The 57,671-nt window shown below is 53.2% G+C and carries 49 protein-coding genes, 1 other RNA gene and 1 pseudogene (1 of these 51 running past the window's edge); 3 read left to right on the top strand and 48 right to left on the bottom strand.

What is annotated here, in order from left to right:
- The 14 genes and pseudogenes from PUT07_RS16360 to PUT07_RS16420 all read right to left on the bottom strand — a co-directional run.
- On the bottom strand, positions 1-1,218 hold a 1,218-nt coding region (locus PUT07_RS16360; protein ID WP_274469349.1), incomplete at its 3' end, for a hypothetical protein.
- 25 nt (positions 1,219-1,243) lie between these two features.
- The gene (locus tag PUT07_RS16365; protein ID WP_274469350.1) at positions 1,244-2,080 is read right to left on the bottom strand and encodes an ABC transporter permease; all 837 of its coding nucleotides are present in this window, start codon (positions 2,078-2,080) and stop codon (positions 1,244-1,246) included.
- Positions 2,052-3,005, bottom strand: coding sequence for an ABC transporter ATP-binding protein (locus tag PUT07_RS16370; protein WP_274469352.1), 954 nt, complete (start codon positions 3,003-3,005; stop codon positions 2,052-2,054). Before PUT07_RS16370 ends, PUT07_RS16365 begins: the two co-directional genes overlap by 29 nt.
- The gene (locus PUT07_RS16375) at positions 3,002-5,428 is read right to left on the bottom strand and encodes a DUF7408 domain-containing protein (protein ID WP_274469353.1); all 2,427 of its coding nucleotides are present in this window, start codon (positions 5,426-5,428) and stop codon (positions 3,002-3,004) included. The genes PUT07_RS16370 and PUT07_RS16375 overlap by 4 nt, the downstream gene beginning before the upstream one ends.
- Positions 5,429-5,563: 135 nt before the next feature.
- Positions 5,564-6,244 (bottom strand): TerC family protein, encoded by a 681-nt coding sequence (locus tag PUT07_RS16380; protein ID WP_274469354.1) that lies wholly within the window; start codon positions 6,242-6,244, stop codon positions 5,564-5,566.
- Positions 6,245-6,311: 67 nt separating this feature from the next.
- Positions 6,312-7,520 carry a tRNA uracil 4-sulfurtransferase ThiI gene (gene thiI, locus PUT07_RS16385; protein WP_274469355.1) on the bottom strand — a complete coding sequence of 403 codons (1,209 nt, stop codon included), beginning with the start codon at positions 7,518-7,520 and terminating at the stop codon, positions 6,312-6,314.
- Positions 7,517-8,695 carry a cysteine desulfurase family protein gene (locus tag PUT07_RS16390; protein WP_274469356.1) on the bottom strand — a complete coding sequence of 393 codons (1,179 nt, stop codon included), beginning with the start codon at positions 8,693-8,695 and terminating at the stop codon, positions 7,517-7,519. Before PUT07_RS16390 ends, thiI begins: the two co-directional genes overlap by 4 nt.
- 126 nt (positions 8,696-8,821) lie before the next feature.
- A complete protein-coding gene (locus PUT07_RS16395; RefSeq protein WP_274469357.1) occupies positions 8,822-9,532 on the bottom strand; it encodes a lytic transglycosylase domain-containing protein in 711 nt (236 codons plus the stop codon).
- 429 nt (positions 9,533-9,961) lie between these two features.
- Positions 9,962-10,270, bottom strand: a pseudogene (locus tag PUT07_RS35620) (IS91 family transposase); the annotation flags it as partial.
- Positions 10,271-10,371: 101 nt separating this feature from the next.
- Positions 10,372-11,664, bottom strand: coding sequence for a hemolysin family protein (locus PUT07_RS16400; RefSeq protein WP_274470855.1), 1,293 nt, complete (start codon positions 11,662-11,664; stop codon positions 10,372-10,374).
- 338 nt (positions 11,665-12,002) lie between these two features.
- Positions 12,003-12,431, bottom strand: a complete 429-nt coding sequence (locus PUT07_RS16405) for a hypothetical protein (RefSeq protein WP_274469358.1) — start codon at positions 12,429-12,431, stop codon at positions 12,003-12,005.
- A 2-nt stretch (positions 12,432-12,433) separates the two neighbouring features.
- A complete protein-coding gene (locus PUT07_RS16410; RefSeq protein ID WP_274469359.1) occupies positions 12,434-12,649 on the bottom strand; it encodes a DUF1540 domain-containing protein in 216 nt (71 codons plus the stop codon).
- Positions 12,650-12,697: 48 nt separating this feature from the next.
- Entirely contained in the window at positions 12,698-13,792 is a 1,095-nt protein-coding gene (locus tag PUT07_RS16415; RefSeq protein ID WP_274469361.1) for a glycoside hydrolase family 15 protein, read from the bottom strand.
- A 79-nt stretch (positions 13,793-13,871) separates the two neighbouring features.
- Positions 13,872-14,372: a YpuI family protein gene (locus tag PUT07_RS16420; RefSeq protein ID WP_274469362.1), complete on the bottom strand. Its 501-nt coding sequence runs from the start codon at positions 14,370-14,372 to the stop codon at positions 13,872-13,874.
- A 175-nt stretch (positions 14,373-14,547) separates the two neighbouring features.
- On the opposite strand from PUT07_RS16420, the gene PUT07_RS16425 reads away from it, so the two are divergent.
- The gene (locus tag PUT07_RS16425; protein ID WP_274469364.1) at positions 14,548-16,488 is read left to right on the top strand and encodes a S8 family peptidase; all 1,941 of its coding nucleotides are present in this window, start codon (positions 14,548-14,550) and stop codon (positions 16,486-16,488) included.
- 124 nt (positions 16,489-16,612) lie between these two features.
- On the opposite strand, the gene rnpB is transcribed toward PUT07_RS16425, so the two are convergent.
- From rnpB to PUT07_RS16445, 4 genes are all read right to left on the bottom strand, one after another.
- Positions 16,613-17,030: RNase P RNA component class A (rnpB, locus tag PUT07_RS16430), an RNA gene on the bottom strand.
- Between the two features lie 99 nt (positions 17,031-17,129).
- Positions 17,130-18,239 carry a Nif3-like dinuclear metal center hexameric protein gene (locus tag PUT07_RS16435; protein ID WP_274469365.1) on the bottom strand — a complete coding sequence of 370 codons (1,110 nt, stop codon included), beginning with the start codon at positions 18,237-18,239 and terminating at the stop codon, positions 17,130-17,132.
- Positions 18,215-18,982, bottom strand: coding sequence for a tRNA (adenine(22)-N(1))-methyltransferase (locus PUT07_RS16440; protein ID WP_274469366.1), 768 nt, complete (start codon positions 18,980-18,982; stop codon positions 18,215-18,217). Before PUT07_RS16440 ends, PUT07_RS16435 begins: the two co-directional genes overlap by 25 nt.
- 3 nt (positions 18,983-18,985) lie before the next feature.
- The gene (locus PUT07_RS16445) at positions 18,986-19,456 is read right to left on the bottom strand and encodes a hypothetical protein (RefSeq protein WP_274469367.1); all 471 of its coding nucleotides are present in this window, start codon (positions 19,454-19,456) and stop codon (positions 18,986-18,988) included.
- Positions 19,457-19,529: 73 nt separating this feature from the next.
- Between PUT07_RS16445 and PUT07_RS16450 the strand changes: the two genes are divergently transcribed.
- Positions 19,530-19,742, top strand: a complete 213-nt coding sequence (locus PUT07_RS16450; protein ID WP_274469368.1) for a hypothetical protein — start codon at positions 19,530-19,532, stop codon at positions 19,740-19,742.
- A 195-nt stretch (positions 19,743-19,937) separates the two neighbouring features.
- Here the strand turns inward: PUT07_RS16450 and rpoD are convergent, their stop codons facing one another.
- The 22 genes from rpoD to rsgA form a co-directional block, all read right to left on the bottom strand.
- Positions 19,938-21,053, bottom strand: a complete 1,116-nt coding sequence (rpoD, locus tag PUT07_RS16455) for an RNA polymerase sigma factor RpoD (RefSeq protein ID WP_274469370.1) — start codon at positions 21,051-21,053, stop codon at positions 19,938-19,940.
- Positions 21,054-21,090: 37 nt separating this feature from the next.
- Positions 21,091-22,938, bottom strand: a complete 1,848-nt coding sequence (gene dnaG / locus PUT07_RS16460) for a DNA primase (protein ID WP_274469371.1) — start codon at positions 22,936-22,938, stop codon at positions 21,091-21,093.
- A gap of 50 nt (positions 22,939-22,988) precedes the next feature.
- Positions 22,989-23,453, bottom strand: coding sequence for a YaiI/YqxD family protein (locus tag PUT07_RS16465; protein ID WP_274469372.1), 465 nt, complete (start codon positions 23,451-23,453; stop codon positions 22,989-22,991).
- A gap of 95 nt (positions 23,454-23,548) precedes the next feature.
- Positions 23,549-24,364, bottom strand: a complete 816-nt coding sequence (locus PUT07_RS16470) for a pyruvate, water dikinase regulatory protein (protein WP_274469374.1) — start codon at positions 24,362-24,364, stop codon at positions 23,549-23,551.
- Between the two features lie 122 nt (positions 24,365-24,486).
- A complete protein-coding gene (gene recO / locus PUT07_RS16475; protein ID WP_274469376.1) occupies positions 24,487-25,236 on the bottom strand; it encodes a DNA repair protein RecO in 750 nt (249 codons plus the stop codon).
- Positions 25,237-25,280: 44 nt separating this feature from the next.
- Entirely contained in the window at positions 25,281-25,433 is a 153-nt protein-coding gene (locus PUT07_RS16480; RefSeq protein ID WP_274469377.1) for a YqzL family protein, read from the bottom strand.
- 95 nt (positions 25,434-25,528) lie between these two features.
- Positions 25,529-26,428: a GTPase Era gene (gene era / locus PUT07_RS16485; protein WP_274469378.1), complete on the bottom strand. Its 900-nt coding sequence runs from the start codon at positions 26,426-26,428 to the stop codon at positions 25,529-25,531.
- On the bottom strand, positions 26,429-26,848 hold the full coding sequence (cdd, locus tag PUT07_RS16490; protein ID WP_274469380.1) for a cytidine deaminase: 420 nt from the start codon (positions 26,846-26,848) through the stop codon (positions 26,429-26,431).
- Positions 26,849-26,880: 32 nt separating this feature from the next.
- Positions 26,881-27,585: a diacylglycerol kinase gene (locus PUT07_RS16495; RefSeq protein WP_274469381.1), complete on the bottom strand. Its 705-nt coding sequence runs from the start codon at positions 27,583-27,585 to the stop codon at positions 26,881-26,883.
- Positions 27,585-28,115, bottom strand: coding sequence for an rRNA maturation RNase YbeY (ybeY, locus tag PUT07_RS16500; protein WP_274469382.1), 531 nt, complete (start codon positions 28,113-28,115; stop codon positions 27,585-27,587). The genes PUT07_RS16495 and ybeY overlap by 1 nt, the downstream gene beginning before the upstream one ends.
- A 24-nt stretch (positions 28,116-28,139) precedes the next feature.
- Positions 28,140-30,368 carry an HD family phosphohydrolase gene (locus PUT07_RS16505; RefSeq protein WP_274469383.1) on the bottom strand — a complete coding sequence of 743 codons (2,229 nt, stop codon included), beginning with the start codon at positions 30,366-30,368 and terminating at the stop codon, positions 28,140-28,142.
- Between the two features lie 39 nt (positions 30,369-30,407).
- On the bottom strand, positions 30,408-31,373 hold the full coding sequence (locus tag PUT07_RS16510) for a PhoH family protein (protein WP_274469384.1): 966 nt from the start codon (positions 31,371-31,373) through the stop codon (positions 30,408-30,410).
- Positions 31,374-31,379: 6 nt separating this feature from the next.
- The gene (gene yqfD, locus PUT07_RS16515; RefSeq protein WP_274469386.1) at positions 31,380-32,573 is read right to left on the bottom strand and encodes a sporulation protein YqfD; all 1,194 of its coding nucleotides are present in this window, start codon (positions 32,571-32,573) and stop codon (positions 31,380-31,382) included.
- A 37-nt stretch (positions 32,574-32,610) separates the two neighbouring features.
- Entirely contained in the window at positions 32,611-32,889 is a 279-nt protein-coding gene (yqfC, locus tag PUT07_RS16520; RefSeq protein ID WP_274469387.1) for a sporulation protein YqfC, read from the bottom strand.
- A 162-nt stretch (positions 32,890-33,051) separates the two neighbouring features.
- Entirely contained in the window at positions 33,052-33,513 is a 462-nt protein-coding gene (locus tag PUT07_RS16525) for a hypothetical protein (RefSeq protein WP_274469388.1), read from the bottom strand.
- A gap of 19 nt (positions 33,514-33,532) precedes the next feature.
- A complete protein-coding gene (gene floA, locus PUT07_RS16530) occupies positions 33,533-34,522 on the bottom strand; it encodes a flotillin-like protein FloA (protein WP_274469389.1) in 990 nt (329 codons plus the stop codon).
- A complete protein-coding gene (locus tag PUT07_RS16535) occupies positions 34,512-35,195 on the bottom strand; it encodes an NfeD family protein (RefSeq protein ID WP_274469390.1) in 684 nt (227 codons plus the stop codon). Before PUT07_RS16535 ends, floA begins: the two co-directional genes overlap by 11 nt.
- A 144-nt stretch (positions 35,196-35,339) precedes the next feature.
- Entirely contained in the window at positions 35,340-35,783 is a 444-nt protein-coding gene (locus PUT07_RS16540) for a GatB/YqeY domain-containing protein (protein WP_274469391.1), read from the bottom strand.
- An 8-nt stretch (positions 35,784-35,791) separates the two neighbouring features.
- Complete coding sequence (gene rpsU, locus PUT07_RS16545) at positions 35,792-35,965, bottom strand: 30S ribosomal protein S21 (RefSeq protein WP_029195880.1); 174 nt, start codon at positions 35,963-35,965, stop codon at positions 35,792-35,794.
- Positions 35,966-36,079: 114 nt separating this feature from the next.
- On the bottom strand, positions 36,080-36,430 hold the full coding sequence (locus PUT07_RS16550; RefSeq protein WP_274469392.1) for a histidine triad nucleotide-binding protein: 351 nt from the start codon (positions 36,428-36,430) through the stop codon (positions 36,080-36,082).
- A 153-nt stretch (positions 36,431-36,583) separates the two neighbouring features.
- Entirely contained in the window at positions 36,584-36,886 is a 303-nt protein-coding gene (locus PUT07_RS16555; protein ID WP_274469393.1) for a hypothetical protein, read from the bottom strand.
- Between the two features lie 66 nt (positions 36,887-36,952).
- On the bottom strand, positions 36,953-38,014 hold the full coding sequence (gene rsgA / locus PUT07_RS16560; protein WP_274469394.1) for a ribosome small subunit-dependent GTPase A: 1,062 nt from the start codon (positions 38,012-38,014) through the stop codon (positions 36,953-36,955).
- A 191-nt stretch (positions 38,015-38,205) separates the two neighbouring features.
- Here rsgA and PUT07_RS16565 point away from each other — a divergent pair, with 191 nt between their 5' ends.
- Complete coding sequence (locus PUT07_RS16565) at positions 38,206-40,128, top strand: FAD-dependent oxidoreductase (protein WP_274469395.1); 1,923 nt, start codon at positions 38,206-38,208, stop codon at positions 40,126-40,128.
- Between the two features lie 68 nt (positions 40,129-40,196).
- Here the strand turns inward: PUT07_RS16565 and PUT07_RS16570 are convergent, their stop codons facing one another.
- The 8 genes from PUT07_RS16570 to PUT07_RS16605 all read right to left on the bottom strand — a co-directional run.
- Positions 40,197-42,143, bottom strand: a complete 1,947-nt coding sequence (locus PUT07_RS16570) for a stalk domain-containing protein (protein ID WP_274469396.1) — start codon at positions 42,141-42,143, stop codon at positions 40,197-40,199.
- Positions 42,144-42,293: 150 nt separating this feature from the next.
- Complete coding sequence (locus tag PUT07_RS16575) at positions 42,294-43,394, bottom strand: hypothetical protein (RefSeq protein WP_274469397.1); 1,101 nt, start codon at positions 43,392-43,394, stop codon at positions 42,294-42,296.
- 152 nt (positions 43,395-43,546) lie between these two features.
- The gene (locus PUT07_RS16580; protein WP_274469398.1) at positions 43,547-47,014 is read right to left on the bottom strand and encodes an AAA family ATPase; all 3,468 of its coding nucleotides are present in this window, start codon (positions 47,012-47,014) and stop codon (positions 43,547-43,549) included.
- A gap of 33 nt (positions 47,015-47,047) precedes the next feature.
- Positions 47,048-48,226, bottom strand: coding sequence for an exonuclease SbcCD subunit D (locus PUT07_RS16585; protein ID WP_274469399.1), 1,179 nt, complete (start codon positions 48,224-48,226; stop codon positions 47,048-47,050).
- A 15-nt stretch (positions 48,227-48,241) separates the two neighbouring features.
- A complete protein-coding gene (gene addA / locus PUT07_RS16590; protein WP_274469400.1) occupies positions 48,242-52,207 on the bottom strand; it encodes a helicase-exonuclease AddAB subunit AddA in 3,966 nt (1,321 codons plus the stop codon).
- A 67-nt stretch (positions 52,208-52,274) separates the two neighbouring features.
- The gene (gene addB, locus PUT07_RS16595; protein ID WP_274469401.1) at positions 52,275-55,802 is read right to left on the bottom strand and encodes a helicase-exonuclease AddAB subunit AddB; all 3,528 of its coding nucleotides are present in this window, start codon (positions 55,800-55,802) and stop codon (positions 52,275-52,277) included.
- A gap of 154 nt (positions 55,803-55,956) precedes the next feature.
- Entirely contained in the window at positions 55,957-57,075 is a 1,119-nt protein-coding gene (locus PUT07_RS16600) for a citrate synthase/methylcitrate synthase (RefSeq protein ID WP_274469402.1), read from the bottom strand.
- Between the two features lie 469 nt (positions 57,076-57,544).
- Positions 57,545-57,671: the end of a class I SAM-dependent rRNA methyltransferase gene (locus tag PUT07_RS16605; protein ID WP_274469403.1), read on the bottom strand. The gene runs 1,235 nt beyond the window's last position; only the last 127 of its 1,362 coding nucleotides appear in the window; its start codon lies beyond the right edge, outside the window; its stop codon occupies positions 57,545-57,547.

Here is a 57,671-nt window from a genome sequence, read left to right on the forward strand (position 1 = left end):
GCTGCCTGCGGCGGCCAGCTGCTCCGCGCGGCCCCCGGGTGCCCACGCCTGCCCCGGCGCGGCGCCGCTAGCGGCGAGCTCGCGCGCCTCAGGCAGCGCACCGGCGGCGAGGCTGGCCGCCGCTTGGGCGGCCTCGGCCTGCTGCGCCGCGAGCGCTTCCTGCGCTGCGCTCGCCCCTGCCAGGCCCGCCTGCAGGCGGCTCAGCTGCGCAGCGGCATTGTCGCCGGCGCGCAGAGCGCTTGCCGCTTGCGCCAGCTGCTCGCGAAGCTGCTGCTCCGCCTCAGGCGATGCCGCGGCCGCCGACGCCGCAAGCCGCTCCAGCTCACTGGCGAGCTGCTGCTTCTGCTCGGGCGTCATCTTCTGCACCTGCTCAGCAATTTTAGACGCTTCGCGCTGTATGCTCTCGGGGCTCCGCTGCGCAACCGCTTTGCCAAGCTCCCGCAGCGCCTGCTTGCGCTGCATCGACTCCGCCCACTGGTCGGCGCGCTGCTGCTGCTTGGCCAGCTCGCCTAAACGGTCTTCCAAGTTTTTCAGCGTTTTGGCCAGCTCCTCCAACGCTTTGGCAGTGGTTGGCGTCTGACCCAACCGGCGCTCTAACTCTTTCAAGTCATCGGTGATCTGCTGCATCGCCGGCAGCGGCGAGGGCTTCGCTTCCAGCTGGGCGGCTAACGCTGCCGCCTGTTTCTTCTGCTGCTCCACCCAAGCCCGGTCTTGTTCCGCTCGCTGCAGCACCGCGTCCTGCGGATTCGGCAGCATGACCAAGATCAATAACAAGGCTGCCATACCCGCAAGCGTCAGCAGCCATTTCATGGGTACATGCAGCTTAATCACTTGCTTCAGCTGCGACTCTACAATCGGAGTGCCTTTCTCCATCGCATCCTGCCTCTGCAGGACTGCCATCAGTGTGTTGACCTCCTGATACTTGAGGGCCGTCGTCATCCTGTCTTCCAAACCGCAGCGATCCAGCGCATATCCTGCATCCGCCATGCTTGGCCGGCGTACGTAAAGCCAGATGCCGGAGGCGATGACAGCCGCCAGCATGCTGATGAATGCTGCAAGCCGGTATCCGCTGAGCGGCAAGAGGCGCGCAAGCCCCATCCACAAGCAGCCTGCGAATAAGCCGATCGTTACACCCCGTACGGTGAATTGCAGCCCTTTCACTTGCAGCAGACGCCGTCTGACAGGAAGCAGCAGTTCTTCCAGAGATGTGAATTTCATTCTCACCACGCTCTTTTCTGAACCCTTATTTCTTTCTTCTCAGGATTGGCCGCAAATATCTGACGCTGAGCCAGATAAGCACGATTGAAAGCAGCAGGTATACACCTGCGAAAATATGCCACATTTGCAAATAGGTATGCCCCTTGAACAATTCCTTGGCGAAATCGGGAACCATTAGCGATATGAGCACAGCCATCGGGTTGAAGCTTAGAAAATAACCTAAGATTTGCTCATTTAACCCGGTGCGCCCGATATTCGCAAAAAACATGCCGGCCAAAGCCGTAAATCCAAAAATAAACAAAACAAAACCGTAAGTCGCAATAACGGAAATGACGGTCTTCTTTAATATCGTCGAGAAGAAAATGCCGACAGCCCCAAAGAGCACCATAACAAATAAGTAAAAAGCGAATACGGCGGCTACTTGCGCCGGCGATACGCCCCCGTAGAGGAAAACGATGCTATAAAGCGGCATTGTCGCCACTACGGTCAAAACCATAAAACTAAGCGCCGCAAACAGCTTGCTGAGAATAATCGTCCCCGAGCTTTGCTGCGTTGTCAGCAGCATGTTCAGGGTCTGCTTCTCCCGCTCGCCGCTAATGACGCCGGCTGTCAGCCCCGGCGTCATGAAGGCGATCAGTACGAGTTGAGTGCCGCTAAGAAAATAAAACAATTCGCTGCTTCTGGCGCTGCTCAGCACCCCTGCCTGCTGATGGTTCATATTGATATAAGCGAAGCCGAGCGCGATAAGCCCGATCGCAAGCAAGTATGCCAGAATCGATAGCGGAGAACGTATGGTTCGCATACGCAAGCGAAACTCTTTCTCCAACACGGGATTAATCCAGTTTAACTTGACCTTCATCATGTGCGCCGCCTCCTTTGGTGATTTCCAGGAACACGTCTTCCAGATTCGTCAAAGCTTCGCTGAAGGAAAGGAGCGGAAAGCCTCTCTCCACCAACCGGGCGAGGAGGCCGGCTTGGTCCTCGTCCGTACCGCCAAAGTGGACATGCAGCCCTTTCTCATCGTGCAGCACCATCGTAACATGCGGCTGCTCTCTCAAATATGCCAATGCTTCCTCCGCCCCGCCAACCATCCGAATCTGGAGCACACGGTTTGCTTTCATGCGGCTTTGAATGTCGGATACCCGCCCTTTGGCGATCAGCTTCCCATATTCAATGACTCCGATCTCATCAACCATCTCAGCGAGCTCCGGCAATATATGTGAAGAGATAATGATCGTTTTGCCCATTGCCTTCAGCTCTTTCAAAATCTCTCTCATTTCGATACGCGCCCTCGGATCCAATCCGGATGCCGGCTCATCCAGAATGAGCACTTCCGGCTCGTGAACCAGACATCTGGCCAAGCAAAGCCGCTGCTTCATGCCACGGGATAACGAGTCCACGTAGAAATCAGCCTTCTCGGTCAAATTGACCAGATCAAGCAGCTGCGGGATCAGCTTCATCCGTTCGGCCCGGGGAATCCCGTAGCTGGCCCCGTAGAAATCCAGGTATTCGGTCGTTTTGAAATTATCATACACACCGAAGAAGTCCGGCATATAGCCGATTAATTTGCGAACCTCTTTCGGCTTCTCGGTTACATCAAATCCGCCTACTCTGGCTGTGCCGGACGTCGGGCTCAGCAGTGTCGCCAAAATAGACATCGTCGTCGACTTGCCTGCCCCGTTAGGACCGACGAAGCCAAACACCGTTCCTTTGGCAATCTCCATCGTCAATGAATCAAGCGCCGTAAAGTTGCCGTATGTTTTCGTTAGCTCCGTAATAGAAATCATCGCCGTACAGCTCCTTCCAGCGAGATGGCGGGGATGCGGAACATGGTGTTATTTTGCATGGTCGTTACTTTCAATCGAATCGAATGGCCTGCTGTCAAATATGGCTGCAGAGCGGCTCCCTCCCAGGTCTGTATGGATTTTAAGGTCACGGGCTCCCAAGCCTGCGTATTTGCATTCCACAGCTCCGTCGTCACATCGGGATTCGGATCGCCGCTGAGCGTCATCGTTTGATAGGCAGCTCCCGCAATGGCAGGCAATGGATATTCCAGAGTCAGATCGCCGCTGCCCAACTGCATGAAGGGACCGTTTTGGAATTGTACCGCGCTCATCTTCATATGGTTTTCGGTCAGATTCGGGACGATCGCCGAGCTTGGAATCATGATCTTGCCTTCCGGCGTCACATAATCGATCTTCATTTCTTGAGCGACAAGTGTCAGCTGATCCGTCGGGATCGTGCCTGAGGATGCTAAAGAGATGCCGGATTGTTCTTTCGCCCATCCGATGATCATCGGCGTGAAGCTTCCGGAGAAGTTGACTTTCTCATTCAAATAGGTTGCCAGCATAGCGCGCTGCTGCAAACCGGCATCCACCCCGTTATTCGCTCCGTACGGAAAAGCAATTTGCGCGATATCGGGCCCGTTCATGTTCCCTATACCGATATTCGTATCGAAGCTCGCCGATCCGCCCGGCGGGATGGAGCCGACCTGAATGTACGTTTGATTCATTATGACAGCGACATCCGTTAACTCTTTCGCCGTGTTATTTATAATTTGACCTTTCGCACTTTGGGCCGTTAGCTCCGTGATGCGGTAATCCAGCTTGCCGAATGAAGGAAGCTGATCTTCCTTCATGAGCAGTTTGCTGATCGATGAATAAGGAATATCCTGAAGCCTCACGACAGCTGCCTCCGGCTCTTGTCTGATCGCCATCTCGCTGCCTTCATGAAGCAGCAGACCGGGATAGATGTCGCTTTGCAGGAGTGGCGAGATAGCGGGCTTCCCCGCCAACTTCAGTTCCAAATCGCCGCCCTTAGGCAGAAATATCGACATCCACGTCGTCTTCGCCCCTCCCCCGGATCCGTTCAGCGTTACGGCAGACAGTGTCTGTCCCATCATGCTGCCCCGGTTCGTGGCACCGAATTGAAAGATGCCGACACTGGTTACAAGCGCGATGACCGGAATGATAAACCAAGCCCACTCCCGCCGGTCCAAACGCGCCAAAACGATGTAGAGCACGGGAGCTGCGATTAAGGCGTACAACAATAGGACGAGAGCCAGCATCGGCAGCTTGGGAGGCTGTATGGAAGGGAAATAGTCCAAAGCCCTGTCCATTTCCCAGAAAGCGTTATTGCCGAATTTCATCTGGTTCGTACTTAGCGCATTAGCCGATTGAATCGGCCCTTGCAGAACCTTCTCCCAGAGCCGCTGATTCCCGTTCCACGAAGCCAGCGGGTTAAGGGATAAATCATAGGCCGCATAAACGACGAACCCGTTACCGTAAGGAGCTCTTGCAACAACGGGAATCTCCCCCTCAGCGTATACCGTTTCCGCTCCCTTAACCGGTTTCCCGCTCGATAGCGTAAACGGTTGGGCGAGAACCAGCTCCTTCTCCCCCGCCTTCTCAAGCTCTGTCAGCTTGGTGACCGATGTCGTGCCTTCATATGTAATGGGGGACGCCTCCGCGAAAGGGCCCGATGTCTTCGTGTAGCCTGCGCCGCCGGACAGAAGAAGCGTACCGCCTGTTCTCGTCCACTGCCGGATCGCCTGCACTTGCTCAGAAGCTAATGTATCCGAAGCAAAATCGTTCAGCACCAGCACGTCGATGCCGTCGAGTCCCAGCGACGCCTTCGGGATATCCGGTTGCTTCAGATGGAGCACGTTCACTTTCACCCCGGACTGATTCAGCAGCGTAAGGAAATTCAGCGTATCCACATCCCTGGCCAGCACGCCTACCTGCATCGTTTCCTTCGGCAAATTAAAGGCTTCCAAATACGTTCGGCCTTCCAGCGGTATTTTCTTGCCGTTATTTTGTGATTTCTCATAAAATGCGATTGTATTATTGCTTTTGGTATACGCATAACCCGGCAAGAGCATCGTAACCGCTTTCGTACTCCCTCTCGGAAGCTCGACATGCTGCACATACGTGAAATCCTTACTCCGGTTCGGGTTGGCAATCTGCACGACCACATCCCCTGCCACATCGGCGCCTTGATTGGTCAGGGTCAACGTGACGGGCGTCCAGCGGCCTTGCTTGACGTTCGTCGCGCCGAATCCGACTTGGGATTCGATTTGCACAGGAACCGCCGTTTCCGCTTGAGCGGAATTCGCCCAAAAGCCGGCCCCTTGCATCCATAGAGCCAGTAAAATACTGCCGATGAAGCAGGTCATACGCATTGCGCGCTTGTTTAACAATCTGGCATTCACTTGGGTAACTCCCTTCTCATCATACCTATCTCATAGATAGACGACAAAAATGGAAAAAAGTTTCAATTCGATGTCCAATAAATAGAAAAAAACCGCTTCACTGGTTTTAACCAGCTTGGCGGTTTGTGTTCCCATTTATTCGTTTCTTGCCCTAAGCTGAAACAGACGCAGCCATTTCACCGAAGCTCCGATCAAAATCACCAGCGTGCAGAGCGCGATCGGAATCCAAACGTGCAAAAATTCATAGTCGTGCAGGAACCAGTCGATCATCTTCTCGTCTTTAACGAACATTTCGCCGGCCGTATACCCCAGTATACCTGCGCCTATGTAAACAAGAATCGGGAATTTATGCAGCAGCTCCATGACGAGTGTGCTTCCCCAAATAATGATCGGGATGCTGAGCCCAATACCCAAAATAATAACGGTGTTGTTGCCGTTCCCTTTGGCCGCGATCGCCAGAACATTGTCCAGACTCATGACGAAGTCCGCGACAATGATAGTCCAGATCGCTTTCCCGAGCGTCGAAGCTTCTTTCACATTCGTATGCCCGTCATCATCCGTCAACAGCTTGATTGCTATCCAGAACAGCAAGATGGAGCCCCCCGCTTGAATGAACGGAATGTCCAGCAAGCTTACCGCCACTAGCGTCAGCACAAGCCGCAGGGCGATGGCCCCGAACGCCCCCCACCAGACAGCCAGCTTGCGCTGTTCCAGCGGTAGGTTTTTGCTTGCCAAAGCAATCACAACCGCATTATCGCCGCTAAGCACAATATTGATCAACATAATTTGCAGGAACAAAATGAGCGCATCAATCATGCTTTACAACCTCCCGGTGCATGGCGAGCTGGTGAACAATCACCGACTGCTGGCGCCGGGAACGCATTTAGAAGAAATGCGGGTCCGGCACCTTGTTCAATTGTCCATGTACAATTTCGATCGTTTCCGTTTGCTCCACGGCTTTGCGAATCAAGTCTGGCAGAAAGTCCATACTGCCCTCGAGTCTTTCCACCATATTCAGGTTCGGATTCGTACTAGGGGAAGGAGGAAGAAACAACGAGCAGCAATCCTCGTACGGCAAAATAGAAATCGGGAATGTGCCGATCCGTTCGGCGATTCGGATAATCTCTTGCTTGTCCATCATCATGAGCGGCTGCAAAATCGGCAGAGACACGACGCGCCCGATCGCATTCAAGCTTGGCAGCGTTTGGCTGGCTACCTGACCCAGGCTTTCACCTGTCAGCAAAGCGCTCAGCCCCTCGCGTTCGGCGATCCCCTCGGCAATGCGGTACATCGCTCTGCGGATTAACGTTACTAATAAGTTATCCTTATAGAAACGGTGAATGGACGTCTGCACATCCGTAAAAGGCACGAGATGCAGCCGGATGGAATCGGTATAGCCCGCAAGCTGATGCGCCAATTCCAGCACTTTATCCTTGGCGCGTTCACTCGTATAAGGGTAACTGTGGAAATGAACGGCTTCCAGCGTAAGTCCCTTCCGCATGCCCAGCCAACCCGCCACCGGACTGTCGATTCCCCCGGAAAGCATCAACAGCGCCTTGCCGCTGGTTCCCGCCGGGAAACCGCCGGCACATTCGATCACTTCGGCATACAGGAGCACCTGATCCTCGCGAATCTCGACACGAAGCTCCGTTTCAGGCTGCCGAACGTCAACCTTGAGGCCTGGCATCCCTTCGAGGACATAACCGCCTACGGCATAATTCATCTGCTGCGAATCCAGCGGAAACGATTTATTGACTCTGCGCACCGTCACTTTGAAAGTTGCCGGCTGTTTGGGGAGATGACGCATCAACCGCAGCGCCGTTTCTTTAATGGCCTCGACCTCCATCGCTGCATGGTAAGCCGGACTGAACGACGCAAGTCCAAACACGCGCTGCAAAGCCGCGGACGCTTCCTCGTATGGAGCACCCCCTAGCTCCACATATACGCGTCCAAATTCCGGAATATACCTCAAATCGGGAAATGCTCCTAAAATTTTACGAATTTGCGCGATGACGCTGCGCTCAAAGCGCTTGCGATTTTTGCCTTTAAGCGTCAGCTCGCCGAAACGCAATATCAAACAATCCGGTTTCATATCTGCTTGCCCCTTCTTCCTGTCGTTTGGTCCATCATCGGTGACAGCTCGCTCACAACCGCTCTAAGCGCCGCCAAAAAGTTCGCTATATCCGCTTCCGTATGTTCGTCCGAATAGCTGACTCGCAGGCCGCTCACAGCCTGTTCGAGCGTGCAGCCCAAGGCCAGCATGACGGCGCTGGGATCAGATTCCTCGGAAGCGCAGGCTGATTTCGTTGAAATATACATCTGCCTTTGCTCCAAGGCATGCACGACAACCTCGGCTTTCATACCGGCAAAAGCAAAATGCACGATATGCGGCGCCATCTCTTCGTTCACTTCAGAGCCTGTCAGCGTAAGCTCGGGGATCGACCGGATGCCCTCCACCAGTTGGCCTCTAAGCTTGTATTTGTGCGCCACCTTCGCCTCAAGCCCCTGCATCGAGATTCGCAGCGCCTTCGCCATGCCGACGATGAGCGGCACATTTTCCGTACCGGAGCGCAGACCGCCCTCTTGGCCGCCGCCGAGCAGAAGCGGCTTCAGCTGCACGCCTTCTCTGCGGTACAGAAAACCCGCTCCCTTAGGACCGCGGAACTTATGCGCGGAAACGCTGCATAGGTCCACGCCCCACTCCTTCGGTGAGAAAGGCAGCTTCGCGGCGCCTTGGACGGCGTCCACATGGAACAACACCTTCGGATATTTGGCCAGCAAGGAGCCGATTGCCCTGATAGGCTGTATCGTTCCTACTTCGTTGTTAACATGCATCACGCTGACCAGAATCGTATCCTCGCTGAGCGCCGCCTCCAACGATTCCAGCTCTACGCGGCCCAGACGGTTGACCGGCAAATAAGTGACACGGAAGCCTTCCCGCTCCAACTGGCCGAACACCTCTTTCACCGAGGGATGCTCAATGCATGTCGTTATGAGGTGCTTGCCTCGGTTCTGGTAGCTGTAGGCCGCCCCCCGGATCGCCAAATTATTGCTTTCCGTCCCGCCGGACGTGCAAATAATATGAGCAGCTTTGACGCCGAGAGCCGCCGCGATAACCTCTTTCGCCCCGTTGAGGAGCCTTTCGGCCCCTACGCCAAGCCCGTGAATCGAGGAAGGGTTCCCATAATGGGTCTTCATAACTTCGGCTATCGTATCTATAACTTCTTCATAGGGCGGAGTCGTCGCCGCATAATCGAGATATAACATAACTGCGTTCATTCCCCTTTTTCTTTCATTAAAGCCTAAATAGATAACGGACTCAAGTTATCACTGTAACACAAAAAGCCGATTCCCGCATGATGCATGCGACAATCAGCTTAAGAGAGCTCCCTTTTACAGTGAAAATTTCACCTTATGACCTAACACCTGGGAGACATAGGCTTGCGTTTCCTTGGGCAGCAAATGCAGTTTGTTCGCTAAATCTTGATCGTTTCTAATCCCCAGCCGGTCAACACGTCCCGGTCCGGCATTATATGCGGCCAGCGCTAAGCCTTCATTGCCGTTATACTTCTTGAGCAGGTTGCTTAAGAAATGCGTACCGGCATCCACATTCTGCTGAGGATCAAACGGATTCGTGACGCCGAACCCTCTGCCCGTACCGTCCATGAGCTGCATCAAACCTTTGGCGCCCGCCGGCGATACCGCTTGATGGTTGAAACTGGATTCTTGCTGAATAACCGCTTTCACCAGCGGAACAGCTACCCCATATTTGCTGCTGGCTTCTTGAATCAAACCGTCGAATTGCGAGGCTGCCGAAGCATGGCTCACCGATTGCAGCGGTGAATACGCCCGATTCAAAGCAGTCAAAGAGCTTGGGATCCTGTTCGCTGGATTCCCCGACACAGATCCGTTATCATCGCCGGAGACGGAGGCTTGTCCCATTAGCGTGCTCAGCAAAGCGCTGAAGTCGCTGGAATCGTCGGTGCTCGAACTTTCGGCATTGCCGGCGTGCAGGCTTGTTTTGCCCATGATCTGAAGCTGCAGCAGCTCCTTCAATACTCTAGGATCAATGCTGTTCATACTGCTCGTGGTGTTGCTGTTCATCCGTCAAACCTCGTTTCCTTCAACTATTGTTGTTTTCATTGTACACGTTTTGTGCCCTCGCTACCATCCCAAATTTTCACTGCGGGGACGACACAAGAAAAGCTCGGCTCCTCCTAGAGAGCCAAGCCTCTGCCGAGAGTCCCGCCCATAGCGGGAATTTCTCCTGTTAAATGCAGCCTGGCGGATCTCGAAGGCTGAATAACAGGAATTCCTCCCGTTATTCAGCCCGCACTTGCAGCCTCTACGCGAAATGGGAATGAATTAACGGGAGGAATTCCCTTTATTCGTACAACTGGGCTAATTTTCTCGCGAATAACGGGAGAAATTCCAGTTACGGCCTGCGGCAGATCAAGAAAAGCTCGGCTCCCTCAACGAGAGAGCCCCGCCCCGCCGCAGTTTAAGAAAAACCATCAGGGAATATCGACCTGACGGTCCGCTCTTATGCTTCTTCTCAAAATGTTCTTTAATCATCCGTACGGCTTCGTCCATGAACTCTTTCAACATTTTTCTATGCAGCAAAAATCATTCCACAGCCCTTCATCGATCGTAAATACCACATGTCGATGATTCACCTGGAATACATCCTCTGTTAGTAATCGGCTCCATTCTTCCGTTTCGGGGATCTCCGCAGCCACGAAATGCCTATACTTCTTTCACTACGTTAGGTCGAATATGTTCTTTATGCTTTTCTACAAAGGCATCCCAGTATCGATGCTCATCGAAAAATATTGGTTTCAGTAATTTAAATAAGGGGGAAGCTTCGCTCACCCCAAACCCAAAACATATAAATTCTTATATCTTGAAAAAAAGACAGTCTATTCGACTGTCCCTCTTTCCGTTCAAGAAATATTTTGCTGCAAAATCTCGTCCTGTTCCGTCATTCTTCGGACGATGAGCCGTGAAATACGCAGATGATCCGTTTCCTCCACAATGAACAGGAACTCGTCGTTATAATTCACCTGTTGGTTCCTGCTCGGCGGTATCTCCGTTTGTGAGTAAATCCATCCGCCAATTGTATCGTAATCATCGGACTCAATATCGAGACCGAAATACTCATTAACTTCATCAATCAATAGTAACCCATCGATCGAGAATGTGTTTTCGTCCTTCATCTCAATCGTCGGACGCTCTTCATCGAACTCATCCTGAATTTCGCCAACGATTTCTTCCATGATGTCTTCCAGCGTAACCAGACCGGAAGTTCCGCCATATTCATCGATAAGCAGCGCCATCTGACTTTTTCTTTTTTGCATCATTTTGAGCAAATCGGCAATATGAATGGAATCCGGTACCGTCGTGATCGGACGGATAATTTTCTTAATTCCCTTCAAGTTAGCGTCAGGCTTCAACAAATCTTTGATATGGACGAATCCGATAATATTATCTTTATCCGGATCGCAGACCGGATAGCGCGTGCGCATCTCTTTGATGGCTATCGCCAAGTTTTCGGAATAAGACAACCCGGCATACAAGCATTCCATCTCAGTTCTGGGGATCATAATTTCTCTAGCTGTTGTCTCGGCGAATCCGAATATATTATCAACAAGCGTTAGCTCTGTGTTATCGATAAGTCCGTTTTTGTGACTTTCTTTCATGAGGACCCTGATCTCATCCTCGGTATGTGCGGATTCATGCTCCGTCGTTGGCTCAATACCCGCGCGGCGCAGCATCCAGTTGGAAATCCCGTTGAGCAACCAAATGAATGGATACATAATCTTGTAAAATAATACCATCGGTCCTGCGGAAAGCAATGTAATCTGTTCAGCTTTACGAATCGCATACGTTTTGGGGAACTGCTCACCCAATGTAATATGCAAAGTGGTCATCAATGAAAATGCGATAAGAAAGGTAATCGTGTGGAACACCGAATCTGGCAAATGCAGTGGAGCAAATAAAGGTTCTAAAATTCTTGCGAACGTCGGCTCCCCGACATAACCAAGTCCCAACGAAGTCAATGTAATCCCAAGCTGACATGCCCCTAAATATGCATCGAGATTATTCATAATCCCTTGTGCAAATTTAGCATTGCGGCGACCTTCTTCAACAAGCGAATCAATTCGACTACCTCTTACTTTGACCATCGCGAATTCAGCTGCGACGAAAAAACCATTCAACAAAACCAGCGCAAACATTAATATGAAGCTAATTAACGTTTCGGGCAAAGGATCTTCCAATACCTTACCTATCCCCTATGAAGCACGGCGGCCGCGCCAAGGAGAGTAGGTACACCTCCCTTAATTTTAAATTTAGATTTGAAATATCACTGTTTATTATATAATAATACTGTAATCATTCAAAGGTGCGAATATGACTCTTGAAGGTAAATAGTACGAGCAAACGGGAGGATAAGGTTAATAATTACGCCATAACGGGACTTTACCCGCGAATTATCCCTCTGAAACTCGAAAATCCCCGATTTTTTGTCCAAAAAGAAAAACAAGCCGATATCTCGGCTTGTTCTGCTGCTCCTTCAAGCATAGAAAGGAACCAATAAAAAATAGGCGGCTAAAGCGATAAAGCCTAGGACAACGGACCACGTTCCCAGTCCCTTGTTTCCCATAAAAAAGGCGATGATGCCGAGCACGATGCCCGATACGCCAAGAAGCACAGGCCATACGAAAAGCGAAGCGAAGGCTACGAACAATGCGATGTACCCTACCGCCTTATTGCGTGTAACAGCCTCTACAAGCTCATCGATCTCTTCATCGGGCACATCCGATTGAGCGACCTTCTCCGCATTCTTAGCCTTATACGGCTCGGCATAATTGATTCTCCGCGAGGGCGCCGTGATTTCTGCCGCATACTCCTCTTGATGGGTTACGCCGCTTTCCTTCTGAAACTGTTCCTTCTGGAATCGCGCTTTCGTCGATTTATCCAGACGGCCTCCATGCTGTCGCATCGCTACTGCTTCTTCTTTGCTTGGAAAGTGTGGCAGCAAGTATTCGCGGCTTTGCTCGCTGCATCTTGATGATCGGTATCAAATGATTCCCCTGCGAATTCCTCATTGTAGCTGGCATTGGCATGCTGATCGACTTCAATCATGATCGTTCCCGCGTTGCAGTTGTTCCCTTGCGTCCAATATTCGCAGTTAGCAACTGAACATTTTACATCCGGCATAGTTCATCACCTCATTAACAATTTGCCCGTGGGCAGGGTGAGCTATGCTCAGGAGAGGCTGTCAGATAGCACCAAGTACATCGCGTGAGACCACAGCAACGGCAGCGCGGGCTCTCCCCATTTGGCTATCCACTCCGGATAGGCTTCAGGAGCCCTTAGACTATCTGCCACTTGTTCGGGTAGACGACCAAGCGAATCCGCCTTGCTCGCGATCCAGTCCAAGCACCTCTGGGCTTCAGAACGATTGCCGAGCGCCTGCTGGTACCAACCGTACCAGGCTGTCAGGATCAGCCACTCGCCTCCCCCGTAATAGCGGTCTTCCACATATCGCTGAATGCCTTCGTGCTTCAAATCATTTTCGATGGTTTCCACCGTCTTGACCATCAACGGATCGTCTGCTTGACACACGCCGAAGGGGACGGCCAGCCAGATCAAGCTGGCGTCAACCCCGGTCAAGACGGGCTTCCACAGCTCATCGACGCATTGAATCGATTTGACGAAACGGCCGTCATGTACAGAATGGCGTAAGATGAAATCTTGAATCAGAGCAGCCTTCTCCAGAAGCGGCTGCCGTTCCTCAAGCTCTCCGAGCGCCCTTAAACCGCCATAAACGCAGGCAAGCGTCGCCGGATGAACATAATCCGGAAACTCCTCCCAACAATCGAAATTCGGGTAGTGCCAGAACGCCATCAAATAATCGACTGTAATTTCAATGCTTTCGCGCCACTTTGCCAGCAGGTCCCGATTGCCCGTCCGCTTCACATGTTCAGTTAGCCCCCATAGATAGGCACCGTAACCGTCCAGCTGAAAATGCCCCCACTCCGATACGTCATCCCGGCCATCCAGATGATAGCGCGTTCCTAGAAACTCGGAGCGGTCGATCCATTGTTTATGCTCATGCTTATGTAATAAGGAGTCCACTTGGGGGCGCTTATTCTTCAATACGCCTGCCACCCAATCGTAGAAAAGCTCAGCACTCGCCGGCTCGCCGGCTCGGTCCATACTGTTTGCGATGAACGTACCGTCCCGCAACCAGCTGTAAGCATACGGCGGAAATAGCGGCGATGCGATATACCCTCCGCGAGGATGCTGATTGCTTGTAATAATCGTTATGCTTCTCTGGATCAAGTCTTCATGCTGCATGTTCCATCTCCTTTTGAAAAGAAAAGAGATGCTGCTGAGAAGCGGCACCTCTTATATCTTTTGACATTATGCGTTACGTTTATACTTTCTCGCCTTGCATGCGGCGCTGCGTGATATAATCTGTTTCGTAGTAAGCCAGATCCTCACGAAGCTCTTCGAACACTTTGGAAAGCTCAATCGTCAAATCGCGCACTTCGCGTGAAGGTTTCTTGCGGAAACGGATGGCGTCTTGTCCTGTGTAAGCATAACGGCCATCTTCCGAATAACACTCATTCTTAGGATAGAAAAATGTATTAACGCAAGTATGATAAACTTCATAAAGTACTTTCTCTGAAAAGTCAACATTGAAAGTCGGACGGCGCAAGCTAACGCCCAGTTTCTCATAAGCCACTTCACAGAACACGAGCAAGTGGCGTGTATCTTGCAAATAACCACGGTAAAACTCATCCATAGCGGGATCATTTTCTACATTAAGTTGTGAAAGCGAATGTTGATTCAGAAACAACTCCATTTTGGCGGTTGTTTCTTTTAGTTTTGTACGAGTTGAATCACAAAGATTTTTGACATTAAAAACAGCCATGTTATGAAGACCTCCTCTAATTGCGCTATTCCTATCCTACCATAAATTAACCTGAAAAGGTATATGCAAAACTCCCGATTCCGTGCATAAAAGATTCCTAAGCTCCTCACTCTAATCAAAGATACTTCGTTTCGCAGCTAGATGGTGCGATACGATTTCAGAAGGAGGGCTATGCATGTGGCGTTATTTAACTTCTATTAGTCTAGTACTCGGCTTAGGCGTCGTGCTGTTTCCACATCACTCGAACAAAGAGAATCAACCCGGTCCGGAGGTATACAGCACCAAGTATGAAACGGATGCTAAGCTTACTCTGCTTCAGCAGGATGTTCAACTGACGGACGATTTGTGCCGAACTCAGTGCTCCGTTGATTATGCCAAAATGATAGCGCAAATCGAAGCAGGCGAATCTGCAGCCAAAGTTCTCACTGCAATGAAGGCCCAGCATGAGAAGATGGACGTATTGATCTGGTCCGGGAATCAGCAGAAGCTCGAACAAGGCGTCAAAGCAGGCGAAATACCTGCCGCTTACCGGGAGCAAGCCCGCACTTATCTGCAGGAAGCCAAAACCGCGGCCGGACAAGGCAAGCATTACCAATCCCCGAAATTCGGTGCCGCACAGCAGGTGTATTTCGTTCAAGGAATACCTTCCTCGGACGGTACCAGCTCACTCATCGGCGTCATTCATCAGGATATTTTGCATCAGGTCACGGACCATCAAATGAAAAATTTACGGCTCGAACCGTATCCGAATGAAAACCGTTGGAAAGTCGAATCCGTCGATACCGATACACTAAAGGACAAGGTCGTCGATCATCCCGAAGACAACCAAGGAACGAGCCATTACCATCAGAACGAGGTTGTCGTGAAGTTCAAACAGGATCCGTCGGACGCTCAGCTCACGCAAATCAAATCGGAAATCAAAGCCACCTCCGTCCAGAAGCTGGGGTACACCTATGTATTCCGCACGGAAGGCATGGAGGCCAAAGCATTGATGGCGTATTTCAAAAAATGGGATGTTGCCTATGTGGAGCCTCATTTCTTGTATCTAACGAACGGTTATTATGATGATCACGATGAAGATGAAACGGATGACGAGGATACGAGCGATTACCATAACGATCATGCGGATACGAACGGCGAAGCCGCCAGCATCGAACCGAACTTCATGCCGAACGATAATCTGTTCGGCAGGTACCAGTGGAATTTGCCTTTGATTGAAACCGTTCAGGGCTGGCAGTACAACCGCGGTGCCAAAGATGTCATCGTCGCGGTCGTTGACACCGGCGTCGATCTCCAGCATCCCGATCTCAAAGATCAATTGCTGTCCGGCTATAATGTCATCAGCGGTGATGATAAGCCGCAGGATGATGTGGGACACGGCACACACGTCACCGGGGTCATCTCAGCCCTCGTGAACAACCAGCTGGGCGTTGCCGGCATGACTTGGTATAATAAAGTGCTTCCAGTGAAGGTATTGGACCAGACCGGAGCCGGCAGCACATACTCCGTCGCTCAAGGCATCATCTGGGCTGCGGACCACGGTGCTAAAGTCATGAATCTAAGCTTGGGGAACTATGCGGATTCCGGCTTCCTCCACGATGCAATTAAATATGCGTATGATAAAGATGTGGCCTTAATCGCTGCTAGCGGTAACGACAACACGGAGCGACCGGGCTTCCCGGCTGCGTATCCCGAAGTGTTCGCCGTTGCAGCAAGCGACTCGAACAACAACAAAGCGCCATTTTCCAATTATGGCGACTATATCGATGTGACGGCGCCAGGTGTGAGCATCGCAAGCACATATCCGAACAATCAATACGCCGCTTTATCGGGTACCTCGATGGCCAGCCCGCATGTAACTGCCTTGGCCGCGTTAATTCGTTCGGCGAACCCGAAGCTGAAAAATACGGAAGTGTACCAAATTATGCGCGACACGGCCAAAGACCTCGGCGACCCAGGTCATGATAAGTATTTCGGCTACGGCCTGATCGATGTCGTCAAAGCCGTGCAGAAAGCCGAGGAGCAAACGAGCATCGGGTTTGATTGGCCGCAAAAGTGGTTCCGTCAGATGAATCTTGTTTCGAAGAAATATGCCGGTATGGAATTGAATCGCTAAACCAAATAAGACCGCCTGCGCGTAGGTTGCTGAATAGGAGCATAACCTAATGCGTATGGCGGTCTCTTGTGGTCTCAAAACTATAATACCCGCATAGCCGAGGCCATGCGGGTAACCGACAGATATGGAAAGTTTGCCGTAAGCCGGGTTCTGTACTTCCAGTGGTCGTAACGGGCGTCTGTCCCCTGCCACCATTGAAGCGACAATCATCTATCTAGGCCATACATTGCTGCACAGCTCAAGCGACCAACCCGAACGCGTCTCAGGCGAAGACTGCCGTCTCGAAAACGGCTAGCGTTCCTCTAGGTCTTGCTCCAAGTGGGGTTTACCAGGATCTATGTCACCATAGAACCTCGTGGTCTCTTACACCACGGTTCCACCCTTGCCTGATCTCGCCCTGAGGCGAGCCATCGGCGGTCCATTTCTGTGGCACTATCCTTCAACTCGCGTTGACTGGACGTTATCCAGCACCCTGCCTTGTGGAGCCCGGACTTTCCTCTCGCTGCGGCTTACCCGCAGCCAGCGATTGTCTGTCAAACTTTCCGATGCATAGGCTAGTATACTAGGAATGCCTGCGAAATACAACTGCTGATCGTTTCCTTGCTTGGAAATCTCCGATAATGCTCATAGAGCCTCATGTTCTACAGGAACTGAAACGGCTCCGTATTCACTTCGGACGCCAGCACCTGCGTATCCGTTTTGGCTAATTGCGCGGCCAGATAGTCCGCCACGCCGCGCTTCATAATCTTCTCGACGTTGTGACCGACGTCGATCAACGTCAGCCCCGCCGCGAGCGCATCATGCGCGGTGTGGTAGTCGATGTCGCCGGTGACGAGCACATCGGCGCCGGCGAACATGGCGTGCCGCATATAGCGGCCGCCGGAGCCCCCTAGCACGGCCACCTTCCGGATGGGCCGTGCCAAATCGCCGACGACGCGCACGGCGGGCACGTCGAACGCACGCTTCGCGAGCTCCGTCAGCTCGCGGAGCGTCATAGGCGCGGGCAGCTTGCCGGCGCGCCCGAGGCCGAACACTCTACCCTTGAGATCCATCGGGTAGAGGTCGTAGGCCACCTCCTCATACGGGTGGGCCTTCAGCATGGCCTGAACCGCCTTGCGCTGCACGCTGGCGGTTACGATCGTCTCCACGCGTACTTCCTGTACGCGTTCGAGCTTGCCCGCTTCCCCGATATACGGGTGCGTTCCTTCCTGCGGCAGGAACGTCCCCGTTCCGGGGATGTTGAAGGAGCAGTGGCTGTACTGCCCGATCCACCCCGCTCCGGCGGTGAATAGGGCATCCAGCACAGCCTGATGATGCGTCTCGGGGACGAAGACGACGAGCTTTTGCAGCTTCTCCGTATGCACGTCCTCCAGATGCGTAAGCTCCGTCAAACCGAGCAACTCCGCCATCATATCGTTAATCCCGCCTTCCGCCACATCCAGATTGGTATGGGCGATATAGACGGCGATATCGTGCTTGATTAATTTCTCGTATAAGCGGCCGGCAGGCGTATCGGTTTGGAGATGGGCTAACGGTCTGAAAATGATCGCATGATGCGCAATAATAAGATTGGCCCCCAGGCGAATCGCTTCTTCCACCACGTCATCGGTAACGTCCAGAGCGACGAGAACCTTCGTAATCTCCTTCTGCAAAGAACCGAGCTGCAAGCCGATTTTATCATCAGGCATCGCATAATGCTTAGGCGCCAGCTGTTCGAACAGCTGAATTACGGTTTGACCTTTTGCAAACAAGCGAGTACCTCCTTTATTTCCCTAATTTCTCGAGCGATATTCTCCGCTTTGGCCGCGGATGCCTCCGCTGCGGAATGTTTCAGCTGGCCTTCGATCATAGCCAGTTTATTCAGCTCGCTTGCCCATTTGGCAAACCACACTTCAGGGGCTTCCGTCATGAGATAAGGTCCCATCAGCAGCAAACGTTCTTTGCTGACATGAACGCCGCCAGGCAGCGTGCGGTCCGCATATAATTGTTCCTGCGAAGTCCCGCTGTCAGCAGAAACGCCTTTGGTCGCCGTCAAAATCTCATAGATTTTGCCATCCTCTTCCAGAATGGCTTCCGCATCCAGACGCCAGTCCTCGGCGAGCAGCCACCTGCGAACGTGATCTTCACCGACATTCGGCTGCAAAACAAGACGTTCTACGCCTTGCAGCTTCTCTTTGCCTGCTTCCAGAATGCTCGCAATCAAGCTGCCGCCCATACCGGCAATCGTGATGACATTCACTTCGCCCGGCTCGATCACCGCCAAGCCATCGCCGGATCTAACGCTAATCTTGGCTGACAATCCGCTCTCCAGTACTTGGCGCGTCGCCGCCTCGAAGGGCCCCGGGTTCACTTCACCCGCAACTGCGAACGCAATAACACCCTGCTGCGCCAAGTAAGTCGGCAGCAAGGCATGATCTGACCCGATGTCCGCCAATCTGGATCCAGGCGGTACCCGGTCGGCAATCATTTGCAATCTTTTCGATAATTTCACCATGTGTTATACAACCCACTCTACCCATTTTTTTCGCAGCATGAAGAAAGCTGCACCAGCTGTAACCAATTTCCCTGTGAACGACAATTGAATGACGCGGGAACTTATCTCGACATCTGTGAGGAATGTCATCGCCTCGGGCGCGAACCACACGAGCATGCCAACGAGCAGCAGCACGCCAGCCGCCTGCTTATTCGTATGATGTGCAAGCCACGCAATCCATATAAGCACAATACTAACCGGAATCCAGCTGATTTCAAGCGAGAACCAGCCTGGATTGTCCAGCTTCTGCAGGAGCAGCCAGCCATATGTACCGACCAGCCCCAACCAGCCGCATAACTGGAAAATGCCCATTCGCCCTGCCACACCGTTTATTAACCATACTACACTACAGAACGCCAAATAACCAATGTACGAATAAGGCGATGTCACTTCATACATATCCATGATATAGACGCCAAGCAATAACAGCGCCAATGCAGATACTCCGCACAGCATATACGAAACGACCGGCGATTTGCTATGCTGACGATATGCGAAGACATAACAAATGATGACAAAAAGCGAGGAAATTCCAATTTGCATTGGCATTCCAAAAGAGTTAAAATTAAGAGCAGATAAGGCCAGAGCGGCGATTACCGCCAAAATGACCAACCAGATTTTCCAAGAACTGTTTGCTATTGACGACGCTGATACGCCCATGATCGAAGCAGGCTTCGGCGTTGTTTCGTCCATATACAAATTCATCAAAAAGTCACAGTAATGCTCGGGAAGCAATTTGCTCCGCCGCCAATGATCGATTTCTTTTACAAGTATTTTTCGTTTTTCCGCATCCATCTTAGCGCTCACCTTCCTAGCTACTATATCGGTGATTGTGTGCATTTGCTTTAGCATTACTTTTTGTACATAAATAAAGACCCCGCCGAAATTGGCAGGGCCCTTCTCACAGCGTTATGTTTTATTCCAAGAAGTCTTTCAATCGTTTACTGCGGCTAGGATGTCTCAGCTTGCGCAAAGCTTTGGCTTCAATCTGACGGATCCGCTCGCGTGTAACGCCGAATACTTTGCCTACTTCCTCGAGGGTGCGCGTACGTCCGTCGTCCAGTCCGAAACGCAAGCGAAGCACATTCTCTTCTCTTTCTGTCAACGTATCCAATACGTCCTCCAGCTGTTCTTTGAGAAGCTCGTATGCAGCGGCATCCGCTGGGGCAAGCGCTTCTTGATCTTCGATGAAATCACCCAAATGCGAATCGTCTTCTTCTCCGATCGGTGTTTCGAGCGATACAGGCTCTTGTGCAATCTTCATAATTTCACGAACTTTATCCGTGCTTAAATCCATTTCTTTCGCAATCTCTTCCGGTGTGGGTTCGCGCCCAAGCTCTTGGAGCAATTGACGGGAAACGCGAATCAATTTATTAATCGTCTCAACCATATGGACAGGAATACGAATCGTTCTTGCTTGGTCCGCGATCGCGCGCGTAATAGCCTGGCGAATCCACCAAGTCGCATATGTACTGAATTTGTAGCCTTTGGTATGGTCGAATTTCTCAACCGCTTTAATAAGACCCATATTTCCTTCTTGAATCAAGTCCAAGAACAGCATGCCGCGGCCTACATATCTTTTGGCAATGCTCACAACGAGCCTCAGGTTCGCTTCAGCCAGACGTCTCTTAGCCTCTTCGTCCCCATTCTCAATCCGTTTGGCCAATCCGACTTCGTCTTCCGCAGAGAGAAGCGGTACACGGCCAATTTCTTTCAAATACATCCGAACTGGATCGTTAATTTTAATCCCCGGCGGCAAAGCCAGATCATCGTCGAAGTTAAATTCATCACGATCGTTGTCATCATGATTCATGGAATCGTCATCAGACTCATTCCCTACATCAATCCCTTGTTCCGATAACAGCTCGAAAAACTCATCGATTTGCTCAGGATCCTGATCGAAGGGAGCTAATTTTTCCATAATATCCTTGTAAGTAAGTGAGGACCGCTTCTTCCCTTGCTCAATTAGCTGCTCTTTCACTTGCTCCAAGGTTAATTCTGTCTCTAGTTCTGTACGCTGATCATTCGCCATAGTACGGACTCCCTCCTCCCTAGTTGTTCAGTAAAAGCTACGTTGACTTCAATCTTTTTTCTAGGGCGATAATTTCAATTGCAATTTGTGCTGCCCGAAGAGGGTCTCCCGCGCGTTCGGCGCGAACCTGCTCTTCTTTCTTACGTTCTACTTCTTCTTGCATAGGAACTTTACGAATTTGGCGAATATAGTCGTCAATCACTTGTTCGTTCATTCCATGACCGGCTCCCATCATGACGATGGAGCTGGCCAAGCTCTCCAGCTGTTCGTCTTGCAGCATGGCAATGTATCGGCTTGCGTCCGGCTCAGCATTCTGAGCGTAGTAAGCATATAAATAAGCAGCTAAGACTGCGTGAGCTTCAACGTTGAATTGATCTCCTAACTGTTCTTCCACATGTGCGCAGACATCTCGATCATGCATCATTACCGCTAAAATCAATCGTTCCGCGTTGTGATAAGCCGGCAGCAGCGATGGTGTTTTCTTCCGTGTTCGTTCCGCTGGTCTCCCATTATTCATAACATTATTCCACAGAATCGGTTTATTATCCCCATCTGTTCGGTTTTTTTCCGACTGCAGCAAGATTTCATGAAGGTCTAACTTCATGGCCTCATACGAGGAATCCGGGAATTCGGATGCCAATTGCTTCAGATAATGTTCTCGTTCCATAGGAGAATGCAGTTCACTAATCAGCTTTACAGCAGATTGCAGATAACGAAGTCGGTCACCGTCCTCATGCAGCTTAAAATTTCTGCGGATGTACAAAAGCTTATATTTCATCGATGGTACGGCAGGTTCGATAATCTCCCGTACGAATCGGTCAAAACCATAATTTTTCACATAATCGTCAGGGTCTTTGCCTTCCGGCAGCATGGCGACGGTTACTCGGCTTCCCGTCTCTTCGAGGATCGGTATGCTTTTGTAAGCAGCCGATTGGCCTGCGTTGTCTCCGTCATAGCAAATGACGATCTGTTCGGCGTTTCGGTTCAGCAGTGCGGCATGTTCCTTGGTGAGCGCGGTTCCCATCGTAGCAACCCCGTTATGAATGCCTGCTTCCCAAGCTTTGATGACATCCACATAGCCCTCGAAGAGCACCGCCTGTTGAAGCTTCCGCATATTGGGTCTGGCGAGATGGAGGTTGTACATCGTTCTGCTTTTGTTAAACAGCATCGTTTCGGGACTGTTCAAATATTTGGGCTGCGCATCGCCCATCGATCTCCCGCCGAAGGCAATCACTTTGCCGGTTGCGTCACAAATCGGGAACATGATGCGTTCTCTGAATTTGTCCACATAACCGCCGCCTTCTTGCCTGGCTGATATTAAGCCACCCTTCTCCATTAGAGCCAAATCGAATTCGCGTTTGGCGAGCTGCTGCACCAGCGTATCCCACATGGCGGGGGCGTAACCGATTTGGAACGTATCGATCAGTTTATCCGAAATCCCTCTGGAGGCCAGATAGCCTTTGGCCACTTTGCCTTGCTCGGTGTTGCCAAGAATATAATGATACAATTTCGCTGTAAAATCATAAGCCTTGTGCAGCGCCGCTCTCTCGAGCTGCTGTTCGCTCTGCTCTTCGGTCGCTTCTTCCCAAGTAATCGGAATATCCGCTTCCTCTGCGAGCTTCGTAACGGCTTCCGAGAAACTCAGTCCTTCGATTTCCATGACGAAACGAATTAAATTACCGCCTGCATGACAACCGAAACAACGATAAATCTGCTTCTCGGGCGTAACGGTAAACGACGGGCTTTTCTCGGAATGGAACGGGCATAGCCCCTTCATATAATGCCCTTGCTTACTTAAATGTACGTGCCTGCCAATGACATCAACGATGTCGTGGCGCTTCAGTACAGCCTCAATGACCTCTTCAGGTATGCGTCCGTACCTCATGAATCCATCCACCCACAATTCAAGTTGCTTTTCAGACTAAGTACTATTCGCTATTTTTTTTCGATTTCCTGCAAATATCTTAAAAGTTTTGTCAAACCATGTAGAAATTTTTGGCGGTCCTCTTCCGTGAAAGGCTTCGGGCCCTTACCATACTTCCCGGACCTGCGCATTTTGGCAGATGTATGCCGCCGGTCCAACAAAAAATCAATCGAGCTATCCGTATATTCCTGTCCTCGATTCGTCAAACAATAGGAACCCTTGGCTAATCCTAAAGCGGCGAGACCGAAATCCTGCGTTACCAGAATATCGCCTGCTTGAATCTGATTGGCGATATAGAGGTCTACGGACTGATCGGAACGGTCCACCTGAATCACTTTGACGCCGGGTCGTTCCTGCATGCGATGATCGTAAGAAGCCACCATCACCACTTGCACGTCAAACTGCTTGCCTGCCTCTTCGATCTCCGGTTTCACGGGACAAGCGTCGGCATCGACGATAATAGTTCTCGCTCGCATACGGTTACAGTCCACGCCCTTTTTTGACGAAATCTCACCGTACTATTATATACGATGAACTTGCAAAAAATCCTGCAAGGAATAACATAAAAACGTTATTGAACCCGTTCGATATGATCCATGACCAAGCTCGCCGTTTCCTCTACGGCCCGGTTTGAGACATCAAAGATCACACAACCGATTTTGCTCATGATTTTGTCAGCAAAAGCCAGTTCTATTTTAATACGTTCCACATTCGCATAGGTTGCATTTTCTGCAAGACCAAGCGTGCGGAGCCGTTCTTGACGTATGACATTCAATTTATCCGGATCAATTCTGAGGCCGATAATCTTTTCTTTAGGAACCGTATAAATAGCCGCAGGAGGCTGCATTTCGGGTACTAACGGCACATTGGCCACTTTAAAGCGCTTGTGCGCCAGATACATCGACAGCGGCGTTTTGGATGTGCGGGATACACCCAGTAAGACGATATCCGCCTTCTGAATGCCGCTGAAATCCCGCCCGTCATCGTATTTGACGGCAAATTCGACCGCTTCGACTTTCTTGAAATAGTCCTCATCCAGCGGATGTATCATGCCCGGCTGCCGCCGCGGCTCTTGATGCAGCGCTTGACCAAGGGCGCCGACAACGGGTCCGAGCAAATCGATATGCGGGATACCGTGCTCCGTCGCTTTGGCGATCAGATCATCCCGCAGCTTCGGAATAACCAGTGTAAAGACGACGATGCCCCCATGAATCCGAATTGCATTAATCACTTTATCAATGCCTTCTGTATCATGGATAAACGGCGCTCTGACAATCTCGACCGGTACCGGATGAAACTGCATGGCGGCGGCGCGCACGACAGACTCCCCTGTCTCCCCGACAGAGTCAGAAACGACATAAACGCGTGTAGGTAGCGAATGATCCATCTCCCATAAAGCCCCTTTCCGAAAAGCATAAAAAAAACTCACCGATATGCGGACAGCACAAAGGCGAGGTGATTGCCATCAAATCATATCAAACCATAATTTACATGTCAAATCAGACTTGTTTAAATATTGTATTTTTCCATCTGCTCGATGAAATCCCGTGATTTCCATTTGACTCCAATATGTATATCCATATAAGTTCTCATGCATGTTCGAAGCTGTGCCTTCGTTTCCTCTTTCACTTGAACGGCCCCTAATCGCCGCATATCCATGCGCGGAAACAGCTTCAGCAGCTTCAGCGTACCTTCGCCCACGGTAATAGAGGCGGGATCTTTATGCCGGCACCTGATGCATAGCGTCCCCCCCATGCCCGGGCTAAAGTTCGTGATCCCCGACGTCTCGCCGCAGGATACGCATCCGTCCGTGACCGGCAAATAACCGGCCAGCTCAAACATTTTCATTTCGTAGAGGTGAACGACAATTTGCATGTCCTTATCCTCTTCGATCGCCTTCAGGCCTGCTTTCAATTGCTCAAAAAGATAGGTGCTTCCTTCCTCGTCGCCCAGCATTCGGTCCGTCATCTCCGCCAAGTAGGAGGCATGTGCGGACTTATGCAAGTCTTCCCGCAGCGAATGATGGGCTTCAATGATTTCCGCTGAATTCAAGGAACCCATCTGCCCTCTCTGTTTGAAAAAAACAAAATCGCCGTACGTAAAAAGCTGCGTAACGGCGGCATGTCTACTCTTCACTTTCTTCGCACCCCGAGCCATGACTCCAACTTTACCCAGCTCGGGGGTGAACAGACTTATGATCTTATTCCCCTCTCCATAGTCCATACTACGGAGTACGATCCCCTGTACACTACGCAGCAAATGATTTCCCCCATGTAGGCCGCTCTGAACTTACGATCTTTCTGTCACATGTCCAGACCTTCCAACGGCTCATCGTTACTCTGATCCTCTTCCTGCACATCCGCATCCATGCCGGGTTGTCCGGTGACTTGCTTGTACAATAAATAGGCGTCTACATCACCGGTCTTTGAAAAATACGTCCACGAAAAGTCTTTCATGTTCAGCACTCTCCCCATCGAACGTGATGTTCATAGGATGTGCAGAGAAAGCTTCTCTATGCGAAAAATAATTGGTACTGTTAGGCAATCGCCGTTTAATCGTGTCGGAAGCCAAGATCCTTCAGCACGCGTTCCTGGTTTCTCCAGTCCTTCTTCACCTTGACCCACAGCTCCAAGAAAGTCTTGGAACCGAGCAGCGTCTCGATATCATGGCGCGCTTGACGGCCAATTTCTTTCAGCAGGCTGCCCTGCTTGCCGATGATGATGCCTTTCTGGGAATCGCGTTCCACGAAAATAACGGCCGAAATATGCACGACGCCGTTGGATTCCACGCGCATATCCTCGATTTGGACAGCGATCGAGTGCGGGATTTCCTCACGGGTCAAGTGCAAAATTTTCTCGCGGACAAGCTCCGCGCATACGAACTGCTCCGGATGATCGGTGATTTGATCGGCCGGGTAATACTGCGGCCCCTCCGGCAAATAGCGGATGATCTGCTCCAGCAGCGTCGTAACATTGTTCCCTTTGAGCGCGGATACGGGAACGATTTCTGCAAAATTATACAAATCTTTGTAGGTTGTAATGATAGCGAGCAGTTCTTCCGGCTTGACAAGATCGATTTTATTCAATACCAAGATGACCGGTGTCTCCACATGCTTCAGCTGTTCGATAATGTAGCGGTCTCCGCCGCCGATGCCGTCGACGACATCTACGAGAAACAACACGGCGTCGACTTCACCCAGTGTCCCGTGGGCGACTTTGCTCATATAATCGCCAAGCTTGGAAGTCGGCTTATGAATACCCGGCGTATCCAGAAATACGATCTGTCCGGTGGCCGACGTATAAACGCCGTGAATTTTGTTTCTGGTTGTCTGAGGCTTGTCTGACATGATCGCGATCTTCTGTCCGATAATTTGGTTCATGAGCGTCGACTTTCCTACGTTCGGACGGCCGATGATGGCGACAAAGCCTGATTTGAATTCTTTTTTAGCCACTTAGTCTGATCCTCCATTTGATTGCAAATCTTTGGTTGTGAATGCGCCTGGCAGCAGCGCGGATACCGTCGTTTGTGCGAAATCGCCCTTGAGACTGCCCAGGTAAACGGGCATATCGGGCGGACAGAGCTCGACCAGCACCTGACGGCATACGCCGCAGGGCGAAATCGGGCCATCCGTATCTCCCATTACCGCGATTGCCTGAAAGGAGCCTGCCTTGCGGCCGTCTGCGATGGCGCGGAACAGCGCCGTCCGTTCGGCGCAGTTCGTCGGACCGTAGGCCGCGTTCTCCACATTGCAGCCATAATGGACATGGCCGTCAGCATCAAGAAGCGCCGCACCTACTTTAAAGTTCGAATAAGGCGTATAGGCTCTTTTCATCGCTTCTTTGGCATGTTGAATAAGCTCCTGTGGATTCATGTCCGTTAACCTTCCTTTCGTATATTGTCACGCTACAGCATATTTAAACAGGAAAAGGCGAGGACGGTTACCGCCGCGCCGATCAATGCGCCCAGGAACAGCGCGGGAAACGGGCGTGTTTTTTTGTCATACAGCATAATAAAAATAATTACGGCCAGCGAATAGGCCAGCAGTGCGGCGATCGTCTGGTCCACGAAGACGGTAATGACCGTTGCGATGGAGAATGCGACCGCCGTCAACAGGCTGGGCCGGACTAATTTGCCTTTGTCCGAGAACCGGGTCTCGATGACGATGACGGTGAGCACGACCAAGGCGATCAACACCCAGATCGATCCCGCCGACATATTCGTCTGCTGAATACGCGACTCGCGGAGCAGCTGGTCGATCGGCTCATAAAAGACGACCATCCCGACGATGACCGCGAAGCCTGCGGACACCAAGACGGACGCCGCTGCGACGTCCTTGGCAATCTTGGCTAGCGGATGCCGATCCGGCATCGCCAGATCCACCGCTTTCTCTACAGCCGTATTAATCAGTTCCGTTACAATCATCAAAGTGACAGCTAACATAATAAACAGAATATCCGTTTTGGGCAAATGAACAAGCAGTGCAGCCAACAAAACAAGAAAAGCAACGCAAAAATGGAATTTCATATTGCGCTGCGTATCTAATGCATATTTGATTCCTTCGTAGGCATACCGGAAGCTCCTGCGCCATTTACGGAAGCCGTCTGTCATTAGCGCGTCAAACCTGCCTTTTGCAAAATGTCCTCCTGCTTGGCGAACATTGCCTTCTCTTCTTCCTCGCTTTGGTGGTCGTAGCCGATCAAATGCAGGAAACCGTGTACGAACAGAAAGCCGAGCTCCCGTTCAACGGAATGTCCATAATCCTCGGCCTGGGCAATCGCCCGCGGGACCGAGATGATAATATCTCCCAGCGGTTCAATGAACCCTTCGGAAGCCGTTTCATCGTCGTCACTTGCGTTCTCTGTTCCCTCATCCTCATAATTAATGTGAATTTCATCTTCCCCGAATTCACTCATGGCGAACGAAAGCACGTCGGTCGGTTTATCTAAATTGCGGTACTGCTTGTTCAGCTCCTGAATCGCTTCGTCGTCGACGAACGTCAAGGCGACTTCGCCGGCCGTGATCCCTTCAAGCTCCCCTGCCAAACGCAGCAGCTCTTCCATCTTATCCATCAGCGCCGGTGTAATTTCTTTGGCGTCCTGCTCGCTGCTCCACTCCAGCGTCAAATCTACACTTGCCATAGGCTGTGCCTCCTAATTGTGTCATCAAGCTCCCGATTTCTTCGGAGCTAGCTCATTCGGATACTCGATCCTTGCATGGAAGATGCCCAGCAAGGTCTCATTCAGCGTCTTGGCGATCTTATCCAGCTCCTTGAGCGTAAGATCGCATTCGTTGAACTGCCCGTCGTCCAAACGGGACTTAATGATTTTGTGAACCATCGAATCGATCTGCTCCAGCGTCGGATTGCGCAATGAGCGGACAGCCGCTTCCACACTGTCGGCGATCCCGACGATGGCCGCTTCTTTCGACTGCGCTTTGGGCCCCGGGTAGCGGAAATCCTCTTCCAGAATGGACTTGTCGCTGCCCTCCTCTTCGGCTTGCTTCATGGCTTTGTGGTAGAAATAATGAAGCAACGTGGTGCCGTGATGCTGCTCGGCAATATCCCGGATCGCCTTTGGCATCTTGTAGTCCTTCAGCATCTCGACGCCATCGCGCGGATGAGCGATGATGATCGATTTGCTCAAATTCGGATCGATGCGGTCATGCGGATTCTCGATATTAGTCTGATTTTCGATAAAATAGCTCGGCCGCTTCGTCTTCCCAATATCGTGGTAATACGAGCCGACGCGGCAGAGAAGTCCGTCGGCGCCGATCGATTCCGCAGCAGCCTCCGACAGATTGCCCACCATAACGCTGTGGTGGTATGTGCCTGGCGTTTCGGTCAGCAGCTTGCGCAGCAGCGGATGGTTCGGATTCGACAGCTCCACCAGCTTCAGCGGCGAAAGAATGCCGAACGCCACTTCGAAGAACGGCAGCAGGCCGATGACGAACACAACGGTGAGCAGGCCTCCAACGGCCGAGAATGCCATCGAGAACAACGCTTCTCTCTGTTGGAAATGATCTTCCAGCAGCATGAGCGACGATATCGTCAATATCGAGAAAAACGCGATCATCAGACCCGCCTTCAGAATCGTAGCCCGCTGGCTTGCCCGTTGAATCGTAAATACGGCGGTAAAGCAAATAACGAGCGAAACGATCCCGTAACGGAAATCGAACAGCTGCGTATGCTCTGCATTAAAAATAATACTTGCCATCAAGGAGAATAAGACCGATGAAATGAAAGCCAGCGGTGCATCCAATAAAATGGCAATCAAAATGCTGCCCAGCGCTGTCGGTGCGAGATAACCGATATACGGATAGTCCAAATTCTGGACAAGCGAAATAATTTTCATACAAGTGATGTTGATTATAAAAATAAGGATCAGCATTACCAGCTGCGAATTGTTGTATTTGATCGCTAACAGACTCTGTCGCACGAACATGAACACAACGAAAGACAATAAAGCGGAGAGGATGCCCAAACCGATCTGCGGCAGGTGGTTCGCTTTGCTCTTCAGCAGCTCCAGCTTATCCAGCCTGGCGTAAATCTCTTCCGTTATGACGTCTCCGACTTTGACGAGTACATCATTCTTGTTGATGTAAACCGGCTTGACGCTTTCTCTGGCTTGTCCCTTGGCATCATCCGTCCCCTTCTGATCAAAGAACTTATTCGGCGTAATGACGGCTCTTGCAATCTCCGTCACCATCTCACGCATCGTATTCTTCGACAGATTGGACGTGTTGACCATTTCGGCGACTTTGGCACGCGCCGTCTGAGCATCCAGCACTTGATCGTTCATCAGTTTCGCCACGATCTCCTTCGTGACCGGCCGCATCTCCGCCAGCTCGTCCTTCGTTAGCCGTGGCAGCTTGAAATACGATTCCTCCGGCAGCGGATACGATTGTTCCGCAAGCCCCTGCTTGATCTGTTCGATCAGCGTATCATTGTACTGGCCGCTCGCACTGAGCGATTTGACCGCCTGATTCTCCATATCGCTGATCAATCCGGGTATCACCCGCCGGAAAATGCTGACTTTGTCGTCAAACTTCACTTCTTCGTCCGCATTGATTTGTAATAATTTATCATAAATAGCGTCGATAATGGTATCGTTCTTGAGATTCACGATACGATACACAGGCTGAACGCGCTTGGCCGCGTCTTCCTTGGCTTGCTCGGTTGCAATCGCGTTCTCAATTTGCCTGGGTGCGTAAATCGTCGTTTCACTCGTCGTTCCGAGTTCGATGTCATACACTTGTGGTACGAGCTTTGCGTAAAGGGAAGTAAAGAATACTAAAGCCAGCAAGAGAAACAACAGTATCCGAATCCCCGTACTGTATTTCCATCCGTTGAGCTGGTAATGAAATTTACCTTTCATTTGCACTTCATTTTTCATACGGAAGGTCATTCCTCTCTACCTGACAAACCAGCACAGTTACTTTTCGTTTTCAGCATTGTAAGCAACGATGATTTTCTGAACCAGCGAGTGTCTGACAACGTCCTGCTCATCAAAGTAAATGAAGCCAAGCTCCTCGATGCCGCTTAGAATGCGAGTCGCTTCTACAAGTCCGGAGGATTTGCCGCGAGGCAAATCGATCTGCGTAACATCCCCGGTAATGACCATTTTGGAACCGAAGCCAAGGCGGGTCAGAAACATTTTCATTTGTTCAGGCGTCGTATTTTGCGCTTCATCCAGAATAATGAATGAATCGTCCAAGGTTCTTCCCCGCATATAAGCGAGCGGAGCGATTTCGATCAATCCGCGCTCCAGCGACTTCGCCACCTGCTCTGGGCCTAAGACGTCATTAAGAGCATCATACAATGGGCGCAAATAGGGGTCAACTTTTTCCTGTAAATCTCCGGGCAAAAACCCTAAGCTTTCCCCTGCTTCGACAGCAGGACGCGTCAAAACGATTCGTTTGACAGCGCCTTCTTTCAGACGGGTAACCGCAAGGACGACAGCCAGATACGTTTTGCCCGTTCCCGCTGGTCCGATACCGAAGACGATATCCTTCTTCTTGATCGTTTCGACATATTTCCGTTGTCCGATCGTTTTGACGCGAATCGGCTTCCCGCGGTGTGTCGTCGTGATTTCACCTTTGAATAAATCCAGAAGTTGATCGGCTTTCATCTGCTTCGCGAGCTCAACGGCGTACAGGACGTCGCGCTCGGTCAGCGTGTAATTGTTGCGGATAAGCTGCAGCAAAACCTCAAAAAGCTGCTGAAGCGAGTTCACTTCCGCAGCCGGTCCTTGAATCGTTATTTCGGCTTCACGCGTATAAATTTGTGCAGCGATTTCCCGTTCGATCACATGCAGGAACTTATCCCGAGGACCGAACAATGCAAGTCCTTCTGCCGGATTTTTCAATGTTATTTTTACGGATTGTGCGTTTTCTACCAACAGGTCTCAGTCTCCTCGTATGACAATTGGTTGCTCTTCGGCGATATTTTCTTCGACTTCAAAATGCACGTCTATATAAATTTTACCATTCTCTGATTTTTCATGCAAAATTTTTTCGCCTACGAGTCTCGCATCGCCGCCAACAGTCGTCAACAATTTCGCTCTGGCCTGCTCCAGACCTATCTTTCTGGCCGCAGCCGGGTCGATAGGCTCCTCTACGATTTCGACTTCCATGACCTTCTCGTGAAGCCATCCGACAGGAAGCGCCCAAGACCGCCAGGCAAGCGTTTTACGCTCCGGAATCGTCTCAAAGTTGGCATACTCCAGCTTCCCATAGCCGCTAACCTGAAGAGCGCGGGTGCCGAAAACAAGATAATTGCGATTCCGCGTTTCACCCGTATATACCCGGTACGACTTCGTAAGAGGCGTTTCGATTCGGGATGTGTACCATACCACACCTTTGACTTTTCCGTTAGCGACTACCGTCTGGCTGTTCTGCTCGTCCCCGATCGTGCCTGAGATCAGCACGTCCCCTTTTTTGACATATGTGTTCGGCTTCACCATCGGTCTGCCTTTATCCGCTAAAATTTCCGTCACCAGCGCATTCTTGGCTGCGACCAGATTTCGCGGATTCATCAGCTCTTTTTTATCCGGAATCGTCGCTTCGACCACTTTGATCGTCACATGCGTGCCGCGAATTTCAACGCCGACCCAGGCTGTGCCCGGCAGCAAGCTTTGAATTTCCCGCGATAAGTCCTCCGCCTTTTTCAGCCTGAACTTCCATTGGTAAGTATGAATCCCTTGTTTGGCCGCAGCCTGCAGGATTTCCGCCTCCGAGATGCGGTCGTTGCCTTCTACACTGACTTGCCAAACCAACGAGGTCAGCAAATAAATGCCGAGGATGAAGCCTGCTATCCCGCTCAGGAACACCTTTCTCCGGCCCAATCGCTCCATGAAGAAAGGAAGCCCGTGCCTTTCCTGGACATGCACTCTGCAGCCTGTCCGCTTCAACAGCGGCCGAAGCTTGAAGAAATCCTTAATCAATATATTCAATTCAAGCTTCCCGTCGCCGGCAACTTGAATATCCCATATGGAGAATTCATTCTCCATCATGGGATTGATTAACCTTTCACACCCGTTTCCCCGTATCTGAATGCGCACATACCCGCGCAAACGGGCAATGAACAATGATTGCTGCATGAGACAGCCTCCCCCTCCAATTGAAGCGTATTACGTCCTATGGCATGTATTTGACATTGTCGATCAAACCTTCGATGAAGACTTCTTCGGAAAGGATCGCCCGGATGACCAAATTTTTCCCGAGCACTTCAAGAGTCCCTTTCGTTAATTCAAGCTTGAGGTTTTCACTGGAAAAATGAAGCACGCCCCGATGATTCTCTACATAGAGCTGTACGTTGCCGATCATCGTAATTCGCGGCAAGTCCTGAACCACATCCTGAGGCAAATCCAGGATTTTGGCCGTGAACTGGTTCCATTTGCGGGTCAAGCGACGCATAGCTGGGCAGTACCCCCTCTAACTGGATGATCAGAGCAGCAGAAAAAGTGCATAGACTTTCTACCAAATTATGCGAATGACCCTTGTTTTATGAGAAAAAACTGGAAAACAAAAAGCGCCCCTTTTCGATCGCTCGAAAAGTGACGCTTCCTCTGTTCATATTTATTTGCGATAAGGCTTTTTGGACCTTGGAGGGCCTAATATTTCCGCCCACACCACACCTTGCAGCAGCTGCTCCCGGCTCGGCGACTCCGGGAATGCCCCGGGTCCCGTCAGATCGCCCGCATATACCGGCGAGGCGTCATGTAACGAAGCGGCAGGCTTGCTGAACGGGGATCCTTTCGGCTTAGGGGCATCCGGTGCCACCGGTGCGCCGGAACGCGTGTAATCGCCCTGTACGCCTTTGGAGCGCGTATCGCGAGCGGCGGCTTCCACCTCTTGCCTGCCGGGGCTTGGCGGCCTCCTGTCTTGGTCAGGCGAACCCCCGAACGCGGGCATGCCGCCTCTGGGCGACGGCTTACGATTCGCCGCGCGGCGGGCTTTATTTTGCAGTTGGTACCAGAAGGTTAGTCCAATCAGTACGAGATACCAGTGTTTGACTAGAAATTCAATGAGCTGCTCCAAACCATCACCTCATCCGCGGTCATTCTTTATCGCCCTTGCCGTCGTTCAGCTTGCCGAGCGTAGAGCGCATCTGCGTATCCGCATCGATATTCTTCAAATTCATGTAATCCATCACACCGATTTTGCCGTTCCGAAGCGCTTCTGACATCGCCAGCGGCACTTGCGATTCCGATTCGACAACTTTCGCGCGCATTTCCACGACTTTCGCTTTCATCTCCTGCTCCGCCGCGACCGCCATCGCCCGTCTTTCCTCAGCTTTCGCCTGGGCGATGCGCTTATCGGCTTCCGCTTGCTCCGTTTGCAGATGTGCGCCGATGTTCTTGCCGACATCCACATCGGCGATATCGATAGATAGAATCTCAAATGCCGTCCCGGCATCCAAGCCTTTGCCCAGCACGGTGCGGGAAATCAGATCCGGATTCTCGAGCACATCCTTGTGGGAATCGCTGGAGCCTACCGTCGTTACAATCCCCTCGCCGACACGGGCGATTATCGTCTCTTCCCCGGCGCCGCCGACCAAGCGGTCGATATTCGCCCGCACCGTCACTCTCGCGATAACTTTGACCTCAATCCCGTTCTTCGCCACTGCAGAGACATTAGGCGTCTCGATGACACGCGGATTGACGCTCATTTGAACGGCCTGGAGAACGTCCCGTCCCGCCAAATCAATGGCCGCCGCACGCTCGAACTCTAAATGAATTTTGGCCCGGTGCGCGGCGATCAGCGCATTGACGACGCGATCCACATTCCCGCCGGCAAGGAAATGGCTTTCCAACTGATTGATGCTCAAATCAAGGCCCGCCTTCGTCGCTTTAATCATCGGGTTCACAATGCGGCTCGGCGTCACGCGGCGAAGCCTCATGGCGATCAATGTAATGATGCTGATGCGCACGCCGGAAGCAAGTGCCGAAATCCACAGCATAACGGGTACCACGCTGAGCAGAATCGACAGCGCAACAATAATGACCGCCGCCAGCAGTACCAAATAAAGTCCAGGTTCAATCGTCATTCAACATTCCTCCTAGGTTCGTCTCATCCGTCTCACGCACGACAACGCGCGCTCCTTCCACTTCGACAACGATAATTTCTTTATCCCCTGCGATAAAATTCCCGTTCGTAACGACGTCCACACGCTCCCCTTGAATCAGGGCCGTTCCTGCCGGCCGCAGCGGGGTTATAGACCGGCCTGTTAGCCTAAGGAGATGGGAACGGTCCGGGCTGGACGTGAAGCCCTTGTCAGTCGTCAGCTGCTCCCTCAGGATGAACCGGTTCCACACGCCGCGGTGCTTGAAGGTGCGAATAGCGAACAGGATGACGATAATCGCCGCCAGCAGCGCAATTCCTAACATAACCGCGGCTTCCGCCGGATCCGAGGAGGCCATCAGCACGCCGCCGAACAAACAGATTGCCCCTAACACGCTTAGGATGCCGAAGCTCGGAACGAACAGTTCCAAGACGAGAAGAACGATGCCTAAACCGAACACGGCCAGATCGCCAAAGCCGGCAAAGCCTGCCAAGTAGTACCCGAGAAAATAAAGCGCAAAACCCGCAACGCCCGCCAAAGCAAGCAAACCGCTGCTAAAAAACAAAAGTTCCAGTGCTATGCCAATAATGCCAACCATTAATAAAACCGTTGCTGTTACAGGATGTGTCAGAAAGGCTGATAAGTTGTCTGCAAGCATCGTCACTCACTCCTTTCTTATTGCTGCCTTATCATTAATATGTACGTCTGACATCCCGATCTGTTTCGTCTACGTCAATAAAAAATAAAAAGACCGAGTGGATAGCGATCCGCTCAGTCTTATTCATTCAAACATATTTAAGTATTATCCCAATAATTGTTGGACCAACTGATTAACAAGCTTGCCATCAGCGCGTCCTTTGACCTGAGGCATCAATGCCGTCATGACCTTGCCCATATCCGCTTTGGAAGAAGCACCAATTTGCTGGATGGTCTGCTGTACAATGGCTTTCACTTCTTCCTCAGAAAGCTGTTGCGGCATGTACTCAGTTAGAATGGTAAGTTCAGCCTTCAGGTTGTCGGCCAGATCGTCTCTGCCGGCCTTGGAAAATTCTTGGAGGGAATCCTTACGCTGTTTGATTTCACGAGTTAGTACGTCAAGCACTTCATTGTCGTCTAAAGCTCTTTTCAATTCAATCTCAGCATTCTTAATGGTAGATCGTACCATACGAATAACAGAGAGTTTGAACTTGTCCTGACTTTTCATCGCTTGCTTCATATCTTCGTTCAATCGGTCGCTTAAGCTCATGTTGCCTCCTAGAACTTTCTCTTGCGAGCAGCCTCAGATTTAAGCTTACGCTTAACGCTAGGCTTGTCATAATGTTTACGTTTCTTAACTTCTGCTAGAATGCCATCCTTTGCGATGGAACGCTTAAAGCGACGAAGTGCAGCATCTATAGTTTCGTTCTTACGAACTCGAGTTTCTGACAACAGATTTCCCTCCCTCCGAACAGACCATCTAGGATCAAACGGTTCATCAAATCTCATTATAGGTGATAGTAATTAGGGTGTCAATCGAATCCTTACGTTTCCTGAAAGTTGCCCCTAATTATGTACGCCTAACGGGGACAACCGGGCCCCTGCCATCAAATGATAATGGATATGGTGAACAATCTGCCCGGCGTTGGCCCCAATATTCGTGATTACACGGTAACCGGACTCTTCAACCTCTAGTTCTCTAGCAATTTGCGCGGCAGCCGCTTGCAATTGACCCATGAGCGGCCAATCTTCGGCCTGAGCGTCAGCCAGCGATGCAATATGCTTCTTAGGGATAATAAGCACGTGCACAGGCGCAGCCGGTTGGATGTCGTGAAAAGCAAGGATCTGATCATCCTCATATACTTTCTTGGACGGGAGATCCCCCGCAACAATTTTGCAAAAAATACAATCACTCATTCTTGGGCTTGTCCCTCGCTTTCGTAAACTCTCATCTTTTAATTTTATCGGAAACGAAACAAAAAATCCAATCCAATCCATCCTTATACAAGGAACGGTTACAAATAAAAGAAACATCTCAGAACACCGAGATGTCAGAAAAGAATTTTTCTATTAATAATAGGGCAGTAAGGATAAAGCCAGCAACCCGGCTAAAGGCAGAACCTGTCTGGCGAAACGCCGCCGGCCGAATACGTAACCGGGATACGGAAAACCATAGAACGGGAAAGGGGAGCCGAATGGCACGAATGCGCGCATTTGTTCCGGGTCTGCACCGCCGATCGGTACCGCTAAGTATAGATGGTCGCCGTCGACATGCTCGACAATGCCGTCGTACATGGCGCCGTTATCCATCGTAACGCTGACATAACGATGCATATGATTGATACAAATCTCATGCTTCTCAGGATGATTCATGGGCCTTTGCCTCCTTTTTTCTACAGCATATTCAGCTGTAGGCAAAAGGCTACTGCAAGTGGCAAATTATCGGTTATGCTGGTTTTTGAGTGACTGGTGGATCTTCTTCCATTTGGCTTTCTCCGCAAGCTGGAGGCTTTTATCCTCTTTGCGGGCCAAATAGGCAAGTTCCTTCTGCAATTTCACGTAGTTGTGAAATCGTTCCTGCGGCAGCGTTCCGTCGGCCAAAGCGCTTTTCACCGCGCACTTGGGCTCATTCTCGTGCTTGCAATCCTGGAAATAACAGCTCTGCGCAAGCTCTTCGATATCCTGAAACGATGTGCTGAGGCCTTCGGAGGCGTCCCATAACTGAAGCTCACGCATCCCCGGCGTGTCGATCAGAATACCGCCATCCGGCAGCGCAATCAATTCGCGGTGTGTCGTCGTATGCTTTCCTTTGTCATCGCCTTCGCGGATGTCGCCGGTCTGGAGAATTTCCTTGCCGTAGATGCGGTTCACAAGCGTCGATTTGCCGACGCCGGAGGAGCCGAGCAGCGCAACGGTCCGGCCGGGCGCCATGTAGGAGGCCAGCTCGTCAAGTCCTCTGTTCTCCGCCGAGCTGATGACATGGACGGGTACGCCGGCGGCTACCGCGGCGACTTCGGCGGCCAACGCTTCGGGATCCGAGCACAGGTCCGCTTTGCTCAGCACGATGACAGGGGTAGCCCCGCTCTCCCAAGCCAGAACCAAATACCGCTCGATTCGGCGAATATTGAAATCCAGGTTCAGCGCAGTGACCAAGAAGACCGTATCTACGTTCGTCGCCACGATCTGCTCTTCCGTAACTTGACCGGCTACTTTCCGGGAAAACTTGCTTCGGCGCGGAAGTATGGCATGAATCGTCGCCCGCTGCTCTTCTTCCCGCACCGCAACGATAACCCAATCGCCAACCGCCGGATAATCTTCGCGGTGAGGAGCCATGTGGCGCATTTTGCCGGAAACTTCAGCCAACACTTCGCCGGATTCCGTCAGAACGCGATACATATGTTTATGTTCCAAGGACACCCGTCCCGCACGGTACCCTTCGGTAAGATAAGGTTCGAAAGCTTTCTCAAAGTGCGAATTCCAACCTAATGCTTCTTTATTCAAGTGTTAAATTCATCCTCTCATGGGGTTCTGATCAAAAGTATAGACTAAGGTTATTGCCCTCACACGGTAAACTATCATTTAGATTAATTTTTCCTTCGAAGGAATTTATACATCGGTCAATTCGTATGTAGACTAACGGTCTAATTTTGCATATAATAGGAGTAAATCGATGGTTGGAATGGAGTGAGCCCATGAGTCAATTCATGCGAGCGACCACCCGCAAAAAGCGCGATGTCATGATGGACGTCGCCTTATCCATGTTCATGGACAAAGGCTATGAGAATGTGTCCGTCGATGACATTATCGCGGCAACACGGACATCTAAGGGAACTTTTTACCATTATTTCAAAAGCAAAGATGCCATCATCGCCGACCTTTACAACAAACAAATCCAACTGATCCAAGAATGGGTGAAGCAGCCCCCGTCCAAGGTGCAGTCCCTGGAAGGACACATCAACCGCTTATTTTTAGACTTGGCGTCTAACATTCGCGTCTCCCCCCGGTTGATTCGGAGCTTGCAAGCCTTATCACTGCAAAATGATACGGTGAAAGCCGAAGAACAGCGCCAGCTGAATGTGCTCACCGAGAGCTTGCTCCACTGGCTGCCGGAAGCCAGGAAGGTTGAACTGCTCGTTTGCATGTACACGGGCACCATACGCACTTGGTGTACGCAAGAGCATGCCGATTTACTCTCCATGATGAAAAACAACTTAGCTTGGATGTGGGCGGGCCTACGTTCCGACGAGCCTAATGCCCTTCTGCAAGTAGAACCAGTCCCCAAGGAGGAACACACAATGAAAGTAGCAATTATCGGCGGAGGTCTCGCCGGCTTAACCGCGGCCGCCTATTTATCGGAGAACCCGCATATCGAAGGCGTTCTGTTCGAGCGCAGCCCGCAGCTTGGCGGCCGTGCTTTTACGTATGAGAAAGCGGGATTCACACTCAACTATGGCGCGCATGCCATCTACGGAATCGATCGCCATACGATTACGAATATGGAACGTGAATTGGGACTGTCCTTCTCCTCCAAGCAAGTGGATAAGCGCAAAGTGTTTTACGCCAAGCATAACCAACTGACGCAAGCACCGCTTGACGCGATCAACCTGCTCAAAACCGATTTGCTCAGCACCGCCCAGAAAGTGCGGTTCGTCGGTGAAATCGCCGCGATTATCGCGAACATCCATAATTTGAAAAATTACGCCACCTTGGCCGACTACTTGGCTGAATCCAATGCCGACGAGGATGTCAAAGAGCTGTGGGAGCATCTCGTATGTTCCAACTTCTTCATCACGCCGGAGGATGCCCGCAACGTATCCGGTGCGGTTATCAGCGAGTACTATCATAATTTGTTTCTCTCTTCGAAGCCTGTGAACTATATTCTAGGCAGTTGGGCCGTTATTACGAACCAGCTCAAGGAGAAGCTTACGGCATCCGGCAAATGGGAAATCGCGCTGCAAGAAGGCGTGGAAAGCTTGCGCTATGCAGACCGTAAATTCGTCCTGCAAACGAAGAACCGCGAAGCCGCATTCGATAAAGTCATCTTCGCCATGCCTGTACAGCAAGTCGTCAAGCTGTTGAAAGGCACGGCATGGGAGCCGTTCCTTGCGACATACGAATCCAATACCGCAACCGAAGTAATGGTTTACGACGTCGGGTTAAGCCAAGTCGTGGCCAGACCGTTCAGCTACATCAGCGATATGGACAACAAGCTGTTCATCAGCGACGTATCGGCTACCGACCATACGCTAGTGCCTGAAGGCGGACAGCTGCTGCAAGGCATCGCTTACTTGAGCGATCGTTTCGATAATGAAGAAGAGCGTAAAACATATCTCGATAACAAAAATAAGCAGATGGAAGCTCTCTTCGACAAGCATTATCCAGGCTGGCGCGACGTAACGGCCGTCAAAAGGGTGTCGAAGAAAGCGATGGTATCCAGCGTAAAAAATATCGCCTCTAACAGCCTGCTCCCGACCCGCGTAGAGAACGTGCCGTTTTATTTCTGCGGCGACGGCTGCACAGGGAAAGGCGAGTTGGCGGAACGCGCCTTCTCCAGTGCCCGCACCGCGGCGCTAGCCGTCATCCAAGAAGTTCAGCAAGCTCTGCAAAGCGTGTAAACGAAAAGCTGCTCCGCCCTTGACTCTCGCGTCAAAGGATGGAGCAGCTTTTTTATATAAGCCAGTCATTATTTGGTTGTAATCGTGACCGTCCGGCTGCTTCCGTCCCAACTCACTCGACCGCCGAACGTCTCGCCGACGAATCTCGCCGGCGCAAGCGTGTAGCCGTTAATCAAGCGGGCAGGCTCTTCCAGCTGAACGGCCGATCCGTTCACATAGACGGTCTTCTGGTCCAGTGTCAGACGCACTGTCGCGCTCCCCTTCTTCGCCGTCACCGTCCGGCTGGAGGCCTCGTACTCAACCGATGCCCCCATCGCTTCAAATATCGCGCGCAGCGGAGTCAGTGTCGAGCCATTGACAATGGCGGGAGCTTGCTCGAACGACTGCTCCTTGCCGTCGATCTCGACGGATACCTGAGAGGAGATGCCGAACGTGCGCAGCGCGACTTCCTGTCCCGCTTTGTTCCACACGCGGATTTGCAGAACGGAGCCCTCAGGCACCTCCCCGGCGCGAAGCTCTAAGCCATACGGCAGTTCGGTTTGGGATGCGACAACTCGTCCGTTCAGCAGATATTCGACCTTCCCGATATAGACTTCCGGGATTTTGACGAACGGAACCACCTTCGTTCGCTTCGTGAACGGTTGGTGATCCGCATCGACAGGCACATAGCCGGCATTGTCCGCAGGCTTAGCCGAATCGGCGACTTTGGACAGCAGGTAAGGATTCGCGATCAGCTTGGCATAGTAGCTCTGAATCTCGGAGGAACTCGACAAGGAATAATCATTCTTGGCATTATCCGTCTGCTGGTTCACGTTAAAGTACGTGATCGCCTTCAGTCTCGGATATTTATATGGCATGATTTCGTAAAGCCGCTGCAGATTGAGCTTGGCCCATTCCGTGAAATCTTCGCCTGTCGCATAGGAGTAATGCGGTACGCCGGTCTCGCTTAGCATGAGCGGCTTGCGGTCGGCATAGGTGTCGTATAATCGCGTCAGCCGCTCAACATTGCTTGTCGCGAGCATCGACGGCAGAGACGGATCCCCGTTCTCATAAGGCTCGATATACAGGCTGACGCCAACCCAATCGACATAAGCGTCGCCGGGGTAATACGGATCGATGTCATTCGCCGGCACGTCTCCGGGACTCCACACCATCGCGACATTCGGCGCTTCGGCAGCGAAAACATCATGCAGCATCCGGAATTTCGCGATATACTGCGCAGGATTGCCGTGCCACTTGACCCAGGCTCCGTTCATTTCACCGGCAAAGCGCAAGAAGATCGGGATGCCGGCAGCCTTCGCGTCCCGCGCCCATTTGCGCAAATAGTCGCCGTCCGTCACGGGATCCAGGCCGTCATCCGGCTCCCATGCGATTTGGAGCGCGCCGCCGGCCTCCTTGGCTCTCTTCGCATAGGTCGCCGGGAAGCCTTGACCCCAATGGGCATAGGCCAAATAAATCGCATGCTTCTTGCCGTAGACCGATTCATTCTTCGTAAACATGTTCCCGACCTTAGGATCCTGCTCGGCGTACATGCCCAAATAGGTGCCGTAGGCAGGTTCGAACTTCGCCAGTTTGCCATTCGCAGGCACCGTGAGCTCACGTACGGAAGCCTCGCCGCTTTCCTTGCGGTACAGCTCGACGGTCGTGCGAATTTGATCGGCCCGCTGCAGCTTGACAGCCCCCCAATCCCTCCCGGCTTTCACCCAATATTCATTCTCCAGCTCATAATAATGAATGGCTTGATCGTAATCGCCGATCGCGTCATAATAAGCATCCAATTTCCCGCAAAATAGTGCAGCATTCTCCCATTCCCCAGCGCTCGCATAGTGATCCGCAAGGAATTTCCAATGTACTGCGGCCGCTTCTTGTTCCCCGCTGGCGCTAAGCGCCTCCGCCTTCTGCCAGTGATCCCAGATGATATCGGCCTGCGCGGGAGCCGGCGTGCCAACCAGGCTCGCCGCTAGAATGCCGGCGGCCAGCATCATAATACCGATCGTTTTCTTCGTCTTATTCAAGTTGCGATGACTCCCTTCAATCTCTCTATCTAATGATTTGCTTATACTTGATACGTACAGGCGTACGGAAAGTAGCATTTTGAGGCGAAAATATTTTCGGTACGCCAAAAAGCCCCGTCTCGTATAGAGGCGGAGCTTGCAGGTACGCTATTATGGCTTGGATTTGGCCGTTTCCACCCGAATGCTGTCCCGCTCCGCTTTCGTCAGCGCACGCACATAAGACGGGTTACCCGGAGGCGCGAAGCCTGTAACCGTGCCTGCGCGGAATTTCCCGCCGGCTAACGGAACCGCCGTCCTGACGCCAAAGGCCGACATCACATAGCCGATCGGATTGCCAATCGATCGCATTCCGTCGCCTGTACCGGCGAAATTGAGCGCTGCCGCGAAGCGGTCGCTGGCCCGCAGCCAAACCGACCCCGAATCGCCCGGCAGCGAGACAGCCCCATCGTTGCCGCGAATGATCGACTGATTGCGAAACGTCAATACACCTAAGCTTCCGCCGTAGGTTACCCGTACGTCCGCGTTATTCGACTCAACCGTACCTCTGACGAATCCGGTCGTACGCCCCCCTTTGACCAACTGCAACCCTACCGGGTAGCTGGCCAAATGACCGGGAACCGTGACTAACTGACCTGAAGAGCGGAGTAAGTATCGCGGATTCAGCACACGGTTCGAGCTCGGGAGGGCGAGCGCCGCATCCACGTAATTCGTGCCGGAGGGGTTTAATTTGACAAAACGAAACAGCCGTCCAATCGTGTCCCGCGCCGCCGTTCCCGAGTCCGAAGGACCTGGCTGCACGACAGCAGCGAAGGCATTCGAGTTGTTTTTGACAAGTACATGGTTATTGCTCAAGAGATATAACTGATTGTCTCTAGTGACGATAAGGCCCCCTGATCCCGTTGCGGACGGGTCCACTTTGCCTACGCTGACACCGCCCGGAACAGGCCGAACCCGGGAGCTGAACAGTTTGGGCCTGACGGCTTTCGCATTAGGCGCCGCATCATGCAGCTTGAATCCTCCGGATGGAACGAATCGAATCGGGATGCCCGCGCCGGACTTGGCGAGAACGCCCTTAAGGCTCGTAAGACTGGAGGGGACGATCTTCTTCTGCGTGTACACGATAACACCAGCGCCAAGCGCAGGCTTGCCGGGATCCGCATAACCGACGCCGACGGCGACAACCTCCGCACGCTTCAACAATACAGGCGATAGTCTGTTCTTATGTTTCAGCGCCTCATGAAATGTAGCCATACGCCATTCTCCTCTTCGTAAAGATGTAGCAGTGTATGCTAACTTGTACGAATCGGCATGATGACTTTACCTACCAAGGCGGTTACCGGATATAAAAAGGGCGAATGACACTCGTCCAGATCCTCTCACTACCAATCCCCCGCACTATCCTACTATTGTTCCTCCATCACAATACGGCTACCCCGGCCCGACGGTTCAGCAGGCTGAACGATTAATTTGCGGGCGAGCCGCGCCCTAAGCTCCGGTACGTGCGAGATAACCCCAACGGCCAAGCTGTCCATATGCAGCTTCTCCAGCGCGCCGATGACCATGTCGAGCAGCTCTTGGTCCAACGTGCCGAAGCCCTCGTCGAGGAAGAAAAATTCCAGCGGGTATTCCCCCTTAAGCTGGATTTGTGCCGATAGCGCAAGCGCCAGGGCGAGCGAGGTCAAGAACGTTTCGCCGCCTGACAGCGTGCTGACCGGCCGCTTCACGCCGCCGTTGGCATCGTCGCGGATGACGAATCCGCCGCCGGAGTCAACCTCGATCGCGTAGCGGCGGCGCGTCAATTCGCCCAGCCGCTCCGAAGCGGCGCGGCTGACCTGCATGAGCTGCTCTTCGGCCAAATACTCGACGAAGGCATTCGCCTTAAGCACGGCTTGCAGCTTGCCCAACCGCTCCAGCTGCTTCGCTTGCTCCGCGCGCTGCGCCTCCAGCTCGCACCAGCGCGCATGCCGCGAGGCGAGCTCGCCGGCGCCCTGGGCCGCTCTGGCCCGCGCTTCCAGGGCAGCCTCGGCGGCCCCCTTCGCGGCGGCCAGCTCCGCCTGCGTCTGCGCCCACGCGTCCGCGCTCAGCACGCGGCCCTGCAGCTTCGCTGCCAGCTGCGCCAGCTGGGCGCGCAGCGCCTGCTCCCGCTCGCGATGCTCCGCCGCGAGCTGCGTCCACTCGCGGCGCTGCTCGGGCGCCAGCGCCGCAGCCGCTGCGGCTTCGCGCGACGCGAAGCCGCTCTCCCCGAGCACGCTGTGCAGCGCGCGCTCCGCTTGCGCCAGCTGCCGCTCCGCGGCGGCAGCGGCTTCGGCGGCGGCGCTGAGGCGCTGCGCCGCCAGGGACTGCTCGCGCTGCGCTTCAGCGTGCGCGAGCTTGGTTTGCTGCGCGGCGAGGCGCAGCTTCTCCAGCGCGGAGGACGCCTCCGCGATGAGCTGCGGCACGGCCGCGCCGGGCGCGCGCTGCGCCAGCTGCCGCGACTTGTCGGCAGCGAGCTGCGCCAGCCCCTGCAGCCGTTCGTGCAGCTGCAGAGCCGTACGGTCGTGCTCAGCGGCTGCGCGCTGCAGCTCTTCCAGCTGCGCCGCCACCTGCTCGAGGAACGGGATACTGCGCTCAATGCGCCCCCGCAGCTCCTCGGCCAAGCGTTCCTTCGCCAGCAGCTCCTGAAGCTGCTCGTCGATCGATGCCCACGTAAATTCAGGATACCGCTGCTGCCAGCCGGTTGTCCGCTCCGTAACGGCCCCTTGAACGGCGGAGACTTGGGCATCGGCTTCCGCCAGCAAGCTGGCAGCCGCTCTATGCTGGGCTGTCGTCTGGACGTATTGCTGCTCGTAAGCGGTATGCTCCTTCAGCAGCACTTGGATCGATTGTTCCAGAGCGTCTGCGGCGGTGCCCCATGAAAGCAATGTTTTTTCCATGTATTCCCATATATTGTGCAGAGTCTGCATACCTTCTTGCCGTACGCTGCCGCTCGGGAGCGTCATTTCATCAATCGCTGCAGCAGCTTCAAGTTCGGATAAGTTCGCGGCTTGCTCAACCTTCGCAGCATGTGCGAAGCGGCTAACCTGCTCGGCCAGATCCACCGCTTGCCGATGGACGGCATGCATCCTGTTCATCCGCTGCTCTTGGGTGTACAAGCGCTCTTTGATAAGCTGCAGCAGCCGTTCGGCTTGTTGAATCTGCTTCTCCAGCTCATCACCGGTATGCGGTCCGCTGCTAACTTTCCCCTTGCCAGGATGCTCCGTCGAGCCGCATACAGGGCAATGCTCGCCATCCGCCAGCTCGTCAGCCAGAATAGCCGCCAACGCATGACGCTCCTGCATTTTCCAGCTGATCTTCAGCTGCTCCAGTTGAGCTTCCACTCTCGGAATGAGAGACTGAATGGCCTCATAGCGCTTCACCCCCTGCCCGCGGGTCGCCTCCGATTGCCGGAGCCACTCGCCCACTTGATGCTGCAGCGCTTGTCCTTTGGCCTCGTGCTGAAGCAAGCTCCGATCCAGCTCGGACAGCGCTCTCGCTCTGGCTTCCTTCACTTGCAGCGCTTGAGACAGCTGATCTTGCAGCTGCCGGATAGCTTGTTTCTCTTGGTGCGCCGCTTGCATCAGCTGCCTGGCGGCCGTATTCGTTTCCGCTTGTTTCAGCTGTTCCTTCAGATCCGCTTGCTTCAGCAGCGCCTTCTGCTTCGTCTCGTTGGTTTTCGCGATTTCCGCTTGCTTGCCCGCAAGCGCCGCTTTCACCTCTTGCTCTTGGCGCTGCGAAGTCTGGATGTGCTGCTGCACCTGTTCCAGCTCCTGCTGAATCAGAAGCGCCTGCTGCAGCTGATCCAGTCTCAGCAGCAGCGGCCCTTCCTGCGCCGCCAGCTCTTGCTGTGCACGCTCGAACGACTCGGCCGCTTGACTGAAGCGCGCATCGGCCGTCTGACCGCTCGACGCCGCCGACGACAGCTGCGCCTGCGCGCCAAGCACGTCCTTTGAAGCCGAATCCTGCTGTTCGAGATAAGGCCTTACCCGTTCGGCTTTATCCGCTTGTCCGAGCAGCAGCTCTTTCTGGCGAATGAGCGGTTCCTGCTCGTCAAGACGCCGCGCTTCATTCTCCAGCACCGTCTTCTCCTGCTGCCATTGGAAAATTTGTTTATGCTCCTCATGGAGCTTCTCCTGCGCTTCCAGATGACGGCGGCTCCTGACCGTCTCCTGCTCCGCTTCCCGGAGCCTGTCATTCGCTTCCTGCAGCGCCTGCTCGGAGGCATCCCCCAAGCCCGTTTGCTCTGCGGCGAGCTGCTTGACCGCGCTGTCCGTTTCTTTCACTTTGGCGCTTACCTTGGCGCTCAGATGGTCTCCATATTGCTCAAGGTGGAATAGTCTTTGCAGCATCTGCCTGCGGTCTTTGCCCGTCAGTGTCAGAAATTCCGCAAACTTGCCTTGCGGCAGCACGACGGCTCGCGTGAAATCCTGCATCGACAGCCCTAATATGTGCAGCACCTTCTGGTTGACCTCGCCGGCCTTATCCGCCAGGACGATCGTTTCGCTCTCCCCAAGGTGCAGCAATCTGGCAATCGTTCCGTTGATGGACATCTCCGATCCCCGCTTGAACTGCCGCTCGACACGGTAACGCTCCGTACCCGCCGCATTCGTAAGCTCGAATGTGAAAGCAACGAACAGCGTCTGCTCCGCATGGTTAATGATCGCTTGCGTACCGCCGCTCGCTCGCTCCACTTTGCCGTACAGCGACAGCGTGATCGCATCAAGAATCGATGATTTTCCGCTTCCCGTCGGCCCGAATATACCGAACACCCCGGCATCGATGAGCCCGGCGAAATCGATGGTCTGCAGCTCCCGGTAGCTCTGAAGCCCGGACATTTGCAATTGAATAGGACGCATGCTCAAGTCCTCCTTTCATCATAACGCGATCTCTTACTCCCCTGCCGCATCCGCCAAATCCTTCTCCTGCAGCAGCTCCAGAAACAACCGGATCAATTCCGGCTCGGGCTGCGCACCGCCGGTTTGGCGCGCATAGAAGCGTGTAAAATGCTCCTCCATCGATAAGTCCGCCTTCGGCTCGTACGCCCGGGCAGCCTCCATCTCCGGATAGATGGGACGTATATGTATGAAGCCGTCATACGCTTTGCGAAGGAATTGAATCTGTTCCATCGACATCGCTTCCGTCATCGTGATTTCGAGATCGATCCATGCGGAAGCGTCGCGCTTCTCATCCAACCACCGGTGAACCTCGGCAATTCCTTCTTTGGCTTTCCAACTGACGAGCGGACGTCCGGAGCGGAGGAAAATCTCCTTGGGCTCCGCGACGCCACCCGGCGCAAGATCCAGAATCGTTACCGACTTGGCTTGACCGGCTTCCGAGAAGCTGTATGCGATCGGTGACCCGCAATAGCGGATCGGCGAGACAGCTTTCACCTGCTGCGGCCGGTGCAGGTGGCCTAGCGCGACATACTGCGCGCCGGCTGTCAAGGCCGACGTGTCGACCGTATACGCGCCGCCTACTTGAATCGGGCGTTCCGATTCGGTTTCCAAGCCTCCGAGCACGTAGAGATGGCTCATGATCAAATTGACCGTGCCCGGCTCGAACGCAGCCGCCTGCCGGCGGATGAGCGCTCCGACGCGTTCGGAATATTTGCTGCGCAGCGCTTCCTCTTCGGCCACATCCGAGAGCAGCTCCTTCAGCCGCGACTCCGACGGATACGGAAGCGCGATCAGCCGGGCCAGCTCACCCGTACGGGCAACGCCGATCGACTGAATATCCGATCCCGGCAGCCCGATGAGCGTTATGCCATGCCTCGCCGCAAGCGGCTCCGCAGCGGCCAGCCGGTCGGGATGGTCATGGTTGCCCGAAATGACGGCAACCTGCCGTTTCCCGCCGTCGGCAAGCCTGGCCAAACTTTCATAGAACAGCTGTTCGGCCGCTGCGGGAGGATTAACGCTATCATAGATGTCGCCGGCGATCATGACCAGATCAATCGCTTCGTCTTCCACGATGCGCACAAGCTCATCCACGAAGGCGGTCTGCTCCTGAAGCCGGCTGCGCCCTTCCAGCGTGCGGCCAAAATGCCAATCACCCGTGTGTAAAATTCGCATAGTTCATCCTCCACTTTACATTTCCAGCAATTTCGCACCGTCAAAGAAATATAGATATTTTCCGGTAACCGGCCGCTTCCATATTTGTTCCACTGCCCGCGTGTACAACCCGAGCTGCTGCTCATAGCGCTGCTTCAGCTGTTCGTCCCCGCTGCCTTTCACTGCGTCCGTTTTGTAATCAACCAGGACAAGACCGAGCTCATCCTCGAACAAACAATCGATCACCCCTTGGATCAGCACCGTCTCGCCTGACGTAGCGAGCTCCGTCCCGTCTCCGCGATATACCTCGCCGGCCGGAAGTCCGTAACTGAAAGGCACCTCCCGCTGCACATGCTTGGCTGCAATCAATCGCTTGCCGATCTCTGTCTCGAAGAAGCGGAGCACCACGGCAATGTCCACCACTTCGCTCTGTTCAGGCGTCAAAGTTTGCTTGTCCAGCATGTCCGCAAGCGTCGACCTGACGCTAGCTTCCGTCGGCATTTCCTGCAGTGAGAGGTTTTGCATGACGGCATGAACGACCGTCCCCTTCTCAGCCGCCGTCAGCTTTCTCTCTTCCATGAACTTGGGCCTGCGCCAGACGGTTGATCTCCGGGCGCTGGCCGGTGACGATGATAAGGATGACAGCTCGGAAGTTCCCGCAGGCATTTCCATGTCGTCGGCGATCCGGTTCAACTCAGACAGCCTTTTCATTTCCGAAACGGTCGTTTTGGCAAAAAGCTTAGGCGCTTCTTGATAGGCATACGTCCAAGACAGCCTGTCGTGCAGCCACGCCTTCCATTCCCCCGATGCAGGAACGGATTGCAGCTGTCGAATGTTAGCCAACCGCTCGCCGTCAGGTACGGCGCTCTGCTCTTCCGTCTCCTCATCCCCTTGTAAGCTATCGGGTTTGATGACCGTCAGCTTCCACCGCGAGGCGTCTGCCAGCAGCCGCAATCCCGCGGACCCCTCACCCAGCCCCAAACGCTCGCGCCACAGTACTGCATCGGGATGCCGGAGCAGGGACGGTCCGACCCAATCAAGATAGCTTTTGGCCTTCGCCAGCTCGAAATCCGGCAGCACCCATTCGGCTCTGGACAGATGCCGGCCCCAGCCTCTCAGCAGCTTATCAAGCGATTTGACCGTCCCTAACAAATAAAGCTTCTCTCTGGCTCTCGTCAGCGCTACATACAAGACCCGCATTTCTTCCGCCAGCAGCTCCAGCTTCATTCTTCGCTTGATCGCCAAGGAAGGCAGGGTGGGGTAGCTGACACGCAGCGTGGTATCCACATACCGGGGGCCGAACCCGAGCTCCTTATGCAGCAGGAAGGCATCGTTCAGATCGCGCTGGTTGAACATTTTGGCCATGCCGGCAACGAACACGACCGGAAACTCCAGCCCTTTGCTTTTGTGAATCGACATGATCCGGACAACGTCCTCTTGTTCCCCAAGCGCTCGCGCCGTACCCAAATCGCCGCCGCTTTCTTTCATTCTTTCGATAAAACGCAGGAACCGGAATAACCCGCGAAGCGATGTGCTCTCGTATTGTCTTGCCCGGTCATAGAGCGCTCTCAAGTTCGCCTGTCTTTGCAGGCCGCCCGGCAAGCCCCCGGCGAAATCGTAATACCCCGTCTGTCTGTAGATATGCCAGATCAAGTCGGCGAGCGAGCCTTGCCTTGCCTCCGAGCGCCACGTTTCCAGCAGATTTAAGAAATAACCGAGTTTAGCCAAATAAGGCTCCTGCTCTGCGTTGCGTTCATCTCGATTGTGTACAGCCGCCAGAACAGCTTCGTAGAACGGCGCCGACTTGTCCGCAACGCGTATTTGGGCCAAATCCTCCGCCGTCAATTGGACGATCGGTGAACGCAGCACTGCCGCCAGCGGAACATCTTGGTACGGATTATCGATCACTTTCAATAATGAAAGCATGACTTCCACTTCCGTAGCGGAGAAATACCCCGTACTCAGCTCGGCATAGGCAGGTATTCCCTGCTTCTTCAATTCTTCGATGATGATCGGCGACCACATTTGCGTAGCCCTGAGCAGAATGACGATATCCCGGTATGTGGCGGGACGGTCGCCTCCCGTTCGTTTATCAAAAACCTGGAACGGCTTCCGGCCGTCAGCCCCCAGCAGCTCGCGAATTTGGCGGGCAATCGTGCGCGCCTCCAGCTGCGCCGTCTCCAGCTCCTGCGCTTCCGAGACGGGATCGGGAGTCCCCTCTGAGGCGTTGTCGCCGGCCTCTTCTTGCTCATCCGAATCGGATGCATAGGCCTCTGCCGGCTCCGGCGCGTCCGTCGCCTTGTCGACGACCATCATCTCCACGGCGCAATCACCGGCAGACGGCGGGTAACCCGCTCCGTATACGAGCTCGGCGCGCTCATCGTAGACGATCTCGCCTACCGTTTCATTCATCATTTGTTTAAAAATATAATTAACCGCATCTACAACTTCGACCCGGCTGCGGAAATTGCGCGCCAGATCGATTCTCCCTCCGGATGCAGCACCTTGCGGCCGATTCTCATGCTTGGACGCGTAAGCTTTGTACTTCTCCAAGAATAGCCCCGGCTCCGCCAACCGGAACCGGTAAATGCTCTGCTTCACGTCGCCGACCATAAACCGGTTCCCCGGCTGCGGATTCGAAATCAGCTCGACGATTGCTTCCTGGACGCGGTTCGTGTCCTGATATTCGTCGAGAAGCACTTCGGCGAATTGCTTCCGATAGGCTTGCGCCGCTTCGGACGGCGCCAGTTCACCGGGGATCGATCCCGGTGCGCTAAGAATTTGCAGGCAGTAATGCTCCAAATCGGCAAAATCAATCAATCCCTTGGCGCGCTTGCCCGCTTGGTAACGGTGCCCGAAATCAACGACCAAATCGACCAAAGTATGCAGAACCGGCGCCATATCGGCGATCTCCCGATAGAATTGCTCCGGCGTGCGGCCGAACAACTCGTCCCGCATCTTGTTGATTTGATCTTTGGCCTTATTGCGCAGCTCCTTGACTTCCTCCTGCAGCGCTTTATCGTAATCGTCGCCTTTGCACGCTTTGAGCTTGCCGAATTCGACGGTTTGGAACCCTTGATACAGAACATGCCACGGGTACGACGTCGTTTCCAGCAAATTGGCAACCAGCTCCAAGTCGTCCCGCAAATTGTCTAAATACGGAGCCGGGCCGCCTGGCGCATCGGCGATCTGCATCGCCTGCCGCAGCAAGTCGGCCGCCCCTTCCAGTTCCAGGGTCAGATCGCGGGTCAGGCTCTTCTCCCAGATGCCATAATCCGCCTGCGCCGACGCTGCCGCAACATAAGGCAGCGCCTCCTGCATGACGGAAGCCGCCTCGTCCTGTACCTCCGGCTCCCCAGGTGCCGGGGAGCCGAACATCGAAGCCGTCGCCCGGAGCCAGTGCTCCGGCCACGGGTGACTGCGCGATACATCGTACAGCTTCTGAATCAGCCCCATGATCGCATCGTCGTTGCGTTCGCCGCTGAACGAATCGACCAGCCGCCAGAAGGCGCTGTCCTCCTCGCTGCCGGCGTAATATTCCTCCAGCATCTCGCCGAGAAGATCCTGGCGCATAAGCTCCGCTTCCGTCTCATTGGCGATCCGAAAGCCCGGATCCAGCCGGATGAGGCTGAAGTAACGCTGCACGACCTCCAAGCAGAAGGAATGCAGCGTCGTAATGGAAGCCCGCCCCATCAACGCGATCTGCTTGCGCAAGTGCTGCGAGTGCGGCTGCTTCATCAGCTCCTTCTCGAGCGCTTCGCGAATGCGGTGCTTCATCTCCGAGGCTGCCGCTTTGGTGAAGGTCGCCACGAGCAGCCGGTCCACATCGAGCGGCTCCCACTCGTCGGAGATACGCTTAATGATCCGTTCGACCAGAACGGCTGTTTTACCTGAGCCGGCTGCTGCGGCAACGAGCATATTCTCGCCTTTTAACGTAATGGCATCCCACTGGTCGTCCGTCCATGTAGAGCCGGCAGGCTTAGGCGGTTGTTGTTTATTCACGTCGTTAGGCTCCTTTCCGCATTAATGTTCGAGTTTCGTCCCTGTTCTCGTTCGTGTACACGGACCCTCATTGGCTCACGTTTTGCTCCAAATCGGTCCACAGCTGATCTCTCCCCCGCTGTTTCAACACTTGAATTTCATTGCCCTCGAACAAGGGATCAAACTGGCAAATCGATTTATACGAACAGTGCAGACAGGCTGTCTTCTTGCCGAGGCGGTACGGAGCAATGTCGACATGTCCGTCGGTAATGCTCGTGCCGATCCCCTTCACCTGTTTGCGCACATATTTCCGCAATGTATCCCATTGCTGCTCGGTGGCGACGGAGGAGCTGGAATAGAAGCTGCCATCCTTCTTGAGCGCGACCGGAATCAGCTGGGAGTGTCCGGCGCTCTTCGCGAGCTCGTCGTCCATAAGTCCGGCGACGCTTGCATCGGCGGTGATCAGGCCTTTCATTTTGAACCGTTTGCGCAGCTCCTTCTCGACCGCTGCCGGATCGAGCGCATTTTTTTGCTGCAGCATCGGGTTATGCACATGAAAATAAAGCACGCCCGCCGGCTTCGCCGCAATGCCCAACCAACGCTCTGCATGCGTGATGATAACGTCCAGATAAGTGAGCATTTGCAGTGACAGACCGTAGTACACTTCAGACAGCTGCAAGGAGGTAGAGCTCGATTTGTAGTCGATGACACGCAGCAGCACACCTTGTTCGCCGTCCGCCCGGTCCACCCGGTCAATCCGCCCGATAATTTCCATCGTACAACCGTTCTCCAGCTCGAAAGTCAGCGAAGGCAGCTCTTTGCCGGGACCAAAGTCGATCTCCAGCCCGAGCGGTTCGAACTGCCCGTGCTTCGCATGCTCCCCTAGTACGACCGCCGCTCTGCCCACAACCTGCTTCAGCTTCCTTGCGATGTACGCGTAGCGGCTGGAGCTGAGCAGGATTTCTCCTTGCAGCCTTGGCGCCAGCTCATCCACAACTTGAGCGGAACGCTCCATGCACTGCTCGGCGGTCAGCGCCCCCCAATCGAGCTGGTCCTGCTGCAGCTTGAGAACGAATTGGTTCAAAGCCGCATGGAACAATTGCCCGATATCCGGCGCATCCAACCTGTATACGCGTCTTTCCTGCAAGCGCAAGCCGTGTGAAACGAAATGAGAAAACGGGCACGCCACATATTTCTCCATTCGCGATACACTCGCGCGCAAATGCTGGCCATATAGCAGTTTGCTCGTTTTTGAAGAGATTCTGACCTCTTGATTCGTGTAATGCAAGGCTTGAACAACGGACTGCAGCTTCATGCTCCAATCCGGCCGGTCCGCAAACCAGTTGTACGTCTCCCACCACAGGTCCGTCATGCGCCCGCCGAGCATCCAATGCTTCATGCGCACGGCGAGATAGGAGATCGCCTGATTCGGATGCGCCACATATGCCGCTTGCTCGGTCTCCGGCGATTCGCCGGCCGGCTCTGCCAGAAGTAACGGCGTTTCGGTCCCGGGAAACAAATGCCGCAGCTGCTTAATCAGCTCCGACGGCAGCAGCGACTTCCCTTCTTCATCCGCGAGCGGATAGGAGATCCACAGCCTTTTGCCCGGAACAGTTAGCGACGTATAGATAATAAATTGCTCGTCCAGCAGCTTCCTGCGGCTTCCGTCCGCCATGGGCAGACCCGACTCCATCAGCACGCTGCGCTCGGCCTCGGTCAGAACGCCTTTCTCCGGCATTTGCGCCGGGATAACGCCATCGTTCACCCCTAATATGTATGCATACCGAATTCCGCTGGAGCGCGTCCTGTCCATGCTACCGATCAGAAGCTGGTCCATCGACGGCGGCACGAGACCCAGCTTCATGCTTTCCATGCCCGTCTCCACCAGTCCGTTAAAAAGCTCCAACGACAGATCATCGTCCCCCATCGTCTCAACCAATTGATCCAGCATATCCATCATGCTGTTCCACATCTGTCCGTGCTCGCGCGCTTTCTCCGGCTTGCCGAGCGCTATCGCCTGCTGGCTCCACATTTCCAACTTCTCCGGAGCCTGCACGGTCATGAGCAGCTCATACAGGGCTTCGACCTGAGCCTTCACCGTCTTCGCCTGCTGAATGCGTCTGGCAAAGGCAAGCAGCGGACGAACGACCCATTCTTTGCTTCTGTTCAAAGCGGCCAGCTCCTCCGTCTGCTCCTGAAGCGGCTCGCCCTCCTGCTCCAGGCTGGCCCGGAACCGGTAGCTCCATGGCTTGCCGTCCGTCCATCTGTAGCCTTGAATGCCGAACGCAAGTACATAATTTTCCAGCTTGTCCATCTCCGTCCGCCTGTCCCCAGCATCGATCGGCAGCAGTAGATCCGTTTTGACACAGCGGAAAACCGCATCATAGTGCCAGTTGTGCTGCACGATCTCCAAAGCGGAGCGGATGAACTCAACAAGCGGATGATGCAGCACCGTCCGCTTCTGGTCGAAGAAGTGCGGAATCTCCAGATCGGTCAGCACCGCTTTCAGCAAATCCTGATAGCCTTCCATATTGCGGACCATCACCGCGATCTCCCGCCAACGCACACCTTGCTCCCGTACGAGACGCAGCATGTCCCGCACCGCTCCCTCGACTTCCGCACGGCGATGAACGGCTTCTGCGATAACAAGCTGATCGCCGACCCTCTCGTATTCGCCGGGCTTGTACCGCAGCGATCCCCCGCCGAGTCTCCGGTCGAAATTCCGCTCCAAGTACCCCAAGGCAGGACTGTCCTCGAATCGCGGCGAGCTCTCCGGGGCTAACACCAGCACTTCTGCGGCAGGCAGCCCGAGCTGCCAGATCAACTCTTGCAGACGCACCATCGTCGTTGCGGTCGGGTGGAATAAATCCAATTCGTCCGGCGTATCCCCGGCCTGCAGCTCGCGATCCAGGCACAGCGTTACCGTAACCTCCTTGCAAGCGGCGAACAGCGCACCGAGCACGGCGAACTCCTGCGGCGTAAAACCATGAAAGCCATCGATCCAGAGGGACGCCGAGCGCAAATAGCAGGAATCCGGAATTTGCTGCGCAAGCAGTGTCAAATAGTCCTCACCGTCCAAATATTGACGGGATAGCTCAGCCTCGAAATGGCTGTAGATCAGCCCGATGTCATGCATTTTATCGCGGAGAAGCCCGCTTTCGCCAAGCACGGCGGCCCGCTTCCGCTCATGTTCCTCGAGCTGTGCCGCCGATACGCAGTACCGCTTCATCTCGGTGTAGAGCTGGTTCAAACGGTCTACAAAGCCCATCTGCTCGGCCGAATGACCGAATAAACGGAGTTGATCTTTCTGTTTATGTAAAATGCTCGTCAAGAGCAGTTTCTTGCCTGTATCATCAATAGGCAGCCTAGCCGTACCGCCTTCTTCTTGCATCACACGCCAGGCTAACCGGTGAAAGCTCAGCACCTGGGCGCGAATCATTCCGCGGATGCCAGGATCGGATACAATCGCATGTTCAGCCTGGAAAGTCGCCTGTTCAGGCACCAACAAAATCAGCGGATCGCCTTCCGGCTGATCTGCCAGACGCTGCTTCATTTCTGTGAGACAACGGTCGCTCTTGCCGCTTCCGGCTCTGCCGATCACGAATCGAATGGACATACGGGCCCTCCTTCAGCCGTTCGAAAAGATAGAGTTCGAAAAATATCAATCTCTCCTATTCTATCATACTTTTGGTAGGAAAGAGGTGTGGCAGATGATGGGCTGAAAATGAATCAAGCCGCTTCCCCTTAGCGGGAAACGGCTTGAATAGCGGTTAAGATCTCTGCAGCGATTGCGGCAGCTCTCCGATATATTGGGATTGCGGACGGAAAATCCGGTTGCAGCCTGCCTGTTCCATCAGATGAGCCGTCCAGCCGACCATCCGGCTTAATGTAAAGCTGGGCGTAAACAGGCTCGTCGGCAGCGCGATAGCCCGCATAACCGCCGCGGCATAAAACTCCACATTCACATACAATTTGCGGCCGGGCTTGTATTCTTCCAAAAGCTCGACAGCCACTTTCTCGACGTGAACCGCCAAATCGAACCAAGGATCCTCTGAAGCTAGTTCCGTCATCATGACTCTGAGTGCTTCCGCTCGCGGATCGGTTGTTTTGTAGATCCGATGGCCGAAGCCCATCAGCCGCCTGCCTGCCGCCAGCTCTTGGCGAATCCAATCTCCGGCTCTTTCTTTCGCCCCAATTTCATCCAGCATATGAAGCACCTCCGACGGAGCCCCGCCGTGCAGCGGTCCTTTCATCGCCCCGATTGAGGCGCAAATCGCGGACGCCGGGTCGGATTGCGTGGACAGCACGACACGGCCGGCGAACGTCGAAGCATTCATGCCGTGCTCCATCGCCAGGATGAAATACGCCGTCAATGCTTTCACATGTACAGGCTCCGGCACGGTCCCCGTCAGCATGTACAAATAATTGGCGACATGATCGAGCTGAGGATCCGGCTCTACCGGCTGCAGCCCCTGCGATCGGCGGTAATGATAAGCGATGATCGTAGGCAGCATAGCCGTATACGCTAGCATGCTGTCCGATTGCGGCGGCCACACCGCCGTTTGTGCTGCCGCAGCCGTTCCTAGAACGGAGACAGCTGTTCTCAGAACGCTCATCGTATCGCTGTTCTTCGGAAGCAAGTCGAGGACAGCCTTCAGCTCAGCCGGCATGCTGCGCCGATCCGCCCATTGCGCTTTGAACGCTGCGAGCTGGTCCGCTGCCGGAAGCTCTCCCTGCCACAATAAGTAAGCGGCCTCCTCAAAGCTTGCGTGCAGCGCCAGCTCTTTCGCTTCATGTCCGCGATACACCAAATATCCTTTTTGTCCATCAACCAGGGACAATTCTGTTTGTGCTGCAACGACGCCTTCCAGTCCGGTTACAGATGCCATAGCTCATTTTCCTCTCGAAATGATGTGAGTATTTCCCTATTCTCATCATATTCGTTGCCGGCGAATTCATCCAATCGGCGTTTTTTTTCGTTATGATAAATAAAATATATCATTAAAAATTATGTGATTATATTCGTTTATGAAGAATGCGATTACATGTAGGATACATCCACACGGCGATTGCGGTAACGGACTCAGCAGCCCCTCTTTGACCAAAATCACTGCGTGCTGCACCTGAATTCAGCAAATAGTGATCGTACAATCCGTTAGCTTGACAAAAATGCCTAATATGCACGAATAACGGCCGCTATGTCCGTTAGCGCTGCGCCGCAGTTGTACAAGCCTCTCTCAGCTCCGCACATCATTCGTTAGCCGTAAATCAACACGCGGCCACCTGAGCTACGGGGAGAGTGCCCTAAGCAGCTAACACCAAAAAAAGCGAGGCCCCAAGGCCCCGCTTCATCCAAACTCATTTGCTCCGTACCTCAAAAATGGCGAATTTCAAATAATGCCCCTCGTCCACGCCGAGAATGCGCGGATGATCCATTCCCGCTCCGCGGAATTCGACCAGACGCAAAATTTTCCCCGCATCTACG

Origin of the sequence: Paenibacillus sp. MAHUQ-63 (genome assembly GCF_028765165.1) — a bacterium.
GTDB lineage: Bacteria > Bacillota > Bacilli > Paenibacillales > NBRC-103111 > Paenibacillus_E.

Excerpts from the sequence above, each read along its gene's own strand:
- PUT07_RS16465 (WP_274469372.1), bottom strand. The coding sequence starts at position 23,453 with ATGCGAGCGAGAACTATTATCGTCGATGCCGACGCTTGTCCCGTGAAA.
- PUT07_RS16550 (WP_274469392.1), bottom strand. The coding sequence starts at position 36,430 with ATGAGTGATTGTATTTTTTGCAAAATTGTTGCGGGGGATCTCCCGTCC.
- floA (WP_274469389.1), bottom strand. The coding sequence starts at position 34,522 with ATGACGATTGAACCTGGACTTTATTTGGTACTGCTGGCGGCGGTCATT.
- PUT07_RS16575 (WP_274469397.1), bottom strand. The coding sequence starts at position 43,394 with ATGGCTACATTTCATGAGGCGCTGAAACATAAGAACAGACTATCGCCT.
- PUT07_RS16470 (WP_274469374.1), bottom strand. The coding sequence starts at position 24,364 with ATGGATCATTCGCTACCTACACGCGTTTATGTCGTTTCTGACTCTGTC.
- yqfD (WP_274469386.1), bottom strand. The coding sequence starts at position 32,573 with ATGCAGCAATCATTGTTCATTGCCCGTTTGCGCGGGTATGTGCGCATT.
- PUT07_RS16580 (WP_274469398.1), bottom strand. The coding sequence starts at position 47,014 with ATGCGTCCTATTCAATTGCAAATGTCCGGGCTTCAGAGCTACCGGGAG.
- PUT07_RS16365 (WP_274469350.1), bottom strand. The coding sequence starts at position 2,080 with ATGATGAAGGTCAAGTTAAACTGGATTAATCCCGTGTTGGAGAAAGAG.
- PUT07_RS16410 (WP_274469359.1), bottom strand. The coding sequence starts at position 12,649 with ATGCCGGATGTAAAATGTTCAGTTGCTAACTGCGAATATTGGACGCAA.
- PUT07_RS16405 (WP_274469358.1), bottom strand. The coding sequence starts at position 12,431 with ATGCGACAGCATGGAGGCCGTCTGGATAAATCGACGAAAGCGCGATTC.
- ybeY (WP_274469382.1), bottom strand. The coding sequence starts at position 28,115 with ATGGCAAGTGTAGATTTGACGCTGGAGTGGAGCAGCGAGCAGGACGCC.
- PUT07_RS16370 (WP_274469352.1), bottom strand. The coding sequence starts at position 3,005 with ATGATTTCTATTACGGAGCTAACGAAAACATACGGCAACTTTACGGCG.
- PUT07_RS16380 (WP_274469354.1), bottom strand. The coding sequence starts at position 6,244 with ATGATTGATGCGCTCATTTTGTTCCTGCAAATTATGTTGATCAATATT.
- PUT07_RS16425 (WP_274469364.1), top strand. The coding sequence starts at position 14,548 with ATGTGGCGTTATTTAACTTCTATTAGTCTAGTACTCGGCTTAGGCGTC.
- PUT07_RS16415 (WP_274469361.1), bottom strand. The coding sequence starts at position 13,792 with ATGCAGCATGAAGACTTGATCCAGAGAAGCATAACGATTATTACAAGC.
- PUT07_RS16440 (WP_274469366.1), bottom strand. The coding sequence starts at position 18,982 with ATGGTGAAATTATCGAAAAGATTGCAAATGATTGCCGACCGGGTACCG.
- PUT07_RS16420 (WP_274469362.1), bottom strand. The coding sequence starts at position 14,372 with ATGGCTGTTTTTAATGTCAAAAATCTTTGTGATTCAACTCGTACAAAA.
- PUT07_RS16555 (WP_274469393.1), bottom strand. The coding sequence starts at position 36,886 with ATGAATCATCCTGAGAAGCATGAGATTTGTATCAATCATATGCATCGT.
- yqfC (WP_274469387.1), bottom strand. The coding sequence starts at position 32,889 with ATGCGTCGCTTGACCCGCAAATGGAACCAGTTCACGGCCAAAATCCTG.
- addB (WP_274469401.1), bottom strand. The coding sequence starts at position 55,802 with ATGTCCATTCGATTCGTGATCGGCAGAGCCGGAAGCGGCAAGAGCGAC.
- PUT07_RS16535 (WP_274469390.1), bottom strand. The coding sequence starts at position 35,195 with ATGCTTGCAGACAACTTATCAGCCTTTCTGACACATCCTGTAACAGCA.
- PUT07_RS16400 (WP_274470855.1), bottom strand. The coding sequence starts at position 11,664 with ATGTTTGCGCTGGTTTTGTTGAATGGTTTTTTCGTCGCAGCTGAATTC.
- PUT07_RS16495 (WP_274469381.1), bottom strand. The coding sequence starts at position 27,585 with ATGACAGACGGCTTCCGTAAATGGCGCAGGAGCTTCCGGTATGCCTAC.
- PUT07_RS16540 (WP_274469391.1), bottom strand. The coding sequence starts at position 35,783 with ATGAGCTTAAGCGACCGATTGAACGAAGATATGAAGCAAGCGATGAAA.
- PUT07_RS16585 (WP_274469399.1), bottom strand. The coding sequence starts at position 48,226 with ATGCGAATTTTACACACGGGTGATTGGCATTTTGGCCGCACGCTGGAA.
- PUT07_RS16600 (WP_274469402.1), bottom strand. The coding sequence starts at position 57,075 with ATGGCATCTGTAACCGGACTGGAAGGCGTCGTTGCAGCACAAACAGAA.
- rpoD (WP_274469370.1), bottom strand. The coding sequence starts at position 21,053 with ATGGCGAATGATCAGCGTACAGAACTAGAGACAGAATTAACCTTGGAG.
- PUT07_RS16480 (WP_274469377.1), bottom strand. The coding sequence starts at position 25,433 with ATGAAAGACTTTTCGTGGACGTATTTTTCAAAGACCGGTGATGTAGAC.
- PUT07_RS16450 (WP_274469368.1), top strand. The coding sequence starts at position 19,530 with ATGATGACAAAAAGCGAGGAAATTCCAATTTGCATTGGCATTCCAAAA.
- PUT07_RS16505 (WP_274469383.1), bottom strand. The coding sequence starts at position 30,368 with ATGAAAAATGAAGTGCAAATGAAAGGTAAATTTCATTACCAGCTCAAC.
- PUT07_RS16390 (WP_274469356.1), bottom strand. The coding sequence starts at position 8,695 with ATGTTATATCTCGATTATGCGGCGACGACTCCGCCCTATGAAGAAGTT.
- dnaG (WP_274469371.1), bottom strand. The coding sequence starts at position 22,938 with ATGAGGTACGGACGCATACCTGAAGAGGTCATTGAGGCTGTACTGAAG.
- thiI (WP_274469355.1), bottom strand. The coding sequence starts at position 7,520 with ATGAAACCGGATTGTTTGATATTGCGTTTCGGCGAGCTGACGCTTAAA.
- cdd (WP_274469380.1), bottom strand. The coding sequence starts at position 26,848 with ATGAATCCACAGGAGCTTATTCAACATGCCAAAGAAGCGATGAAAAGA.
- PUT07_RS16395 (WP_274469357.1), bottom strand. The coding sequence starts at position 9,532 with ATGAACAGCAACACCACGAGCAGTATGAACAGCATTGATCCTAGAGTA.
- PUT07_RS16565 (WP_274469395.1), top strand. The coding sequence starts at position 38,206 with ATGAGTCAATTCATGCGAGCGACCACCCGCAAAAAGCGCGATGTCATG.